This is a genomic window from Frigidibacter albus, assembly GCF_009908165.1.
Classification (GTDB): domain Bacteria; phylum Pseudomonadota; class Alphaproteobacteria; order Rhodobacterales; family Rhodobacteraceae; genus Frigidibacter; species Frigidibacter albus.
This window is the reverse complement of sequence record NZ_JAAAUC010000001.1, coordinates 282,307-339,977: the sequence shown is the minus strand read 5'-3', so window position 1 is coordinate 339,977 and position 57,671 is coordinate 282,307. Positions and strand designations below refer to the sequence as shown.

General features: G+C 67.6%; 40 protein-coding genes (2 of these 40 only partly in view). 4 read left to right on the top strand and 36 right to left on the bottom strand.

All coding sequences use genetic code 11. The annotated features are described in order from the left end of the window. From GVY41_RS01480 to GVY41_RS01470, 3 genes are all read right to left on the bottom strand, one after another. Positions 1-6,562, bottom strand: partial view of a glycoside hydrolase family 94 protein gene (locus GVY41_RS01480; protein ID WP_229725893.1) — the 5' portion only. 1,745 nt of this gene lie to the left of the window's left edge; the window shows 6,562 of its 8,307 coding nt (coding positions 1-6,562); its start codon is at positions 6,560-6,562; its stop codon lies beyond the left edge, outside the window. An 89-nt stretch (positions 6,563-6,651) separates the two neighbouring features. Next, entirely contained in the window at positions 6,652-6,849 is a 198-nt protein-coding gene (locus GVY41_RS01475; protein ID WP_161342666.1) for a hypothetical protein, read from the bottom strand. Between the two features lie 192 nt (positions 6,850-7,041). Next, the gene (locus GVY41_RS01470) at positions 7,042-7,278 is read right to left on the bottom strand and encodes a hypothetical protein (RefSeq protein ID WP_161342664.1); all 237 of its coding nucleotides are present in this window, start codon (positions 7,276-7,278) and stop codon (positions 7,042-7,044) included. Positions 7,279-7,478: 200 nt separating this feature from the next. Here GVY41_RS01470 and GVY41_RS01465 point away from each other — a divergent pair, with 200 nt between their 5' ends. Continuing rightward, positions 7,479-8,210, top strand: coding sequence for a Crp/Fnr family transcriptional regulator (locus GVY41_RS01465; RefSeq protein ID WP_161342662.1), 732 nt, complete (start codon positions 7,479-7,481; stop codon positions 8,208-8,210). Between the two features lie 10 nt (positions 8,211-8,220). Here GVY41_RS01465 and GVY41_RS01460 read toward each other — a convergent pair whose 3' ends face one another. From GVY41_RS01460 to GVY41_RS01430, 7 genes are all read right to left on the bottom strand, one after another. Continuing rightward, on the bottom strand, positions 8,221-9,378 hold the full coding sequence (locus GVY41_RS01460; RefSeq protein ID WP_161342660.1) for a M24 family metallopeptidase: 1,158 nt from the start codon (positions 9,376-9,378) through the stop codon (positions 8,221-8,223). Positions 9,379-9,405: 27 nt separating this feature from the next. Then, positions 9,406-10,260, bottom strand: a complete 855-nt coding sequence (locus GVY41_RS01455; protein ID WP_161342658.1) for an ATP-binding cassette domain-containing protein — start codon at positions 10,258-10,260, stop codon at positions 9,406-9,408. After that, the gene (locus GVY41_RS01450; protein WP_161342656.1) at positions 10,257-11,096 is read right to left on the bottom strand and encodes an ABC transporter ATP-binding protein; all 840 of its coding nucleotides are present in this window, start codon (positions 11,094-11,096) and stop codon (positions 10,257-10,259) included. Before GVY41_RS01450 ends, GVY41_RS01455 begins: the two co-directional genes overlap by 4 nt. 4 nt (positions 11,097-11,100) lie before the next feature. Then, the gene (locus tag GVY41_RS01445; RefSeq protein ID WP_373283232.1) at positions 11,101-11,982 is read right to left on the bottom strand and encodes an ABC transporter permease subunit; all 882 of its coding nucleotides are present in this window, start codon (positions 11,980-11,982) and stop codon (positions 11,101-11,103) included. Positions 11,983-12,014: 32 nt separating this feature from the next. Further along, entirely contained in the window at positions 12,015-13,022 is a 1,008-nt protein-coding gene (locus GVY41_RS01440; protein ID WP_161342652.1) for an ABC transporter permease subunit, read from the bottom strand. A 74-nt stretch (positions 13,023-13,096) separates the two neighbouring features. Then, positions 13,097-14,692: an ABC transporter substrate-binding protein gene (locus GVY41_RS01435; RefSeq protein ID WP_161342650.1), complete on the bottom strand. Its 1,596-nt coding sequence runs from the start codon at positions 14,690-14,692 to the stop codon at positions 13,097-13,099. Positions 14,693-14,732: 40 nt separating this feature from the next. Beyond that, positions 14,733-15,401, bottom strand: coding sequence for a helix-turn-helix domain-containing protein (locus GVY41_RS01430; protein WP_161342648.1), 669 nt, complete (start codon positions 15,399-15,401; stop codon positions 14,733-14,735). 275 nt (positions 15,402-15,676) lie between these two features. On the opposite strand from GVY41_RS01430, the gene GVY41_RS01425 reads away from it, so the two are divergent. From GVY41_RS01425 to GVY41_RS01415, 3 genes are read left to right on the top strand one after another with little or no spacing between them, the layout of a single operon-like run. After that, entirely contained in the window at positions 15,677-16,375 is a 699-nt protein-coding gene (locus tag GVY41_RS01425) for a hypothetical protein (protein ID WP_161342646.1), read from the top strand. Continuing rightward, on the top strand, positions 16,372-19,899 hold the full coding sequence (locus GVY41_RS01420) for a hypothetical protein (protein ID WP_161342644.1): 3,528 nt from the start codon (positions 16,372-16,374) through the stop codon (positions 19,897-19,899). Before GVY41_RS01425 ends, GVY41_RS01420 begins: the two co-directional genes overlap by 4 nt. Then, a complete protein-coding gene (locus GVY41_RS01415) occupies positions 19,896-21,353 on the top strand; it encodes a hypothetical protein (RefSeq protein WP_161342642.1) in 1,458 nt (485 codons plus the stop codon). Before GVY41_RS01420 ends, GVY41_RS01415 begins: the two co-directional genes overlap by 4 nt. A 66-nt stretch (positions 21,354-21,419) precedes the next feature. Here the strand turns inward: GVY41_RS01415 and GVY41_RS01410 are convergent, their stop codons facing one another. The 26 genes from GVY41_RS01410 to GVY41_RS01285 form a co-directional block, all read right to left on the bottom strand. Further along, positions 21,420-22,121: a class I SAM-dependent methyltransferase gene (locus GVY41_RS01410; protein ID WP_161342640.1), complete on the bottom strand. Its 702-nt coding sequence runs from the start codon at positions 22,119-22,121 to the stop codon at positions 21,420-21,422. Then, a complete protein-coding gene (locus GVY41_RS01405; protein ID WP_161342637.1) occupies positions 22,118-22,918 on the bottom strand; it encodes an HpcH/HpaI aldolase/citrate lyase family protein in 801 nt (266 codons plus the stop codon). The genes GVY41_RS01410 and GVY41_RS01405 overlap by 4 nt, the downstream gene beginning before the upstream one ends. Positions 22,919-22,952: 34 nt before the next feature. Further along, positions 22,953-24,176 carry an MFS transporter gene (locus GVY41_RS01400; RefSeq protein WP_161342636.1) on the bottom strand — a complete coding sequence of 408 codons (1,224 nt, stop codon included), beginning with the start codon at positions 24,174-24,176 and terminating at the stop codon, positions 22,953-22,955. 42 nt (positions 24,177-24,218) lie between these two features. Next, positions 24,219-25,004 carry a GntR family transcriptional regulator gene (locus GVY41_RS01395; RefSeq protein WP_161342634.1) on the bottom strand — a complete coding sequence of 262 codons (786 nt, stop codon included), beginning with the start codon at positions 25,002-25,004 and terminating at the stop codon, positions 24,219-24,221. Next, entirely contained in the window at positions 25,001-26,185 is a 1,185-nt protein-coding gene (locus GVY41_RS01390) for a CaiB/BaiF CoA transferase family protein (protein ID WP_161342632.1), read from the bottom strand. The genes GVY41_RS01395 and GVY41_RS01390 overlap by 4 nt, the downstream gene beginning before the upstream one ends. After that, the gene (locus GVY41_RS01385) at positions 26,182-27,342 is read right to left on the bottom strand and encodes an acyl-CoA dehydrogenase family protein (RefSeq protein WP_161342630.1); all 1,161 of its coding nucleotides are present in this window, start codon (positions 27,340-27,342) and stop codon (positions 26,182-26,184) included. Before GVY41_RS01385 ends, GVY41_RS01390 begins: the two co-directional genes overlap by 4 nt. Before the next feature lie 33 nt (positions 27,343-27,375). After that, positions 27,376-28,794 carry an MmgE/PrpD family protein gene (locus GVY41_RS01380; protein WP_161342628.1) on the bottom strand — a complete coding sequence of 473 codons (1,419 nt, stop codon included), beginning with the start codon at positions 28,792-28,794 and terminating at the stop codon, positions 27,376-27,378. Between the two features lie 13 nt (positions 28,795-28,807). Then, positions 28,808-30,079, bottom strand: a complete 1,272-nt coding sequence (locus GVY41_RS01375) for a TRAP transporter large permease (RefSeq protein WP_161342626.1) — start codon at positions 30,077-30,079, stop codon at positions 28,808-28,810. Beyond that, positions 30,076-30,684 (bottom strand): TRAP transporter small permease, encoded by a 609-nt coding sequence (locus tag GVY41_RS01370; RefSeq protein WP_202456063.1) that lies wholly within the window; start codon positions 30,682-30,684, stop codon positions 30,076-30,078. The genes GVY41_RS01375 and GVY41_RS01370 overlap by 4 nt, the downstream gene beginning before the upstream one ends. Positions 30,685-30,724: 40 nt before the next feature. Then, the gene (dctP, locus tag GVY41_RS01365) at positions 30,725-31,741 is read right to left on the bottom strand and encodes a TRAP transporter substrate-binding protein DctP (protein WP_161342624.1); all 1,017 of its coding nucleotides are present in this window, start codon (positions 31,739-31,741) and stop codon (positions 30,725-30,727) included. 135 nt (positions 31,742-31,876) lie between these two features. Further along, a complete protein-coding gene (locus GVY41_RS01360) occupies positions 31,877-32,383 on the bottom strand; it encodes a MaoC family dehydratase (RefSeq protein ID WP_202456062.1) in 507 nt (168 codons plus the stop codon). A 271-nt stretch (positions 32,384-32,654) separates the two neighbouring features. Beyond that, positions 32,655-33,389: a winged helix-turn-helix domain-containing protein gene (locus GVY41_RS01355; protein ID WP_161342620.1), complete on the bottom strand. Its 735-nt coding sequence runs from the start codon at positions 33,387-33,389 to the stop codon at positions 32,655-32,657. Positions 33,390-33,406: 17 nt separating this feature from the next. Next, positions 33,407-34,096 (bottom strand): phosphate regulon transcriptional regulator PhoB, encoded by a 690-nt coding sequence (phoB, locus tag GVY41_RS01350; protein ID WP_161342618.1) that lies wholly within the window; start codon positions 34,094-34,096, stop codon positions 33,407-33,409. A 4-nt stretch (positions 34,097-34,100) separates the two neighbouring features. Further along, a complete protein-coding gene (gene phoU, locus GVY41_RS01345; protein WP_161343102.1) occupies positions 34,101-34,823 on the bottom strand; it encodes a phosphate signaling complex protein PhoU in 723 nt (240 codons plus the stop codon). 10 nt (positions 34,824-34,833) lie between these two features. Continuing rightward, complete coding sequence (gene pstB, locus GVY41_RS01340) at positions 34,834-35,631, bottom strand: phosphate ABC transporter ATP-binding protein PstB (RefSeq protein ID WP_161342617.1); 798 nt, start codon at positions 35,629-35,631, stop codon at positions 34,834-34,836. 12 nt (positions 35,632-35,643) lie between these two features. After that, complete coding sequence (gene pstA, locus GVY41_RS01335; protein ID WP_161342615.1) at positions 35,644-37,008, bottom strand: phosphate ABC transporter permease PstA; 1,365 nt, start codon at positions 37,006-37,008, stop codon at positions 35,644-35,646. Next, positions 37,005-38,465, bottom strand: a complete 1,461-nt coding sequence (gene pstC, locus GVY41_RS01330; protein ID WP_161342612.1) for a phosphate ABC transporter permease subunit PstC — start codon at positions 38,463-38,465, stop codon at positions 37,005-37,007. Before pstC ends, pstA begins: the two co-directional genes overlap by 4 nt. Positions 38,466-38,528: 63 nt before the next feature. Further along, on the bottom strand, positions 38,529-39,560 hold the full coding sequence (locus tag GVY41_RS01325) for a PstS family phosphate ABC transporter substrate-binding protein (protein WP_161342610.1): 1,032 nt from the start codon (positions 39,558-39,560) through the stop codon (positions 38,529-38,531). A 335-nt stretch (positions 39,561-39,895) separates the two neighbouring features. Beyond that, positions 39,896-41,569, bottom strand: a complete 1,674-nt coding sequence (locus tag GVY41_RS01320; RefSeq protein ID WP_161342608.1) for an ABC transporter permease — start codon at positions 41,567-41,569, stop codon at positions 39,896-39,898. A 9-nt stretch (positions 41,570-41,578) separates the two neighbouring features. Next, positions 41,579-42,532, bottom strand: a complete 954-nt coding sequence (locus tag GVY41_RS01315) for an ABC transporter substrate-binding protein (protein ID WP_161342607.1) — start codon at positions 42,530-42,532, stop codon at positions 41,579-41,581. A gap of 4 nt (positions 42,533-42,536) precedes the next feature. After that, positions 42,537-43,583 carry an ABC transporter ATP-binding protein gene (locus GVY41_RS01310; protein WP_170301076.1) on the bottom strand — a complete coding sequence of 349 codons (1,047 nt, stop codon included), beginning with the start codon at positions 43,581-43,583 and terminating at the stop codon, positions 42,537-42,539. Between the two features lie 211 nt (positions 43,584-43,794). After that, positions 43,795-47,163 carry a WD40/YVTN/BNR-like repeat-containing protein gene (locus GVY41_RS01305; protein WP_161342605.1) on the bottom strand — a complete coding sequence of 1,123 codons (3,369 nt, stop codon included), beginning with the start codon at positions 47,161-47,163 and terminating at the stop codon, positions 43,795-43,797. Further along, positions 47,163-50,963, bottom strand: coding sequence for a hypothetical protein (locus GVY41_RS01300; RefSeq protein WP_161342603.1), 3,801 nt, complete (start codon positions 50,961-50,963; stop codon positions 47,163-47,165). Before GVY41_RS01300 ends, GVY41_RS01305 begins: the two co-directional genes overlap by 1 nt. A gap of 4 nt (positions 50,964-50,967) precedes the next feature. Next, entirely contained in the window at positions 50,968-51,996 is a 1,029-nt protein-coding gene (locus GVY41_RS01295; RefSeq protein WP_161342601.1) for a hypothetical protein, read from the bottom strand. Beyond that, positions 51,993-54,119 carry a hypothetical protein gene (locus tag GVY41_RS01290; RefSeq protein ID WP_161342599.1) on the bottom strand — a complete coding sequence of 709 codons (2,127 nt, stop codon included), beginning with the start codon at positions 54,117-54,119 and terminating at the stop codon, positions 51,993-51,995. The genes GVY41_RS01295 and GVY41_RS01290 overlap by 4 nt, the downstream gene beginning before the upstream one ends. Positions 54,120-54,122: 3 nt before the next feature. Continuing rightward, on the bottom strand, positions 54,123-57,671 hold the end of the coding sequence (locus GVY41_RS01285) for a DUF6603 domain-containing protein (protein WP_161342597.1). It continues 6,231 nt past the right edge of the window; the window shows 3,549 of its 9,780 coding nt (coding positions 6,232-9,780); its start codon lies off the right edge, out of view — the gene reads right to left on this strand; the stop codon is at positions 54,123-54,125.

The following is a 57,671-nucleotide window of genomic DNA, read 5'->3' as shown; positions in this document are numbered from 1 at the left end:
TGCCATTGTGGCCCAGAACCTCGGAACGGTCGGCGGTGCGGCTGTTGGTATCGGCCCCCAGATCGGCAAAGGCAACGCGGCCGGGAAACGCCGTGGCGAAGGGGTTGCGGGCAAGGATCGCACCCTGATCCTGCCAGGTGATGATATGGGGCGCGGTGGCACTGCGCGAGGTTCCCAGCACCCATTCGGCATAGGCGGTGACCGACAGGCGGCGCGGGGTGCTGCCGGTGTTGCGCAGGGTCAGCCGGGTGATCTTGACCGGGTCATCCATGGGCACGAACTGCACCATCTCGGCCGCGACGCCGTGGCCGGTATGCTCGAACCGGCTATAGCCGAAGCCATGCCGCGCGACATAGGTGCCGCGGCCGCGGATCGGCAGCGCGGTCGGCGTCCAGGTGGCGCCGCTGTCCAGATCATGCAGGTAGATCGCCTCGCCCGCCGGGTCGCAAACCGGGTCGTTCGACCAGGGCGTCAGCTGGTTCTCGCGGCTGTTCTCGGCCCAGACCGATCCGCTGCCCTCGGCCGAGACCTGAAAGCCGAAGCCCGGATTGGCGATGACGTTGATCCAGGGGGCGGGCGTGGTCTGGCCATCGCACAGGACGGTGACGTATTCGCGGCCGTTGTCGGCAAAGCCGCCGGTGCCATTGAAGAACTCCAGCTCCGGCAGGGGGCTCGCGTTCCCGGGGGCCGGGGCGACCGGCGGGGCCGCTACGGGCGCTGCAGGCACAATCGGCAAGGCCTCGATCTGGTCGCCGATGCTGCCGCGATTGGCCAGCAGCACGATCCGCGCCACCGACAGCAGCAGCGCGCGCTGGTCCACCGTCACCAGATCGGCGCGCAGGGTGTGGATCGCGCCGCTCGGCCCGCCCGGATGTGGCTCGCCGCGCAGGCGCGACTGGGCCGAGCGGACGGCGATGTCGATGACGATCTGCATGTCCTGCACGTAAGACGAGGCCCGGTCGTTCAGGATCACCAGATCCGCGTCCAGCTGCCGCATCCGCAGGTATTCATGGGCCGCCAGCACCTCATGCAGGGCGGCGGCGTCTTCGGGTTCGCTGATCCGGAACAGGATGATCGGCAGGTCGCCCGAAATACCCATCGCCCAGAGCGCGGATTGCGGCCCCGCCGCAGTCTCGATCTGGCGGGGGGCGGCGCGCAGGCGCGCATCGCCACGCAGGATCATGCCGCCAAGTCGCTGGAAATCGACGGCCGCCGCCGGGCTCAGGCCCTGATGGCGCAGCTGCACCTGACCTTGCGTCCAGGACAGGGTCACGGCCCTCTCGAAGGACGAGGGGTCACGGTGGCGGTCCACGAGGTCCAGCAGTGCCTCGGGCGTGGCGGCGATCATGGTCCAGAACGTCACCCGCACCACACCGCCCGAGGGCACGATCACCCGGCGGCGCAGGGCGAAGACCGGGTCGAGCACGGTGCCAGTGGTGCCGGAAAGCGGGCTATGGGACATCGCCGCCGCGCCGATGCTGCCGCCACGGCCGATGAAGCGGGCGCGGTCGGTCTCATATTGCAGGGGTGCTGACTCCCGGCCCTCGACCACGGCGATATGCGCGGCCCAGACCTCGGGGTCGGTGGGCGAGCGGCGGCGGCGGGTGGCAATGATCGCGCCAAGCTCGGGCATGTAATCGGTGACTACGAACAGCTTGGAGAATGCCGGATGCGCCAGATCGGCGGCGGGCGGGGCCAGCACCAGTTCGGCATAGGAGGTCAGGTCGATCTCACGCGCCTGGCTGCCGGTGTTGGTCAGGGTGACGCGGCGCGCCTCGGCATCATCCTCGGCCGACACGACGACCTCGGTGGTCATGTTCAATCGCTTGCCGTGATGGGAGAACGAGGCGAGATGCTCGGAGAACACTGCGCGGTGCTGCCCCGCCCCCGCGCCGGTGGGCTGAACGCCCGCCGACCACAGCGCCCCGGATTTCACGTCGCGCGCGAAGATGAACGAGCCAAGCCCCGCCCGCGTCGGATCTGGCCGCCAGCGGGTGACGGCCAGATCGCGCCAGCGGCTGTAGCCTGCGCCCGTCGGCGTCAGCATCACGCCATAGCTGCCGTTGGACAGCAGGTGGCCGGTCGGCGCCTCGGCTTCCGGCGTCTCGAAGTGGCGCAGGGCCGGGGCGCCCGAGGGTTCGGCCTCGGTCACCGGCACATCCTTGGCGCGCGGCGGGGCGGCGCTGGCATCGCGCGGCACCCGTTCCTGCAGCAGCAGGTCCACAGCCTGGATCATCGGTTCGGCATGGAAGCGGGCGCGCAGCCGCCCGCCTTGAACGACATTGGCGATGGCGGTGATGGTCATGCCCTGATGATGCGCCATGAAGCTTTGCACCAGCGCATGATCCGCCCCGGCTGGCAGGCGCGCGGGGGTGAAGTCCACCGCCTCGTAGAAGCCATACTGTCCCTCGGCCCCGATGGCGGCGAGGCGCCGGTAGTTCTGCAACGCCGCGCGCGGATCGACCATCGTGGCCAGCCCGGTGGCATAGGGCGCGACAACGCGGTTCGCTGCCAGCCCCCGCTTCAGGCCAAGGCCCGGCACGCCGAAATTGGCATACTGATAGGTCATCTCCAGATCGCGGGCGTTGTAGGAGGATTCCGAGATGCCCCAGGGCATCCCCTGCGCCGCGCCATACGCCATCTGCCGGCCGACGATCAGCCGGTTGGTCTGCTCCAGCACCGACCCCACCGGCGCGCGCATGATCAGCGAGGGCATCAGGTATTCGAACATGCTGCCCGACCATGAGATCAGCGCCGAGCCGGCGCCGATGGGCGTGGCGGCGCGGCCGAGCCGGAACCAGTGCCGGGTGGGCGCGTCGCCCTTGGCGATGGCAAACAGGCTCGCCAGCCGCGCTTCGGAGGCCAGGAGGTCATAGCAGTTCGGGTCGCGGGTATTGGTCGAGACCGAAAAGCCGATGGAGAGCAGTTTCTTCTCGGGGTCGAGCAGGAAGGCGAAGTTCATGTCCATCGCCAAGGCGCGGGCGAGCTCTTCCACCGCTGCCAGCCGCGCGGCAGTGCCGCCCGCCGCATCCTCGAGCGCGCCGGCGATGCAGTCGCGCGCGGCGCCACACCAGAAGGCAAGATCGGGATCGCCAAGGGCGTCGGCTGCGTCGGCGGCTTCCGTCGCAAGCGGCAGCAGGTCCGCGAACGGCTCCTGGCGGGCATTGGCGGCGGCCAGACGGTCCAGCAGGCTGGCGGCGGCCGGGGTCGGCGACAGGCGGGCCAGCGCCAGCGCATCGGCAAGCCCCTCGCGGCGGGCGGCGTCCGGGACCGGCCCCGCCTGCCATTCGTGGCAAGCTTGCGCCACGGCGATCAGGTGCCCGGCCAGATTGCCGCTATCCACCGAAGACACATAGGCCGGGTCCAGCACCCGCAGGTCCTGCGTGTCATGCCAGTTGAAAAGATGCCCGCGGAAGCGCGGCATCCGCGTCACGGTGTTCAACGTCTGCTCCAGCCGGGTGAGCGCGGCGGTCTGGCCGATCCAGCCCATGTCGCGGGCGACGGTGGCCGAGAGCAGGTAGAGGCCGATATTGGTGGGCGAGGTGCGGTGGAAGGTGACGGGGGTTGGAATCTCCTGATGGTTGTCGGGAGGCAGGAAATTGTCGGCCTCGGTCACGAAGGTCTCGAAGTAGCGCCAGGTGCGGCGGGCAATCAGGCGCAGGGCGCGGGCCTCGGCTTCGGGCAGCGGGCGGGCAGAGGCTTGCACCAGCGGGCGGCTGATGCGGTGAGCGATGGCGGGGGCTGCAAGCCACAGCAGGGCGAAGGGCATGGCCAGCGGCCAGACCGCCGGGTTGAGCGCCACGGCGAGCGTGCCGGTGCCAAGCCCAAGCGCGACGCCGCCCGCCATCCGCCGATATTGCGCCACCGGGCCGGGGCGGGCGCTGGCGCCGGTTGCCGCGGCGGTGACCCATTGCAGCAGGTGCTTGCGGCTGACCGCCAGACGGAAGGCGGTGCGCGCGGCCGCATCCGCCATCTGCCAAGCCGTCTCGGCCAGCAGCGCGATGTTCAGCGCGATCTGCGCCACCGATCGCTTTGTATCGGCCAGCAGCGCCGCGCCGTGGCTGCGCGAGGTGATCCCGGCGCGGCCCGGCAGCACGGCGAAGGGCAGACCCACCAGATGCGGCAGCGCCAGCATTCCCAGCACTGCCACGGTCCAGGCAGCCGCCACCGGCAGCGGCATCAGCCAGCCCGCGAACAGCGCCGCCAGCGTCAGCGGCGCCACCACGGCCCGGCGCAGGTTGTCGAGCATCTTCCAGCGCCCAAGCGCCGTCAGCCCAGAGCCGCGCCGCACCAGCCAGGGCAGCAGCTGCCAGTCGCCGCGCACCCAGCGATGCTGGCGGCGGGCGGCGACGTCATAGCGGGCGGGAAACTCGTCGACCACGTCGATATCGGAGGCCAGACCGGCGCGGGCAAAGACCCCCTCGAACAGGTCATGGCTGAGCATGGTGTTGTCCGGCACCCGCCCCGCAAGGCTGGCGGCGAAGGCATCGACATCATAGATGCCCTTGCCGGTGAACGACCCCTCGCCGAACAGGTCCTGATAGACGTTCGAGATGGCGGCGGCATAGGGTTCTATCCCGCCGGGGCTGGAGAAGACCTGCTGGAAGATCGAGCCCTCGGCCCCGGTCGGCAGCGCCGGGGTGACCCGCGGCTGCACGATGCCATAGCCGCGGGTGACGCGGCCCGACGCGGGGTCGAGTTCGGCCCGGTTCAGCGGATGCGCCATCTTGCCGATCAGCCGCGCCACGGTATCGCGCAGCAGGCGGGTGTCGGCATCGAGGGTGATCACGAAGCGCACGTCCTGCGGCACGCCGAATTGCGGCAGAAAACTGGTATCGGCGTCGCCGCGCAGCAGGCGGTTCAACTCCTCCAGCTTGCCGCGCTTGCGCTCCCACCCCATCCAGACGCCTTCGGCCTCGTTCCACAGGCGGCGGCGATGCAGGAACACGAAGCGGTCGCCGTCCTCCGAGGGGTAACTGGCATTCAGGCGGGCCATCGCCGCACTCGCCTCGGCGATCAGGGCGGCGTCCTGCGGCGTGGTTTCACTGGCGGCATCGGGGCCGTCCGACAGCAGCGCATAATGCAGCGCGCCGCCGGTGCTGGAGAGGTGATGCACCTCCAGCTGTTCGATCTGCGCCTGCAGGTCGGCCCGGTCGCTGAGCAGCACCGGCACCGCGACCAGCGTGCGCAGGTGGGCCGGGATGCCCGCGGACAGGTCCAGCCCGGGCAGCAGCTTGGGCCGCACGATGCGCGTGACGGCGAGGTTCACCAGCGCGGTGCCCGCCTCGGTCGCGGTCAGAAAGCCGGTCAGGGCCAATGCGATCAGCGCGAGCCCGCCCGCGCCCGCGGCCCACAGCGCCAGCGCGAGGACCGCGAGTGACACCAGCGCGATGGCCCCGAGATAGCCCGCAAGACCCAGCTTCCCGAGCGCGCGGCCAAGCCGCATCCCCGGGCCGGGCCGGAACCGGACGGTCTGCTCCAGCGCGGGCCTCCCGGCCCCGATCAGGCCATATCCGGGTTCGGCCCCGTGCTGCGCGGCAAACTCCAGCGCTGCATCGGCAACCGCGATTTCCGACAGGTCCGATCCGCGCGCCAGCACCTCGATTTCGGTGCGATAGGCGTTGCGGGTGGCGAAATCCATCTGGGCGAAGCCCGAGCCACCCCGCAGGCGGGTGTCGATCAGGCTGACATCCTCGACAAAATCCGCCCAGTCGAGTTCCGAGGCCAGCCGCATGCTGGTGACGATGTTGCGCATGGTGACATTCGATGCGCCCTGCCGCAGCTGCGCATTCTGCACCACCGTCTCGATGGACGATCCCTGCCGGTGCAGCCGCGCCGCAAGCCAGGCTTGCAGCGGCGTATCCTCGGGATCGAAGCCGCGCAGGCGCTTGGCGATCTGGGCGGCGATGATCTCGTGAAGCGGCGCGTGGGCGAGGCTGGCCGTGGCGGCGAACAGTGCCTCTTGCGGGGTTTGGTCGGGAGTCTTGCGGGCGGCCAGAACCTTGTCCACGATCTCGTCGGCCACCAGCCGCAATTCGTTGCCCTGGGTGATCTGCTCGGCAAGGCGGCGCATGTTCTCCAGCAGCACAATGCGCAGGGTGATCGCCACGGCCCAGAGCTCGCCGATGGAAAGCGGGCTGACCTGCTGGTAGGACTGCACGAACTTGGCCAGAACGGGGCCTGACAGCAAGCTGTCGGTATGCGCGACATAGGCCCAGGCGAGGCCGAAGACGCGCGGGTACCCCGCGAAGGGGCCCTCTGCCAGCTTGGGCAGCTGCCGGTAATAGCCGGCGGGCAGGTCATCCCCGATCTGGCGAAGCTGCTGCTCGACGAGGTGGAAGTTGTCCAGCAACCATTCGGCGGCGGGCGCAATCGGGCGCCCCGCCTGCAGGGTCTGCGCGCAGGAGCGGTAAGCCTGCAGCAGAAAGACGGCGTTGTCCTTGACCCGCGCGGTCAGCGGGCTGACCCGCGCGCCGGGGTGGCGCGCGATGGTCTGCGCGGCCGCCAGCGTCAGGGCGTGGTGCGCCAGCCGCTCGGTCCCGAACAGCTCGGACCGGATCACCGAGGTATCTTGCCAAAGGTCCGGCGAAGACCGCCCGCCAACCCTTCGGATCAGGCGCGCGGTCCAGTCCGAAGCCGCGCGCCTTGCGCTCATGCGACCTGACGCGGCGTGGGCGAGCGCTCTGCAGCGGTGCGGTCCTGCCCATCAACAGCGGTGCGGTCCTGCCCATCAACGGAGTTCATCGCGTCGGTGGAGGTCCGCTGCGGGGCGGTGCCGGCGACGGGGCGTTCCGGTCGCACGCGGCGCGTCATGGCCGCCCAGTTCGTTTCTATCTGATCCCAGTTCATGACGTGTCCTTTCAGGCAATGGCAATCACCCAAGCGACGAAAGGCCCCCGCAGTTCCGTGGCGAAGATGTCGCAGGCCGGGAAAAACGAGGGTTCGCGCAGCAGATTGGCCGCGCAGGGGCACGGGAGGACGGGCGCAGAGCAATATGGCCTCGTCCGGCGCAGCTATGCACCAAACTCCGCCGATGACAGGTCAGCGGCGCCGGACCGAGTTTCCTCCGGCCAGGATGCCGTTGATCAGGTCCGCGACGGCCTTGTGCAGCTCGGCCGCGGCATCCTCGCCCACATCGTTGGAATGCGCTGCGGCGGCATCGCGCAAGATGCCCACGATCTCGTGCTGTGGCAGGATGTTGCGGTCGTTCAGGGCCAGCAGCAGCGACTCGCAGATGGATAACGCGGCGGTTCCGGCAACGTCATGGGTCATGGGCATCAGTCTGGCCTTTTCTGGGGTGGGGAGGGGCGCAGGCGGATTGGCGACGGCCTTTGGACCCGGGACCACTGTCGCAGGTTCGTGCTATGGTATACTGAGGCAGATCAGTCTGATCGGCCGCGTTCCCGATTACGGGTCGCTCAGGCGGCCGCTATTGCGTGATTCTGCCGCCGAAGGCTTGCCTCGAAGGAGCGCCCGCATTGTCCATCCAGCAAAGCCCGTTCGCGCGCAAACTTGGGGCCTTCGTGGCCCTGTCCGGGGAAGAGCTGTCCGCCCTGGACCGGCTTCACGGCCGCCGCAAGACGTTTCCGGCCGGGCGCGACATCGTGCATGAAGGGCAGGTCAACCATTCTGCCTATATTCTCGCCTCGGGCTGGGTGTGTTCCTACAAGTTGCTGTCGGGCGGCACGCGGCAGATCGTCGATTTCCAGATCCCCGGTGATTTTCTGGGGTTGCGGTCTGTGCTGTTCCGCACGGCCGACCACAATATAGAGCCCGTCACCAAGGTCGAGGCGTCGGAGGTGCCGGCCGCAGACCTGCTGGCAACCTTCGGCAAGACCCCGCGTCTGGCGACCGCCGTGCTTTGGGCCGCGTCGCGCGACGAGGCGATGGTGGTGGAGCATCTGGTGGGCATCGGCCGGCGCGACGCCAAGGAGCGCACAGCGCATTTCCTGCTGGAACTGGGGGCAAGGCTGAAACTGGTGGGGCTTGCGACCGCCTCGGGCTATGCCTGCCCGCTGTCGCAATACATGCTGGCAGATGCGCTGGGGCTGAGCGCCGTCCACATCAACCGCGAGTTGCGCGAGCTGCGCGAGGACGGGCTGGTGACCTTCCAGCACGGCAAGGTCGAGATCCATGATCTTGATGGGCTGGTGGCGCTGGCGGATTTCGACAAGACCTACCTCGATCACGATGGCCCGCTGCTGAAGTGACCGGGCGCGGTCAGTCGAACGGGGCTTCGGGCGAACGGGCCGGCGGGCAGAACCAGCGCGGGCCGGTGTCGGTCATATAGGCGATATCCTCCAGCCGCACCCCGCATTCGCCATAGACGCAGAGCATCGGCTCGATGGAAAAGCACATGCCGAGCTGCAGCGGCATCTGGTTGCCGCCGACGATCCACGGCTCTTCATGCAGGTCGAGGCCAAGCCCGTGGCCGGTGCGGTGCGGCAGGCCGGGCACGGCATAGCCGGGGCCGAAGCCGTCGGCCACCAGCGAGGCGCGGGCTGCGGCATCGACCTCGGCGCAGGGAACGCCGGGGCGGGCCGCCGCAAAGGCCGCCTGCTGCGCGCGATATTCGCAGTCCCACAGGTGCCGCTTGCGGTCGTTGACCGGGCCAAAGACATAGCTGCGGGTGATGTCGGACTTGTAGCCATGCAGGCTGCCGCCCAGATCGACCAGCACCATGTCGCCCCGCGTCAGCTGCTGCACGTAGGGCACGCCATGCGGATAGGCCGTCGCCTCGCCGAATTGCACGGCGCTGAAAACGGGAGTCAGGCCGCTGGCCAGATGCGCGGCGTCGATGAAATCCGAGACCTCGCGCGTGCCGATGCCGGGGCGCAGGCCGGCGTGGACTGCCTTCTGCACGGCGTAGCTGGCATCCATCGCGGTCTGGATGATTGCCAGCTCGGCGGGCGACTTGATCCGCCGCTGCGCCGCAATCAGATCGCCGGCCGAAACCACCTGCAGCCCCGGCACCGCCATCAGCCGGCTGGCAAAACCGAAGGCCATGCCGGGATCGAGGCCGATCCGCCCGGAAAGCCCCCCCGTAACGAGCGCGATGGGGTCCTCATTCTCTTCCCAGACCGCGATCTCGGCGGGCAGGCGGATCAGCGTTGCCAGCTTGGGCCGCTCGAAATTCGGGGTGATATACAGCAGCGAGCCATCGGCGCGGAGCAGCGCACCGTGCAGCCGTTCGGACCCGTGCAGCTCCAGCCCGGTATAATAGGTCAGCGAGGTGGTGGCATCGAGCCAGACCGCCGCCAGACCCGCGCCGCGCATTGCGGCGGCCAGCCCGGCAATGCGGGCGGCCAGTTCGGCCACGGGGATCGCCGGCACCTCCACCCGGGCGAACCCGGCCAGTGCTCTATCGTAGTCGGTCATCGGCGGCTCCCTCGACATGGCAACGGCTCAGACCGGATGCGACAGACGCGCGGCCTTGCGGCGCGCGACCCGCGCACGGATCGCCTCGACATCCGTTACCGGCGTCGCCGCGAACAGCGACTGCGTGTAGGGGTGCTGCGGGTTGGCGAACAGCGCCTCGCGGCTGCCCTGCTCGACCGCCACGCCCTTCGAGATCACCATCACATCGTCGGCGATATAGCGCACCACCGACAGGTCGTGGCTGACGAAGACATAGGTCAGCTCGAACTCCTCCTGCAGATCGCTCAGCAGGTTCAGCACCTGCGCCTGCACTGACAGGTCCAGCGCCGAGACGGGTTCATCCAGCACCAGCAGCGCCGGGTTCAGCATCAGCGCCCGGGCGATGGCGATGCGCTGGCGTTGCCCGCCCGAGAACATGTGCGGATAGCGGTTGAAGTGCTCGGGCTGCAGGTCGACCTTCTTCAGCATCGCCTCGGCCCGGTCGCGCCGCTCGGTCGCCGGGTAGTCGGTGTTGATGATCAGGGGTTCCATCAGCACATCGCCGACCTTCTGGCGCGGGTTCAGGCTGCCATAGGGGTTCTGGAACACCATCTGCACCTTGGAGCGCAGCGCGGGCGTGGGGCGGCGGCGGCGGATGTCGGCCAGTTCGCCGTCGATGCGCAGCTCGCCCTCGCTCGGTGCGTCGATCAGCGCGATGATCCGGGCGAGCGTGGACTTGCCCGACCCGCTTTCGCCGACGATGGCCAGCGTCTTGCCCTTCTCGACCGCGAAGTCGATGCCGTTCAGCGCCCGCACCACCTTGCTGCCGGTAAACAGGCTGCCGGGCACGTTGTAGTCCTGCACGATGGCGCGGCCTTCGACGACGGGAGTGGAAACGGTCATTGCGCGCCCTCCTGCAGGAAGAACTCCGACACGGTGGGCAGCCGGTCTCCGGTCGCATGTTCCGGCAGCGCCGACAGCAGCGCGCGGGTATAGGGGCTTTGCGGGTTTTCGAACAGGCTCAGCACATCGGCCTCTTCCATCTTCTTGCCCTTGTATTGCACCACCACCCGGTCGGCGGTTTCGGCCACCACGCCCATGTCATGGGTGATCAGGATCAGGGCCATGCCGTAATCTTCCTGCAGCTTCATCAACAGGTCGAGGATCTGCTTCTGGATGGTCACGTCCAGCGCCGTGGTCGGTTCATCGGCGATCAGCAGACGCGGGTTGCTGGCGATGGCCATGGCGATCATCACCCGCTGGCATTGCCCGCCCGACATCTGGTGCGGATAGGCGTTGATCTTCACCTCGGGCTCGGGGATGCCGACGGACCGGAACAGGTCCAGCGCCTTGGCGCGCGCGTCGCGGTTCGACAGGCCGAGGTTCAGGCGCAGCACCTCCTCGATCTGGAAGCCCACGGTGAAGGCGGGGTTGAGCGAGGCGACGGGTTCCTGGAAGATCATGGTGATCTCGCGCCCGATCAGGCGGCGGCGCTCGGGGCCCGACATGTTGGAAATGTCGCGCCCGTCATAGGTCATCTCGTCAGCGGTGATGGTGGCGGTGTCGGGCAACAGCCCCATCACCGCCAGCATCGAGACGGACTTGCCAGAGCCGCTTTCGCCGACGATGGCCAGCACCTCGCCCCGGTCGACATGCACGTCGATCCCGTCCACAGCGGTGAAGCTGCCGGCGGCGGTGGCGAATTTGACGCTGAGGTTGCGGATGTTCAGAAGGGCCATGATCTCAGCTCCGCTTCAGCTTGGGGTCGAGGGCGTCGCGCAGCCCGTCGCCCATCATGTTGATCGCCAGCACCGAGGTCAGGATCGCAAGGCCCGGGAAGGTCACGACCCACCAGGCGCGCAGGATGAATTCGCGTGCCTCGGCCAGCATGGTGCCCCATTCCGGCGAGGGCGGCTGCGCGCCCATGCCAAGGAAGCCAAGCGCGGCAGAGTCGAGCACGGCGGAGGAGAAGGACAGTGTCGCCTGCACGATCAGCGGGGCCAGGCAGTTGGGCAGGATGGTCTTGAACATCAGCCGGAAATTGCCAGCCCCGGCAACACGCGCCGCGGTGACATATTCGCGCTTCAGTTCCGACATCACGGCGGCGCGGGTCAGGCGCGCGAAATGCGGCTGATAGACGATGGCGATGGCGATCATCGCATTGGTCAGCCCCGGCCCCAGCACCGCGACCAGCACCAGTGCCAGCAACAGCGAGGGAAAGGCCAGGATCACGTCCATCACCCGCATGATGACGCTGTCGACCCAGCCGCCGAAGAACCCGGCCACAAGGCCGATGGCGATGCCGCCGACAAGGGCGATCGACACAACGACGATGCCGATGAACAGCGAATACTGCGAGCCGAAGATCAGCCGCGAGAGCATGTCGCGGCCCACGGCATCGGTGCCCAGCAGATAGGCAGTGCTGCCGCCCTCTTGCCAGAACGGCGGGACCAGCAGCGCGCCGCGGTTCTGCGCGGTGGGCGAGTACGGGGCCAGCACCGGCGCGAAGATCGCGGTCAGCACCAGCAGGACGAAGACGACAAGCCCGATGACGGCGCCGCGGTTCTGGCGGAAGTAGAACCAGAACTCGGACAGCATCCGCCGGCGGATTGCGGCATCCGACATCCTGACCGGGGCGGGGGAAATAGGGGTATCGGTCATTTGTTGCGGATCCTCGGGTTGATGAGGCCATAGGTCAGATCGACCAGAAGGTTCACGATCATCACCAGTGCGGCCACCAGCAGCAGGCCCGACTGGACCACGGGATAATCCCGGCGTGCGATGGAATCGATCATCCATTTGCCGATGCCGGGCCAGGAGAAGATGGTCTCTGTCAGGATCGCGCCGGCCATCAGCACGCCGACCTGCAACCCGATGGTGGTGATCACCGGGATCATGGCATTGCGCAGCGCATGGACGCCGATCACCCGGCGGGAGGGCATCCCCTTGGCGCGGGCGGTGCGGACGTAATCCTCGCCCATCACCTCGAGCATGGCCGAGCGGGTCTGCCGCGCGATCACCGCCAGCGGGATCGTGGCCAGCACGACAGAAGGCAGGATCAGGTGCCGCACCGCCGAGGTGAAGGCGCCGCTTTGCCCCGACAGCAGGCTGTCGATCAGCATGAAACCGGTCACGTCGGGGAAGTAATACATCAGGCTGATCCGGCCCGAGACCGGGGTCCAGCCGAGGATGCCCGAGAAGAAGATGATCAGCAGCAGCCCCCACCAGAAGATCGGCATGGAAAAGCCGACCAGCGCCGTGGTCATCGACACCTGATCGAACCAGCTGCCGCGCTTGATGGCGGCGAGCACGCCGACGGGCACACCGATCAGCGTGGCCAGCAGGATCGCGCAGAGGCCCAGTTCGACCGTTGCCGGGAACAGGGCAAGAAACTCGTCCATCACCGGCTTTTTCGTCACCAGCGAATGGCCCAGGTCACCTTGCAGCAGGCGCCAGAGGAAATCGAAGTATTGCAGCACCACCGACTTGTCATAGCCCAGCTGGGCCGAAAGCTCGGCATGGCGTTCAGGCGTGACACCGCGCTCGCCCGCCATCAGCAGCACCGGATCACCGGGCAGGATGCGCACGAAGCTGAAGGCGATGATGGTGATGCCGAGGAAGGTCGGCACCAGATACAGCAGCTTGGAGAGAATAAGTCGGACCATGCGCCCTTGCCCCTTGTAGCAAACGCGCGGGAGACCTGAATCCCCCGCGCGTCAGTTCAGTTGGTTGCGGCCTCTTACTCGGCGATGTCCACGGTTTCAAACGTGAAGTCACCCAGCGGGCTCATCTTGAAGCCCGACACCTTGTTCGACATCGGCACATACTGGGTCGAGTGCGCGATGGTGAACCAGGGCGCCTGCTCCTTGAAGATCACCTGCGCCTGCTCGTACAGCGCGGTGCGCTCTGCCGGGTCGGCGGTGACCTTGGCGTCCTTCAGCAGCGCCGAGAACTCCTCGTTGCACCAGAAGGCGCGGTTCGCACCGCCCTCGCCGGCGCTATCGCAGGACAGCAGCACCGACAGGAAGTTGTCCGGATCGCCGTTGTCGCCGGTCCAGCCCAGCATAACGGCACCGTCACGGCCCGCTTCCATCGACTTGGCCAGATACTCGCCCCATTCGTAGGAGATGATTTCCACCTCGACGCCGACCTGCGCCAGGTCTTCTTGCATCAGCTCCGCCGTGCGGCGGGCGTTCGGCATGTAGGGGCGCTGCACCGGCATCGCCCAGATCTTCATCGACAGATCGGTGACGCCAGCTTCTTCCAGCATCGCCTTTGCCGCTTCGGGATCATAGGCATCGTCTTCCACGGCGTCGTTATAGGACCACATGGTCGGCGGGATCGGGTTCTTGGCCGGCAGCGCCGCGCCCTGGAACACGGCATCCACGATGGCGTTCTTGTCGATCGCCATGTTCAGCGCCTTGCGGACGACCGGATTGTCGAAGGGCGCCTGGGTGGTGTTGTAGGCGAGGTAGCCGACGTTCAGGCCCGCCTGCTCTTCCAGCGTCAGGTTCGGGTCGGTGCGGATCGCCTCGATATCGGCCGGGGCCGGATAAGGCATCAGGTGGCATTCGCCGGCCTTCAGCTTTTGCAGGCGCACGGCGGCATCGGGGGTGATGGCAAAGATCAGATCATCGATGATCGCCGGGGTGCCCCAGTATTCGGTGTTCTTGGTGTAGCGGATCACCGCGTCCTTCTGGTAGGCCACGAACTTGAAAGGCCCGGTGCCGATCGGCAGGTTGTTCAGGTCTTCGCGGGTGCCCGCAGCGTCCAGCGCATCGGCATATTCCTTCGACACGATCGAGGCGAAGGGCATGGCGATGTTGGCCAGGAACGGCGCTTCGGGCTGGTTCAGCGTGAACTTGACGGTGTAGTCGTCGATCTTCTCGACCGACTTGATCAGGTCGGGCATCGCCATCGAGGTGTAGTATTCGTAGGTGATGCCGGGGATATACTGGTGCCACGGGTTTTCCGCGTTGCCCTGACGGTCATACGAGAAGATCACGTCATCGGCGTTGAAATCACGCGTCGGGGTGAAGGTCTCGTTCGAATGCCACTTCACGCCCTGGCGCAGCTTGAAGGTGTATTCGGTGCCGTCTTCCGACACTTCCCAGCTTTCCGCGAGGCCCGGCTCGACTTCGGTCGTGCCCTTCTTGAACTCGGTCAGGCGGTTGAAGATCGGGTGGGCCGAGGCGTCGAAGGTGCCGCCCGCGGTATAGGGCGCCGGATCGAAGCCCTCGGGCGAGGCTTCCGAGCAATAGACGAAGGTCTTTGCCTGGGCCGTGACGGCCGTCATGGCAAGCGCCGCCGAGGCCAGTACGAATAACGTTTTCATGGGCATTCTCCCTTTGGTGGTCTTGAAACGGGCTGCCGGTTTATCCGGCAGGTATGCTGGCGACGCCCAGGGGCGCAACCGTGGACTTCGCGTCAGCTTCGCCCTGCGCGTCCGGGAAGGCCTGCAGGGGGTGAGCAGAATGGGTCACGGGGTGCAGCATCTTGCCCATCCACAGCAACCGCGCCGGCGTGTCGCCGGGGTTGGAGTAGGAATGGGGCTGAAGGCCGAGGTAATGCATGCTGTCGCCGGTGTGCAGCAAGAAGCTCTGGCCGTCGACGATCTGCAGGATCTCGCCTTCCAGCACGAAGATGATCTCTTCGCCGGAATGCTGCACGGTCTCGGTGCTGTACTGCGGCGGCACGTTCAGAACGAACGAGGTCAGTTCATGCCCCGGAAAGTCGGCGCCCAGCTTTTCATAGATCACCGAGTTCCCGGCAACCGAGAAGCGGGGCCGCTGGCTGGCGCGGGTCACGGCGTCGGACTGGCGCGGCGTCGCGATGAAATGGTCGATGCTGACGTTCAGCGCCGCGGCGATCTCGGCCAGCGTGCCAAGGGTCGGGACCGCATTGTCCCGCTCGACCTGGCTGAGATAGCCGACCGACACGCCGCACGCATTGCTGAGGGCCTGAAGCGTCATCGACATCATCTGGCGGCGCTTGCGGATGCGCGGGCCGAGGGTGAAGCTGACGCCGCCGGTCTTCTTGCTCATTGCGATCCTGGACTGAGGTGACGTTCGGGGGGGTGACGTTCGGGGATGACATTCGGGCGAGAGTTCATCCGAAAGGCCGAGGCTTTGCAACACAGATTATTCCCGTGGAAAAATCTTTTTTCTGCACGGCGGCTGCGCCCGGCCTCGCCGGGCGCTGACGCCAGGCGCGTGGCCGCCGCGGTCACACAGATCGCTGCAGCTTTGTCACCTTGATCCAGGTCATCGCGGAAGTTGCGCGTCTGCGCCCTGATTGCGGTGATCTTAAGGAGGTCACCATGGCTTTCCTTTCTCCAATGGGCAGGATCGAGTTTGCGCGGCGCATTGCGGTGCTGGCGTGTTTGTCGGCGGCGATTGCATGTGCAGGCGACCCCGCCCCCCGGCTGATCGCCGCGGCGCTTGCGGGTGCCGCCTACCTCTGGCCGGGGCCCTCGCGGCCTCCAGGGACGCTGCGGATGTCACGGGTCCAGGCCGTTATCCTTCCTGACCTGCTGGGGTTCGCGCTGATCGGCTTTTTCTTCGGGCTGCCTTTCCTGATCGGCGGCGGCGATCTTCACCCCTCGGCCTGGCTGCTATGGCCGATGGCGGGGCTTTTGGCAGTCCTGCCCATGCTGGCGGCAGTGTCCTCGGCCTTCGGCCTTCGGCTGGAGGAACAGGGGCCCCAGATCGACACCTGGCGCCATTGCGCCCGGCTTGGGTGGGGCGACATCGCCAGCGCCAAGCCGCACCGCCGGGGGTTGCCGGTCTGGCTGCGTCGGCTTGCGCCGCTGCTGGCGGCGGGTAACCCTACCGCCTCCGGCGCCATCCTGCTGGCCCGCGACAGCACCGGCACGGAACTGACCACGCAGGACGGGCGCCGGTTTGTCATCCCGCGCGAAGGGTTCGAACAGGGCCACGCCGCGCTCTTGCGGGTTCTTGCGGCGCAGGGGCTTTCCCCCGCCCGCAACGGCACGATTCATGAAGGAGCCTCCAAGTGACCCTCCACATTCCGCCCTCCCTGCTTCGCCGGATCGCCGTCATCCTCCTGGCCCTTGGCCTTGCCGGACCGGCACCGGCGCAGGGCCTAGAGACCCATGATCTTGGCGAGGTGACCTTTGCCGCGCCCGCCGACTGGCAGGTGACCTCGGAGATCCGCGAGCGCAGGGTGATCCTGGCCTCGCCAGACGCAAGGCTGACGCTGGCGGCGTTCTGGTGGATCGCGGATGAGCCGCTCTTGGGCTGGCCGGAAGAAGTGCAAAGCGGCCCCGTAGTCGTTGCGGGGCAACCGGCCACGTTCGTCCACAGCCTGCAGGGCGCTACCCGCAGCATGATGGTCGTGCTGGACGAACCACGGCCCGAAGACGGCTACCGGCTGCTGTTCGATCTGTCGGGCGAGGGCATTGCGGCCGGCGACCTGCAGGCGGCGCTGTGGGCGATCCTGGGCAGCATCAGCTTTGACGGCTCCGGCGCTCCGGAGACCCCGTTGATCCTGCCGCAGGTTCCGGGCACAGCGCCAACGGCAGCGCCCGCCCCGCCCGACGCCGAAGAGGCGATCTTCGATGCGGCGAGCGGCATCGGCCTGCTGCGCCCCGCCGGATGGGCGCTCTACACAGCCGACCAGCCTGGCGCGCGGCTGCTGACATTGGTCTCACCGGACGCGCGCGCCCTGATGATCGTTGCGCTAAGCCCCGATGACGCGGCTGCGCAGAGGACCGAGGATCATTTCTTCTCGCAATGGGTGGTGCCGCGCTCGATCGAGGCCGACGACCGCGCCAGCCTTGCGGGCCATGACGGGTCGGTCCTGACGATCATCGCCCGTATCTACGCCCCCGCCGGCACCGACCCGGCCTTTGACCGGGCAGTGGCGCGCGTGTTCCGTGGCCGTGACGCTGCCGGAGGCCGGATGCTGGTCGCCACCCTGCGCCCCGAGGATGATCCGGGCGCCGATGCCCGGCTGGCGCAGATGATGGCGAGCGTGACACGGGGGGCGGCTCCGGTCGCGCCGCTCGGCACGGCCGCCCTGTCGCCGGACACCGATGCCCTGGCGGTCTGGACGCCGATGCTGGAGGCGCTGTTCGGCGGCGACTGCGTGCCGGCCGATGCTACCTGGTTCGCCAGCGGGCCGGGGGCGGTGTTCGCGCGGCACGGCTATGCGACGGCCGAATGGGCGCTGTCCTGCAAGGCTGGGGCCCTGCCGGTCTTTGGCATGGACTTCGCCTATGACATGCGGGGGCCGACGGGGGACTACTTCACGCCGCTGTTTCTGGACCTTCTGGATGTGGTGCCGGGCGGCATCTTCGTGGCCATCGAAACCACGGACCTGACCGTCGCCGTCGTCGAAGGCGGGGGCGACAGCCTTGATATCCGGCAGGACGATCTGCCCGACCCGCGCGCCTATGCCGCCTCGCTTGGCGCAACGGCTCCGGCAGAGACGGCACCGCAACCCGTGCCAGAGCCTGAAGCCGCCGCGCTGCCCGATCTTGCGCGAACTGTCCCGCAGGGCGAATTGCTGGCCGCCCTGCCGCATCCGAACTGGCTGCCGCTGGAGGCCGATGGCGGCAGTTTCGAGGGCTTCGCACGCAGCGAGGCCGGCAGCCTGACAATCGAGGTGCCGGCAGGCAGCCGCTGGGGCACCACCGGCATCCGCACCGCCGGCGCCGTGGTCACCGGCCCGCGCATCGGCTCGATGCAGCGCATCACCGTGGGTCTGGATCCTGCCCGCACCGCGCAGGCCTGGCTGGCACTGGTGCCACCGGACCGCGCCGGAGAGGTGGACCGTGACGTGAACCATTACCGCCTTGGCGTCGATCTGGCCGATCCGGCCGCGCCCGCTGTCCGGCTTTGGCTGGGCAAGGCCAAGGTGCTGGACATGGCCCTGCCCTCGGTGGAGGCGGCCCGCGAAGTGACGATGGAGATGTATCCCCAGGGCTACGTCCGCCTGTTCGACGCGACCGGCGCCGTGCTGGGGGATGCCGTCTTCGCCGGTCACCTGCAGGCCGGCTATGTCCTCTACGCGCTGGCGGAATCGCCAGACCGGGCCTCGGCCACCCGCGCCGCGTTCACCCGCATCGCCGTGTCCACCCATCCGTGGGAGCCCGGCCCCGCCCATGACCGTTTCGCCTATGGGCCCGAGATGGCTCCGCTGTTCGACGGCAAGGGCCTCGGTCCGCACTTCCGGCGGCTGCTGCCGCGTGGCACCAACTTCTCTGCTGAAGAGATCCGCATCGCCGAGGGCGCGCTGGCCATCGACCTGCCCGAAGGACAGGGCGCGGCACAGCTTGGCATCTACTCTCCCGAACCGGTGGTCTGGCCCGATCGTCTGACCCCCGATGGCGCGGCCACCGTCACGGTGGAGCTGGACCCCGCCCGCACCAGCGGCATGGTGCTGGCCTTGTCGGTCCCGCGCGCCAGCGAGGGCATCATGCCCACCAACCCGACCTGGTTCATGCATTGGCGCCGCGCGGCGGACGGCACCGGGCGGATCTCGACCTGGCACGACAGCGGCCGCGATCTGGTCGAGATGGAGGCCCCGGGCATCCTGCCGGACCAGATCACCCTGGGGATCCGCGAGGGCCGCGTGGACGTCCGGGGGCAGGGCCTGCCCGAGATCGGGATCCCGTGGCCCGGCGCGGCGGGGGGGCAGGGCCTGCGGCTCTTTGCCTTCACGCAGCCAGACCAGCCCGGCATGGCGGTGCAGATGGCGATCCGCAGCATCAGGGTTGGCCGCGAGCCCGGCGGCATGGTTTCGCCGGACCCGGCACCGGGCGTGGCCCCCCTGCCCGCCCGGGCGCTGTTCGACGGCACGGCAAGCGATGCGTGGAAGCCGGTCGGCCTCCGCGGCGGTGATCCGGCAAGCGTGCGCTTCGCCGATGGATGGATGCTGGCCACGACCGACGGCACTGCGCGCGACGCGGCGGCGGGGCTGGTCTCGGCCGCGCCGGTCGCGGTGCTGGACCACAGGTTGCAGCGCACCCCGTTCCGCATTGCCCTGACGCTGGACCCCGCCCGGACCGAGGGGCTGCAGCTTTACCTGTCGCCCCAGCCCAATGACGACATGATATCGGCCAACGAGGCCGCCGTGGTGTTCCAGCGCGCGGCTGACGGTGTTCATGCCGGCGACTGGCAGATGACCCTTGCCGCCGGCTACTGGCCGACCTGGAGCCGCTGGATCGACGACCGCTGGCTGACCGAGAACTGGACCGGCGAGATTGTCCTGCGCCTTGGGGTCCGCTGGGTCAGCGTGGTCCTGCCCGCCGCCGAGGGCCCGCCGCTGGAACTGCGCGGCACCGGGTTCACCAGCGACCTTGGCAAATCCTTCCACCTGTCGGTGCTTTCGGTGACCGATGCCATCGGCCGCCCCGGCAACCTGACGCTTGGCCCGATCACGGCCGGCTGGGAAACCCCGCCCGGAATGGACGCGGCAGCCCGTTTCGGCCTGGTCGATGACGCCGAGTTCGACGTGGAGGCCTTCCTTGGCGCGGCCCTCGAGAAGGCCGCAACAGACCTGGAGACAGATCAATGATCCTCAAGCACACCCATGTCTTGCCGGGCCTCCTCTGCACCGTGCTGCTGTGGGCCAACCCTGGCGCTGCGCAACAGGACCCGGCGCGCAGTGACGCCGACACGGCGCTTCTGTCGCAGATCATCGGGCTGGATTACGGCAAGCAGCGCGCCGTCTACGACCGCCTCGGCTTCGATCCGGGGGATGACTTCTGGAACTGCATCTGCCGGACGGCCGCCTACGGCTCGTCCTCGACCTCGCAATTCTATCACCCCGGCACCATCGGCGAATATGACAAGCGCTATTCGTGCAACCAGCCCGGCGATCCCTGCGTCGTGTCGGGCTATGGCTGCATGCGCTATCCCCTGCCCTCGGATGCGTCGATCTGGGAGACATGCAGCGCCAGATCGGTCGCTGCGGGGGCCGAAGATCCGCTGGCCGTGCTGGTCGCCTCGGCCAGAACCGCCGCTGCGGCAGGCAAGGGGGCCGGCGCCGCCACGGCGGCCGCTGCGGCAGCGGCCGCCAAGGAGACCTGCGCCCGGCTCCGCGCCGAGGCCCTGTCGCAGCCCGATGCCGGCCCCGACCGGCTGCTGCGCGACGTGCCCGCCGACAAGGTGCTCTACACCCTCTCGCCGGACGCGATCGAGCTGCTGCGCGAGCAGGTGGACGACGCAACGATCAGCGGGGCCCTGCGGGCGGCAGGTGAGGCCGGCGTCTGGACGGCGGATTTCCTGGCGCGGCGGCCCGAACTGCTGAAACCCGATCAGGTCGATCTGCGCGTCGATGTCTCGCCCGATGGCCTTGGCGGCGGCTTCGAGGTCGGCTTCGGGCTCGACAAGGAGGGGCGGGTCGAACCGCAAGAGATCGTGCTGAAGATGGAGGGGGTGAAGGACGGCCCGAATGTCGAGTTCGGCATCGGCATCGGCCTGCAGGATGGCGACTGGACCAAGCCGGAATGGAACGGCAGGGTGAAGGTCGGCTTCTCGCTGGACGGGGTCGAGCTTGGGCCGCTGGCGCTGGAGGGCAAATACGGCATATCGATCGACCAGAACCTCTCGACCGAGGATTTCTATGACGGCGAGTGGCAGACCCAGAGCGAATACCGGCTGGTGCGCTGGATCGAGGATGGCGTGGCGCGGCTGGACTTCTACGTCGGCGGCGCGGCGGGGGTTGGCGGAAAGTCCGCCAATGTCGGGCTGGAAAGCTCGTGGAACCTGCGCGACCGCTATACTGCCGGGGTCTTCGACGAAATGACCACGGCGCTGGACAACCTGCTGGAGAACCAGAAGATCTGGGAGGACCGCCGCCGCGCGCTGATCGAGGAAGAGGCCCGCGCCTGGGGCATCGACACGACCTGCATGGGGCCGGGCTCGATGATCTCGGCCGTCAACGCCGCCTATCAGGAAAAGCTGCGCGGCGATCCGGGCCTGCCGCGCCCCTTTGCCAAGCTGCGCAAGCCTGTCCCTGCGCCGTAACCGTCCGCGCCGCGCGGTTCCGCAGGGCCTCGCGTGCGCGCCTTGCTGCGACAGGCCGACCGGGACTCACGGTTTTTGGAACACCGCGACCTGCACCTCGCGGAGCGCCGCAAACACGCCGGTCTTGGTGGACTGCGCGCGATAGGCGGCGCGCGCCGCAGCGTGCATGTCGGCGGTGATCGGAGCGGTCAGCGTCGGCAGATGCATCATGCGCCGCTTGAACTCTTCGAAGCTGCCGAACCGGATCGGCGACAGAAAGGCCAGCCGCCGCTGCCGCTCCAGGCCGGTGAAGCGCGTCAGCGCCGCTTGCGCCAGGCTTCGCACCTCGGCCTCGTCGTGGAAGATGCGCATGATCGCATCGAACGGCCCGCGGGCGACGGGCTCCGAGACATAGAGCAGCCCACCCATCCGCAGCACCCGCGCCGCCTCTAGCAGCGCCCTGTCCATCCTGTCCGGGGCGACGTGATGCAGTGACTTCATCATCGCCACCACGTCAAAAGCCCCATCCGCCACCGGGAGGGCCTCGGCCTTGCCCGCCAGCAGCTCGACACCCTCGGATGCCGGACCAAGCGTCTCCGGCAGATCGATCCCCACCACCCGTGCCGCCCCGGCCTCGGACACAAGCCGCCTGGCAAATCCGCCGTCGCCGCAGCCGACATCGAGGATCCGCGCGCCTTCCAGTGGCAGTAGCCGGCGCATCAGGCCCAGCTCGTCGTCGACAACCTCAAGCGGCGCAGCAGCCCCGGCCCCCCGATCCCCCGCCGTCATGGCGCCAGCGTCTCCAGAACCCGGCGCGCGCGTTCCACGATCGGCCGGTCGATAAGCTTGCCGTCCAGCCGGATCGCCCCGGCCTCGGCACCGTCGGCCGCCGCGACAATGGCCCGCGCCCGAGCGATCTCGGCCTCATCCGGCGCGAAGGCGCGGTGGACGGTGGCGACCTGCCTTGGGTGGATGCACAGCTTGCCGCCGAACCCCAGCCGCCGGGCGCGCCGGGTCTCGGCCGTCAGCCGCTCTGCATCGTCCAGCGCCACGGTCACGCCATCGACCGGCGACGCAATCCCGGCAGCCGCCGAGGCAAGGACAAGTTGCGAGCGGGCGAAGAGCAGCTCGTCGCCCTCACCCTCGATGCCGGCGTCGAGCTGGAAATCCACTGATCCGAAAGCCAGTTGCAGGACGTTCTTCACCCGTGCCAAGGCGCGCGCCTCGAAAATGCCCTGCGCGGTTTCGATCAGCGGCGTCACCGGCAGGCCCGGCCGCAGCCCCGCGACGAAGGCCGCAAGCGCCGCGGGATCCTCTGCCTTGGGCAGCATCGCCAGCGTCACGCCGGGCAGCGCCAGAAGCTTGATGTCCTCGGCATGCCATTCGGTGCCGATGCCGTTCACGCGCACCGCCGCGCGGCCGCCGGCGGACAGCCAGTCGTGGATCGCGCGCCGGGCGACCTCCTTCTGCTCGGGCTTCACGGCATCCTCGAGGTCAAGCACGGTCACGTCGGCGCCGGCCGCCACGGCCTTGTCGAACCGCTCGGGCCGGTCGCCCGGAACGAAAAGATAGCTGCGATGGGTCATGGACTGCCCCCTCCCAAGGGCGCGGATTGAAGGGTCAGGATGGTGCCGAGGCCTGCCTGCCGCCGCGGCGCGGACCCGTCAGCATCAGGAACACGCCGACCGCGGACAGAAGGGCGCCGAAGGCCAGAAACCCCAGCGGATAGCTGTGGCTTTGCGCCACAAGGCTGGCAAAAAGCGGCGGGCCGACGACGACGCCGCCATAGGTCAGGAACAGGCTGGCCCCCGTCGCCGCGCCGACCTCGCCGGGCGCCGCAAGCCGCGCCACCTCGGCCAGGAACACGCCGTTCCAGCCGATGGCGCTGGCCCCGAAGATGGCGGCGATCAGGGCGAACCCCAGGATCGGGACGCCCGGCCCGACCATCGCCAACGAGATGCCGGCGGCGCCCATCACCACCCCCAGAAGGCCCAGAAGCAGCCGCGGCACGATCACCTTGTCGGCCATCCAGCCCCAGCCAAGGCGCCCGACCACCCCCGCGACCTGCGCCACCGCGAGGATCGAGCCGGCGGTGACGAGGCTAAGCCCGCGCGCCTCGGTGAGGTAGAGCACCAGGAAACTGGTCAGGCACAGTTGCATCGCGCCGAAGAAGAACGAGCAGAGGCCAAGATCGCGCAGCGCCGGCGTCGCCAGCACCTTCATCAGCGGCTTCAGGGCACGCGAGGGCGCAAGCGGGCGCGAGGGGTCGCGGTCGCTGTCGAACATCGGGCGGATCGTCTGCGTCACGGCGGCCATGGCAAGGAGGGCCCCGCCCAGGCAGATGGCCGCGCCCTGCCAGCCAAGCCCGTGGATCAGCAGGGGGACCATCAATCCCGCCAGCATCCCGCCAAGCGGCACCCCCGTCTGCTTGAGCGAGAAGGTCAGGCTCATGCGATGCGGCGGGGTGGTGCGGATCAGGATATGCGAGCTTGCGGGCGTCACCGGGCCATAGCCAAGGCCGATCAGCACCGCTGACAGTACAAGGCCGGCAGGTGTGGCAAGGGCGGCGGCGAACAGCCCCGAACCGCAAAGCACCAGCGAAACCTGGCTCATCCGGATCGGCCCGAAGCGCGAGACGAGATCGCCGGCCACAAGCGTCGAGACGCAGGCGGCGGCGTAGACCACGCCGACAAAGATCCCGACCCAGCCGGCCGGCAGGCCGGTCGACAGCGCCGCAGCGGGCGCCATCACCGGCGCTGCCAGCGCCGCCAGCGACACCAGCGCCTGGACGGCAATGGTAACAACCAGCGGCAGGACGCCGCGGGCCGGATCGGTTGGGCTCATTGCAGGACACTCATATCTTGGGCGAAGGGGGTGGTCGGCGCATCAGCCCTGCCGCTCGGTGCGAGAGGTTGCAGGCGCCTCCAGCCGCAGGGTCATGGACTGGCTGAAGCGGTCGCCGGGGTGCAGGTTGATCGCGGCCTCGAACAGCTCGTTCCCGGCGGTACGATACTTGCGGGTGACGCGCAGCCCGGCCTCGCCCGGCTTGGTGCCGAAGGCCTCGGCGGCCTCGGCATCCAGAAGCACGGCGCTGACCTGCTGGCGCACCTCGACGGCACGGCAGCCATGTGCCTGCTCGATCATCACATAAAGCGGCAGGGAAGGCGCATCGACCCCGTCGAGCACGCCGCGATACGGCCAGGCGATGTAGACCTCGGCCAGCGCAATCGGCAGCGCCTCGCCCAGGAAATGGCGGCGGCCGCGGACGCGCAGCCAGGCCTGGCCGGGGCGACACTCCAGAAACTCGGCCAGTTCGTCATCGGCGATGACCTCGGTCTTTTCGGTCAGCGTCAGGTTCACCTCGCGCACATACTGGAACAGATCGCCGATGCCCTCGCTGGAGTGGACATAGCGCGCCGCCGGGGCCTGCGCCCGCACGCGGGTGCCGACGCCCGGCTGGCGGGTGACGAGGCCCAGATCGTGCAGGCGCCGGATCGCTTCGCGCACCGTGTGACGGCTGACGCCATAAAGCTCGACCAGCTCGAACTCGGTCGGAAGCAGCCCGCCCACCGGGTAGCGGCCCGAGCTGATGTCATCGACCAGGGCCTGCGCCAGCGCCTGATAGCGCAGACCCGACGCAAGCGGCGACTGTGGGAGGGGGTTCTGACTCATGGCACCTTGGACATACGGGTTGGCATCGGGGGCCGGGCCGACAGCGGGCCCAGGATTTCGTCATTATGGGCGCCAAGGCGCGGGCCGGGGCGCAGGGGCAGCGTTTCGCCGGGAACGCGGACCGGGCAGGCCAGGGTCCGGATCTGGCCGCGCACCGGATGCGGGGTTTCCACGATCATCCCCTGATCGCGAACATAACTGCTGTCCAGCGCCTGCGCCACGTCATAGACCGGCGCCGCCGGAACCTTGCCCGCAAAGCTCTCCATCCACTCCGCCGTCGTCCGGGCAGACAGGGCTTCGTCCATTTCCACCGTCAGCGCGTCGCGGTTTTCCAGCCGCACCTTGAAGCTGCTGAACCGCGGATCGGTGGCCCAGTCCGGCCGGTCGATGATCGCGGTGAAGATCGGCCAGAACTTCTCCTTGTTGCACATCACGAAGATCCAGCCGTCCTGGGTGCGGTACATCTGGCTGGGGGTCAGCGAGGGATGCGCGCCGCGCGGCGCCCGGTCGGTGGTGATCCCGTCATTCATGTACCAGGTGCCGAGGTAGTTGACGTTGTGCAGCGCCACGTCGAACAGGCTGGTGTCGATGTCGCGCCCTTGGCCCGTCGCCCGGGCCGAGACAAGGGCCGCCAGCAGCGCCATCGCCGCCGTGGTCCCGGTCATCATGTCGATGATCGAGATCCCGAAGCGCGCTGGCGGCCCGCCCGGCTCGCCGGTCAGCGCACAATAGCCCGCCTCGGCCTGCATCAGATAGTCATAGCCCGGCCAGGCCTTGCGCGGCCCGGTGCGGCCATAGGCCGACAGATGGCAGCAGACGATCGCGGGGTTGATGGCTTTCAGCGCCTGGTAGGTCAGGCCCAACTTTTCGGGCAGGTCGCCGCGCAGGTTGTCGAACACGGCATCGGCGGTTTCCACCAGCGCCTCGAACAGGTGGCGCCCCTCGGCCGATTTCAGGTCGAGCGTGACGCTTTTCTTGTTGCGGTTGAAGGACTGGAAGAAGTGGCTGTCGCCGGGTTCAAAGAAGTAGGGGCCGACCATGCGGCCAACCTCGCCGCCCTCGGCCGGGTTCTCGACCTTGATGACCTCGGCCCCCAGATCGGCAAGGTGCTGGGTCCCGAAGGGCCCGGCGCCGTATTGCTCGACCGCAATGATGCGGACGCCTTCAAGCGGCAGGCTCATGCCGGATTCCTTTCGACAAGCTGGCGGGCGATGATCAGCCGCTGCATCTCGTTCGTGCCCTCGCCGATGGTCAGCAGCGGGGCGTCGCGGTAGTAGCGTTCGACGTTGTATTCCTTGGAATAGCCATAGCCGCCGTGGATGCGCAGCGCGTCGGTGGCATTGCGCAGTGCGGCTTCCGAGGCGAAGTATTTCGCCATCCCCGCCTCCATGTCGCAGCGCTCGCCGCGGTCGAAGGCGCGGGCGGCGCTTTCCACCAGCAGGCGCGCGGCTTCGACCCTCGTGCCCATCTCGCCCAGCATCAGCTGAATCGCCTGATGCTCGCAGATCGGCTTGCCAAAGGTCTTGCGGATCTGGGCGTATTTCACCGAGTCGTCCAGCGCCGCGCGGGCCACGCCGACGCCGCGGGCCGCGACGTTGATCCGTCCCAGCTCCAGCCCCGAGAGGATCTGCTTCAGCCCCTGCCCTTCCTTGCCGCCGATCAGCCGGTCGACGGGCACGCGGTAATCGGTGAAGGACAGCTCGCAGGTGTCGATGCCGCGATAGCCCAGCTTTTCCAGCTTGCGCTCTACCTTGAAGCCCGGGCCCTTCTCGGCGATCAGCAGGCTCATGCCGCGGTGGCGCGGTTCGGCGGTGGGGTCGGTCTTGACCAGCAGCGCGATGCAGTTGCCATACATCGAGTTGGTGATCCAGGTCTTGGTGCCGTTGACGACATAGTCCTCGCCGTCCCGCTTCGCGACCGTGCGGATCGCCTGCAGGTCGGTGCCGGCGTCAGGCTCGGTCAGGCCGATGCCGCCGCGCAGCTCGCCGGTGGCAAAGCGCGGCAGGAATTCGGCCTTCTGGCCCTGCGTCCCGGCGCGCTGGACGGCGGAAGCCATGATCAGGTGCGAGTTGATGATCCCGGACAGCGACATCCAGGTGCGCGAGATCCGTTCGATGATCCGCGCATAGGTGGTCGTGGACAGGCCGAGACCGCCATATTCCTCTGCGATGATGCAGCCGAACAGGCCCATTTCCTTCATCTTCTCGACGATCTCGGCCGGGTAGATGTCGTCATTCTCCAGCTTGCGCACATGCGGCTCGACCTCGACCTCGAGGAAGCGGCCGATCATGTCGAGCATCATCTCTTCTTGCTCAAGATTGTCCTGTTCGTCTCTCATCTTTGGCTCCTGTTCTGGTGGGCCGGGGGCTGATCAGCCGCGCCCGGCAAGAATGGCGGAAAGGCTGCGGGCCGACATGCCGTCATCGAGGCCAAGCACCGCGGCCTCGATCCGGTCCACCGCCGAGGCGGACAGCGCCATCGCGGCGTTCTCGCGGAATTTGGCGATGATCTCGGCGCTGGACAGCGGCCGATCCGAGGCGCCGCGGTTCATGTGCTCGCGGTGGCGAAGCTCGCGCCCGTCCTTGAGCTTCACGATGACCTCGCCCGAGTAGTATTTCGGGAAGGCCGAGTTCGGATCGACCTCGTAATCGACCTTGCGCGCGATGCTGAGGGTCTCGGGGTCGTTCAGGATCTCGGGTTCCAGCTCGGACAGGCCGAAGCGGCCATGCACCAGCCCCGACGCGACTGCGAAGGGGATGGAGAACTGCGCGTCATAGCTGTTCTGCGGGCGCTGCTTGTTGCGCACCGGCTCGCACACCGTCTTGACCACTTCGCCCGGGATCAGCGCCCGGACATGTTCGATCATCTCGGGGCGAAGCCCATGTTCATTGCGCAGCGCGATGGCAGAGTCGGCGCAGGCATGGGTGAAGTGGCAGGCCGGCAGCGGCTTGACGGCGACCTGCGTCACTTCCCAGATCTCGCCCAGCCCCTCGGTGGCAATCGACAGATCGCACGCCTCCAGCAACGGCCCGAGGTGGCTCGCGTAAAGCCCGAAGCGCCCCTCATAGGTCTCCCTGGGGCCTTGGAAGCCATTGCGCGCCAGCGTCGCCGCGGTGATCCCGCACACGCCCGCCCAGCCGGGATGGATCCGCTTGGTCCAGGCGCCGTCCTGCAGGAATTCAAGGCTGCCAGAGCCCATCGAGAGCGCGATGCCCTGCGCATGGGACAGCTGCTTTGCGGTCAGCCCGCGCAGCTTGCCGGCGATCAGCGCGCAGGCAAAGGCGCCGACCAGCCCGGTGGGGTGAAAGCCGGTCTGGTGGAAGCCGCCCTTGGCGACCGACCCAAGCCGCGTCGCAACCTCCATCCCCGCAATGTAGGAGGTCAGCAGATCGCGCCCCGAGAGGTTTTCGGCCGCAGCCATGCCCATCGCGGTCGGGAAACAGCTGGCGGTGGCGTGGATCACGCCGCGGGTGTGGGTGTCATCGTAGTCCAGCCCGTGAACCAGAAAGCCGTTCATCATCACCGCATCGCGCAGCGGCAGCCGCGCGCCATAGCCGATGACCTCGCCCGGCCCCTCACCAAATTCGCGCAGGGCCGAAAGCGTGCGGTGCGCGAAATCGTATTGCGTCGAGGCAAGTGCAATGCCGACCGCGTCGAGGATCAGGTGCCGGGCCCGTTCGCGCGCGGCGCCCGGAATGGTCGCACCTTGCAGGCCTTCGACGAAGCCTGACAGTTTCTGCGCGATGGTCTCTGCGCCGGCAGCAACGTCGATCGTGGATTGTTCGTTCATTCCTGAAGTCCTCCTAATGGACCAGTGTCAGCGAAATCGCCGGCACGAAGGTGATCAGCGCCAGCCCCACCATGCGGACGCCGTAGAAGGGCACGACCCCGCGGGCAACCTCATGCACCGGGATCTTGGAAATCCCGCTCATCACGAAGAGGTTCAGCCCGATGGGTGGGGTCAGCGTGGCAATCTCGACATTGGCGACCATGATCACCGCGAAGTGGATCGGGTCGATGCCAAGCGCGGTTGCCGCGGGGAACAGCAGCGGCGCTGTCAGCACGATCAGCGCGATCCCGTCGAGGAACATGCCCAGGATGATCAGCGCGATGTTCACGACCAGCAGGAACACCCAGGGGCTCATGTTGGCAGCTTCCAGCGCACCGATCAGCTGGGCCGAGACCCCCATCCGCGCCAGCACGAAGCCGACGAGGCTGCCGCCCATCACCACCGCGAAGATCATGGTGGTCTGCAGCAGCGACACGCGCGCCGTATCCCACATGTCGCGGAGCGAGACAGAGCGGTAGACCAGCAGGCACAGGACGGCGGCATAGGCCGCGGCAAAGGCCGAAACCTCGGTCGGCGTCAGGAAGCCCGAATAGATGGACCCCAGCACCAGCACCGGCATCATCAACGCCGGCAGGGCGCGCGGCAGCTTCTGCCCGAAGCCCTTCCAGTCGGGGCGTTCGGCGCGGCGGCCATAGCCGTTCTTGCGCACCATCACATAGGTGCCGATCATCAGCAGGCAGGCTTCCATGATGCCGGGCAGGATGCCGGCCATGAACAGCTTGTCCACCGGCAGCCCGACGATGGAGCCGATCAGGATGAAGCTCAGCGACGGGGGGATCATCAGTCCCAGCGTGCCGCCGACAGCGACCAGCGCCGCGGCAAAGCGCGGCGGATAGTTGTCGCGCCGCAGGCCTTCGACGGTCGAGGCGCCGATGGCGGCCGCGGACCCGACGCTGGAACCCGAGATTGCGGCGAAGAACACCGCGGTCAGCAGCACGGTCTGCGCCAGCCCGCCGCGCACGGCGCGGACAAGGCTGCCTGTCAACTCGATCATCAGTTCCGCGATGCGGCCCCGCATCATCAGGTTGCCGGCCAGCACGAACATCGGCACCGCCATCAGCGCGTAGCTGTTGACGGACTTGAAGGCGGTCTGCGCGATGACGGTGTTCGGCACGCCGCCGAACCACAGGAGCAGCACGGCCGCGACCAGGCCGAGGGCGACGGCGACATGGCTGCCGATCGCCAGGAAGAGAAGCGCGAATGGGAGCGCGAGGGCGACGGTCATGTGCGGTCCTCCGAGGCATGGGGTTCAGGGGGGGCATCGGGCGCGGCGTCGGGCGTGGCGCCCGCACCGGGCTGTGCGCCAAAGGGCTCGGCGCCCTTCCAGGCGCGGATCAGGCAGCCGAGGTAGTAGCCGCCCATCAGCAGCGCCCCGATCGGCATGGCCATGAACAGGACCCACATCGGCAGGTCGAGGTTAGATTCCGTCATCATCCCCATCGTGTAGTAGCGATAGACCTGCGGCAGTGACGCGGCGAAGAGCACCGCCGAGAAGCCGACGCCGGCGACGCTGGCCAGCAGGTTGCAGACCCGGCGCAGGCCCGCGGGCAGCATGTCCACCAGCATTTCGGTGCGGATGTGATACCCGCCCCGGCCGGCGGCGCCGATGGTCAGGAAGAACGCCCAGATCATCAGGTAGCGCACGCCCTCCTCGGCCCAGAAGAAGCTGCGGTCCATGAAGCCCCGGTTGAACGCCTCGAACAGCATGATCGCGGTGGCCAGCAGCGCCAGGATGGTCGCCAGTGACAGCAGCCAGCGTTGCTCGAACCCGGTCCAGTGCGAGGTGCGCGGGCCCCGGTCCGGCGCAATGCGGGAACGGGGCGGCGACACGTCGGATCCTGCCTTGGATCCGACGCGCTCTGCCTTGGGATCAGCCGCCGACGCCACAGGTCGTCTCCAGTTCGGCCATCTGGGCCATGACCTCGGGATGGGCCTCGGTGAAGGAGGTGGCGCTTTCGTCTGCGAGTTGCCGCCAGCGCGCCGACTCGGCCTCGTCGGCAACGTGGAAGACAGCACCCTGCCCGATCATGTGCTGGATCGCCGCGTCATCGGACGCCTTGGCATCGATCCACTGCCGCTTGGAGATCTCGTCGAGCGAGGAGGTGATGGCCTCTTGATGTTCGGCAGGAAGCCCGTCGAACCAGGCCTTGTCCGCGACGACCGCATAGGTCGAAAGGCTGAAGCCGGGGACATACCAGCCGTATTTGCCGGTCATCCCGATCATTTCGGCCCAACCGGCGGGCGACGAGAACACACCGTCGATCGCGCCTTGCGACATCGCCGTGCTCATCTCCGACGCGGCCATCGAGACCGAGCTGACCCCCAGCCGGTCCATCGTGTCGAGGAAGACCCTGCCGCCCGTCACCCGGACCTTCTTGCCCTTGAGGTCCTCCATGCTGGCGACCTCGTCATCCTTGAAGATGAAGAACAGGTCGGCCGTGCGCAGCAGGCCAAGGATCTCGAGCCCGCGCGGCTCGACATAGGAAGACATCACCCCTGTCAGCCCCTTGGCGAAACACTCATTCGCCATCATCTCGTCGCTAAGCGCGAAAGGAAGGTTGATCACGCCGGTCGCAGGCTCGATCGACTCCACCCGCACCGAGACCGGCCAGACCATCTGCACCGCGCCGGTGCCGAGGGCCGCCAGCGCGTCCTGCTCGTTGTAAAGCTGGCCGGCGGGGAACACCTTGACGCTGATCTCGCCATTGGTCCGCTCATCGACCATCTGCGCAAATTCGTTCTGGTAGTCGGTTTTCCAGTGCGTCGCCGCGACTTCGCTTGGCAGCACAAGGTCCTCGGCCACTGCAGGCGCCGCGAGGGTAGCAACGAGCGCCGCGCCAATGGCTGTTCCTGCGCGCAACGACGTACCGAAAGATGTGTTCTTCATGTGCGGATCTCCTCCCTGAGATGCGTGTGTCCGGTTTGTTCATCTTGCGCGGGGCGGACGCCCCCTGCGCGCGGTTTAGACTTTTGGCCTTGCGCAGATCTCCCCCCGCGCCTTGTCCTTGTCGCTTGGCCGGGGCTAGTAGCCCGCGGCCTCGTCGATGTTTCCGTCCCGCTTCTGGATCAGCGCGGAGCGGTCGAAGCTCATGAAAACCGTGCCATCCGCCTTCTTGCCCAAGGTCCGCACCTTGACGATGCCGGCGCCGGGGCGCGACTTGGACTCGCGTTTGTCCAGCACCTCGGACTCGGCATAGATCGTGTCGCCGGGATGGATCGGGCCGCTGAGCTTGATGCTCTCCCAACCCAGATTGGCGATGGCCTTGCCGCTGACGTCCTGCACGGTCATCCCCAGCACGATCGCCACCGTCAGCCCGCTGTTGACCAGCGGTTTGCCGAACTCGGATTTCGACGCGTACTCGGCGTCGCAATGCATCGGGTGCTGGTTCATGGTCATCAGCGAGAAGTTGATGTTGTCAGCCTCGGTGATGGTCCGGCCGGGCCGGTGCTCATAGACATCCCCGACGACGAAATCCTCGTAGTACCGCCCGATTTCGCCGCGATACCGCTGCTCGCCGATCTTCCGCACGATCTGTCTCCTCCCTGTCCTCATCCCATGCCAGCCGGCCAAGGTTAATTTGTTCGGCTGTCCGGACAAACTAGACCGCGGGAACGATTCGCGTCAACCGGCAAGTTCCCTCGGGCCATGCTGAGGGGTTTGCGGCGGTATCCGCGAAGGTTACCGTCAAGGCATCGAGGGCAGGTTTTCGGAGGATTGGGCGCAGCTGGTCGATATGGACTTCGCATCGCCATCGCGGTCACGCGAAGGCGAAGGCGATGCGCGCGGCATGCGCGCCATGTCAGGTCGACGGTTGCGCTTCCGGGGTCGCGCAGAGCCGATAGCCGACGCCGCGAACGGTTTCGATCAGATGCTCGGCCTGAAGCGGGCGAAGCAGCAGGCGCAGGCCTTTCACGACCTGATCGATCTGCCGCGATGCATCGGAGGCGTGGCCCCAGACGCGCCGCGAGATATGCGCCCGTGTCAGCATGTGGGACGGCTCGTCAACAAGGCCGGCCAGAAACCGGTATTCGGTTGGCGACAGGTGGATCAGTGTGCGGGCCCATTCGACGCGGCGCTCAAGCTCGTTGATGGTCAGGTCGGCGAACGCCAGCCGGCCGGTCAAAGCCTCTGGCCGCACCCTGCGCAGGAGCGCCCTTATCGCTGCAAGACCGATATCCGTGCGACACTGACTCGAGATGACCTCATCGATATGACCATCGAAGATCAGCGCCGATGACAGCCAGGCCTGCTCGTCCCCCAGGACCACGACCGGCAGATACCGCGTGCGAGAGACCTCGCGGAGCCGCGCGATGATCCCTGGCAAATCGTCATTCCGCGTCTCGCTGGCGATCAGCAGCAAGTCAGGACGCTGCTGGATGACGATGGCCCGGGCCTCTGCCTCGGTGCGCGCGACAGACACATCAAAGTTGGCCGCAAAGATGTCTTGCTGCCCGATAACCGGCAGTTCGCCGTCCGTCGCAAATATGGTCACGCAAGGCAGCTCGGTGTCAGCAGAACCGGTGATGGGCAGCATGACGCGGTTCATGGCGGTCAGCCCAGCGCGTAGCCCGCGCCGCGAACCGTGCGCACCGGATCTTCGCCGCCCTGCTGGCACAGGGCCTTGCGCAGACGGCCGATATGCACATCCACCGTCCGGGTATCGACATAGATGTCGCGGCCCCAGACCCGGTCGAGCAGTTGCTCGCGGCTCCAGACCCGCCCCGGCTTTTCCATGAAGGTCGCCAGCAGCCGGAATTCGGTCGGGCCCAGCTTCAGCAGCGCCTCGCCGCGGAACACCTTGTGGCTTTCCGCATCAAGCCGGATATCCTCGAACATCAGCGTCTCGCCGACGGTGGCAGGCCGGGTGCGGCGCAATTGCGTGCGCACCCGGGCCATGAGTTCGACCACCGAATAGGGCTTGATGACATAGTCATCGGCGCCGGTTTCCAACCCGCGGACCCGGTCCACTTCTTCCGACCGGGCCGAGAGCATGATGATCGGCACACCCCGCGTCTCGCTGCGGCTTTTCAGCCGCCGGCAGACCTCGATCCCCGAGACGTTGGGCAGCATCCAGTCCAGCACGATCAGATCGGGCCGGTCCTCGGAGACAAGCAGCAACGCCTCTTCGCCGTTTTCGGCCTGAGCCACGCGAAATCCTTCGGCCTCCAGGTTATAGGCCAGCACTTCGCGCTGCGCGGGTTCGTCCTCGACGATCAGGACCGAGGGGGTGTCGGCTGGCATCTGCTCAGTCCTCGCCGTCGCCCAGATCGGCCGGCATCACGCTTTCGCCCTTGATGCGCGGCTCGTCCGGCACGGTGCCGGTGATCAGATAGATCACCTGTTCCGCGATGGTGGTCGCATGGTCGCCCATACGCTCGATGTTCTTGGCGATGAAATGCAGATGCATGCAGGGCGTGATGTTGCGCGGATCTTCCATCATGTAGGTCAGGAATTCGCGGAACAGCGCGTTGTACATCTGGTCGACGTCCCGATCGCGCGAGCGCACGTCATGGGCCAGCTCCAGATCGCGCTGGATGTAACTGTCCAGCGAGTCCTTCAGCATCACCTCGACGGCCTTGGCCATCCGCCGCAGCGCACCGCCAGCACCGTTGATCGCCGGCATCTGCGCCAGGACATGGCTGCGCTTGGCCATGTTCTTGCAGTAATCGCCGACCCGTTCGAGGCTCGCGGCGATCTTCATCACTGTCAGCACGGTGCGCAGGTCCGACGCGGTGGGAGAGCGCAGTGCCAGCAGGCGCGCGGCCTCGGCATTTACCAGCTCTTCCATCTCGTCAACCAGCGCGTCGGTGTTGCGGACCTTCTCGGCCAGCTCCTCGTCGCGGGTTTCCAGCGCCTGGGCGGCATCAAGGATCTGGGCCTCGACCAGCCCGCCCATCTTCATGATCATCGCCTGGATGGCTTCCAGATCCCGGTCGAAGACCGAGGCGATATGGGGGTCTTTGTTCATGCTCATGATGTCACCCGATCCGGCCAGTTATGTAGCTTTCCGTCCGCGGATCCTGCGGATTGGTGAAGATCTGGCCCGTCTCACCATACTCGACCAGATGGCCAAGATGGAAGAACGCCGTCTTCTGGCTGACGCGGGCGGCCTGCTGCATCGAGTGCGTGACGATGACCACAGAGTACTGGCTGCGCAGCTCGTCGATCAGCTCCTCGACCTGCGCCGTGGCGATGGGGTCCAGCGCCGAGCAGGGCTCGTCCATCAGCAGCACTTCGGGGTTGGTCGCAACCGCACGTGCAATGCACAGACGCTGCTGCTGGCCGCCCGACAGGCCGGTGCCCGAAGCATCAAGCCGGTCCTTGACCTCGTTCCAGATCGCGGCACGGCGCAGCGATTTTTCGACGATCTCGTCCAGTTCCGCCTTGTTGCGGGTCAGGCCGTGGATCTTGGGGCCGTAGGCCACGTTGTCGTAAATCGACTTCGGGAACGGGTTCGGCTTCTGGAACACCATGCCGACCTTGGCGCGCAACTGCACCGGGTCGACCTTGGGGTCATAGATGTTCTCGCCTTCCAGGAGGATCTCGCCTTCCACCCGGGCGCTGGCAACCGTGTCGTTCATCCGGTTCAGGCAGCGCAGGAAGGTTGACTTGCCGCAGCCCGACGGGCCGATGAAGGCGGTGACGGTCTTGTCGAGGATATCGACATCCACGTCCTTGAGCGCATGGTTGGTGCCGTAATACACCTGAACCCCACGGGCCGTGATCTTGTTCTCGGTGATATCCACGTCTCTCTCCACGATTCGCATGTCGTTCATGGCGGGGCCCCCTTACCAGCGGCGTTCAAAGCGGCGGCGCAGCACGATGGCAAGCGCGTTCATGAAAAATAGGAAGATCAGCAACACGATGATCGCCCCGGACGAGCGTTCGATGAACGCCGGGTCCGAGCGCGAGGCCCAGGAATAGACCTGCACCGGAAGGGCGCTGGCCGGGTCAAGGAAGCCGCCGTCAAGCGGGCTGGCCGGGTAGTTGGTCACGAAGGCGACCATGCCGATCAGCAGCAGCGGCCCGGTTTCCCCGGCAGCCGAAGCAAGGCCAAGGATGGTGCCGGTCAGGATGCCCGGCGCCGCCAGCGGCAGCACATGGTGGACAACCGTCTGCATCTTCGACGCGCCGACCCCAAGGGCCGCATCGCGGATCGAGGGCGGCACGGCGCGGATCGCGGCGCGGGTCGCGATGATGATCGTCGGCAGGGTCATCAGCGTCAGCACCAGCGCACCGACCAGCGGGGCAGAAGACGGCAGCCCCGCAAAGTTGATGAAGATGGCAAGGCCCAGGATCCCGTAGACGATGGACGGCACGGCCGCGAGGTTCGAGATGTTCACCTCGATCAGGTCGGTCAGCCGGTTCTTCGGCGCGAATTCCTCAAGATAGATCGAGGCGGCCACACCGATGGGCAGCGTGAAGATGAAGGTCAGCAGCATCATGTAAAGCGTGCCAAGCAGCGCGACGCCAAGGCCGGCAGCCTCGGGGCGCAAGTCCGACGCGTCCGGGGCGGTGATGAAGCTCCAGTTGAACTGGGAGCTGAGGATTCCCGCCTCTTCCATCAGGTCGGCCATGTCGAGCTGGGTCACCGTCACGTTGGAATCGCGCTCGGCGATCTCGCGGGTGACGCGGCCCTTGAAGTAGCCATCCACCCGGCCGCCCGTGAAGACGTCGACCGTCACGGTCTGCCCCACCAGCGAGGTGTCTGCCAGGACGCGGTCCCGCAGGCGGGCCGGTGCGTCCTTGGAGATCATGTCGGTGATTTCCTTGTCGGTCATGCCTTCGACCACAAGGCCCTCATCGGCCAGATGCTTGACCAGCGACTCGCCCAGGATGCGGGCATAGCCGATGGTGGTGACCTTCGTCATCTCGGCCACGTCGCGCGTGCCGGTCTTGTCGACCACGGCGGCATCGATGGTCACCGGGAAGGTCATCGTCGCCTGGTAGAAGGCCGAATGGCCGTCGCGGATAATGGTGAACAGCATGATCGCCAGCGTCAGCAGCGCCACCACGATGGCGGCGATGCCATAGGCGTGGAACCGGGTTTCGGCAGCGTTGCGGCGCTTCATCAGCGGCGTCGCGGTCAGCAGCGAGCCATGCGCTTGCGGACGCTTCGGGGCTTCCGCAGAGGTCGGGCTGATATCGGTCATTCGTACTGCTCCCGGTATTTGCGCACGATCCAGAGCGCGAAGATATTGAGGCACAGCGTGATCACGAAGAGTGTCATGCCGAGTGCAAAGGCGACCAGGGTCTCGGGCGAGTCGAAGGCAAGGTCGCCGGTCAACTGGCTGACGATCTTCACGGTGATCGTGGTCATCGCCTCGAAGGGGTTCAGGCCCAGCTTGGCCGCGGCACCGGCGCCCATCGTCACGATCATCGTCTCGCCGATGGCGCGGCTGGCGGCCAGCAGGATGGCACCGACGATGCCGGGCAGCGCGGCAGGCAGAACCACCTTGCGGATGGTTTCCGACTTGGTCGCGCCGAGGCCATAGGACCCGTCGCGCATCGATTGCGGCACCGCGTTGATGATGTCATCGGTCAGCGACGAGATGAACGGGATGTTCAGCACGCCGATCACCAGACCCGCGGTCATCACCGAAGAACCAGAGTTGCCAAGGCCAAGCGGCATGGCGATGTAATCGCGCAGGAACGGGCCGACAGTCACAAGGGCGAACAGGCCGAACACCACGGTCGGGATGCCTGCGATCAGCTCGATCACGGGCTTCACCACAGAGCGGACCTTGGGCGGGGCATATTCGGCCGTGTAGATCGCGGCGAAGATGCCGATCGGCACCGCCACCACCATCGCCACGAAGCTGATATACAGCGTGCCCCACAGCAGCGGGATCAGGCCAAGATCGGAACCGCCGCGGAACTGCGGGTTCCAGGTCAGGTTGAAGAAGAACTCGCTGATCGGGTAAATCCCGAAGAAGCGGATGGTCTCGGACAGCAGCGACATCACGATGCCGACGGTCGTCAGGATGGCGACCCCGGCCGAGGCGATCAGCAGCCAGCGCACGAAGGTCTCGGACACGTTGCGCGCGCGGAACTCCCCATGGATGCGCCGCAGGGCCAGGACGAAGCCCGCCACCGCAAGCACCAGCACCAGCACCGACATGATCATCGCGCCGTTGGCCTGCATGATGCGGAAGCTCTTGGCCATCTCGAAGATCAGCGGATCGACTTCAGAGCCAAGCGCGATCCCGACTTCGGCAAGGCGCCCGCGAATGTCGGAGCCATCGGCGCTCAGATCGCGCAGCTCGTCATTCGTCATGCCGGTTCTGGCCTGCAGCGCGTCAAGGCCGCTGGCGATCCGGGCGACGTCTTCCATCGCCAGCTTCGACGCCGTGGCATCTTCGGCGATCTGCGGGCCAAGCTGGCCAACGATGCGCCCATCGATCACCATCGGCTGCACGATCAGCCACAGGGCCATCAGCGCAAAGGCGGGCACCGCGGTGAAGAGGAAAACTGTCTGGCCGTAATAGCCCGGCAGCGAATGCAATCTACGGGAGTCGCCCTGAACGCTTTTCAGCGCGCGACTCCGACCGACGAAAAAGCCGACAACGGCCAGGGCAAGGACGATCAGGGACAGTATGCCGACGCTCATGGGAAATCCGGTTCTCACAAGAGGAAAGAGGGCGCCTCATGGCGCCCTCCGTTGGTCTGCAGATTACTGCACAGCTTCCATCGGGGTCTCGGCTTCGACCATCGCCTGGGTCGCAGCCAGCTCCGGGTCCGAAACCAGGCCGTAGGCGGCCAGCGGGCCGTCCGGGCCAGCCATATCGTCCGACACGAAGAACGAGACGTACTCTTTCAGGCCGGGGATCACGCCGAGGTGGGCTTTCTTCACGTAGAAGAACAGCGGGCGCGAGACCGGGTAGTCACCGGCAGCGATCGACTCGGTGGTCGGGACAACACCGCCCATGGTGGCGACTTGCAGCTTGTCGGTGTTGTTCTGGTAGAACGACAGACCGAAGACGCCGATGCCGTTCTTGTTGGCGTCAACGCGGGCCAGGGTCTCGGTGTAGTCGCCGTCGATGTCGATCGAACGACCGTCGGTGCGCAGCTCCATGCAGGACGCTTCGGCATCTTCGGCGCCGGCAGCTTCATGGGCAGCCATCGTGCCGTTTTCTTCGCAACCGAGGATGATCACCTTCTCGTCGAACACTTCACGGGTGCCGTGCTTGGTGCCCGGAACGAAGACCATGATTTCCTGAGCCGGCAGCTCGGGGTTCACGTCGGCCCAGGTGGTGGCGGTGTTGTCGACCAGCGCGCCGTCCACGACGACCTTGGCAGCCAGGGCGGCATGGATGTCAGCCTGGGTGAAGGCGAATTCCGGGCCGTTGATGTCCGAGGCGAAGACGATGCCGTCATAGCCGAAGCGGACTTCCATGACCTCGGTCACGCCGTTCGAGACGCACAGGTCGTAGTCGCCCTTGGTCATCCGCGAGGACGAGTTGGCGATGTCGACGGTGTTGGCGCCAACGCCTTCACACAGTTTCTTGCGGCCGGCGCCCGAACCGCCACCTTCCACGACCGGGGTCGGGAATTCGAAGTTCTCGCCGAAGGCTTCGGCGACGATGGTGGAATAGGGCAGCACGGTCGAGGAACCGGAAACTTGGACCTGGTCACGGGCGGAAGCGGCAGTCGCCGAGAGCGCGGCAATCGCCAGCACCGACGCGGTCATTTTCATGTAGGACATTGAGAGCTCCTAAGGTTACGATTCAGGCCACAAGGTCGCGGCCCAACCACGGGCCTACGGTTAGGGAGTGTCCGTGACGAATGGATGCATGTTTTGTAACAGTTTTATGACAACCCCTGAATTCCGCGGCCCAGACCGACTCTTTCGGCGTGGTTCATGAATTCGGGCCTCGCCGCGGAGGCCAGAGACGCCGACGTTCCAGCGGCCCCCTCGCCTTCACGTGGCATGCACAGGACCTGCGACGGCGACAGAGGGGGGATGAGACAATCCCTCCCGGACCCGTCGCCCCTCGTGGAGGCCGCAGATCAGATGCGGCCCAGCCGGGGCGGGCCGGGTCACAAGAGGTTGCCGCGCCGCCCCATCAGGCTCAGGGCGATCAGCGGCAGCGCGGTGGTGATCAGGATCGTGACAAAGGCCATCGCCATGCCAAGGCCGACCGAGCCCTGCTCGAACTGCCGCCAGATATAGGTGGAGATGGTGGAAACCCCGACCGGCGCCACCACCACTGACGCGACAAGCTCGCGCGTTGCCACGGCAAAGACCAGCAGCATCGCGGCCAGCAGGCTGGGGGCGATCAGCGGCAGCAGGATGCGGCGGAAGGCCACCATCGGCGAGGCGCCGAAGACCCGCGCCGCAGCTTCCAGATTATCGCCGATCTGGTGGAAGGCGGCCGTGGCATAGCGCACAGGCTGCGGCAGCAGGATGCAGCAATAGGCCAGTAGCAGGATCAGCGAGGTGTTGTAGGGCGTGACCGGCAGCCAGGGCTGGTTCCAGGCGAGGATCAGGCCCACCGCCACCACGATGCCGGGAAGTGCATTGGGCAGGATCGTCAGCACGTCCAGCACCCCACGCCCGCGCACCTTGGATTTGACCACCGCATAGGCCGACAGCGCACCCAGAAGCCCGGTAACCAGCGCGGCAGCAACGCCAAGCGACAGGCTGGTGCCAAGCGCCTTCAAGGCGCCGGTGCTGTCCCCGAGAATCGCGGAGAAATTGCTGAAGCCCAGGTTCGACCAGACCAGCCCGCCAGAGATCGTGCGCGACAGCGCGCTGGCGAGGATCGCCAGCAGCGGCAGCCCGGTGGCGACAAAGGCAACGAGTGCAAAGCCGGCGACGACCGGCAGCTTCCAGACGCCAAGGTCGCGCTTGGCGCTGTCCTGCGGCTTGCCCGTCGTCGCTTCGTAGGACCGGCGGGTCAGGATCCAGCGCTGCAGCACGAAGGCGCCGAAGGACAGCACCACCAGCACCAGCGACAGGATGGCCGCGCCCGGCAGGTCGATGGGCCAGTCCGATACGCGCAGGTCGATGGCCGTCACCAGCACCTCGAACCCCGCGCGGCCGCCCAGGGCGGCGGGGGTGCCGTATTCCTCGATCGCCATCGCGAAGACCAGCAGCAGGCTTGCCGCAAGGCCGGGGGTAGAGAGTGGCAGGGTGATGCGCCAGAAGGCCCGCGCCGGGCTGGCGCCGAAGACCCGCCCCACATCCGCATAGCGCGAGCCCACGGTTTCCAGCGTGCGCGACACGGCGAAGTAGACGACCGGGAAGCTGTTCAGCGTCATCACGAAAACGATGCCGGGGACCGAGAACAGGAAGGTCGCCAGATTGAACCCGACCAGCTGTTCCAGATAGCCGCGCGGTTGCAGGGTCATGATCCAGCCCAGAACGGCGATATAGGGCGGGATCATGAAGGGGATCAGGAACAGCACGTCCCAGATCACCGCGCCGGGCACCTTGAACAGCGCCCGCGCCACCGCCAGCGGTACAGCGATCAGTGCCGACAGCGCCACCACCAGCACTCCCAGCAACAGGGTATTGCCGGTCATGCCGATCAGCTTCGGGTCGCCAAGCGCCCCGGCAAGCGCCGAGAAGGGCGCGGCCAGCGAGCCGCGCCCGAGTTCAGGAAAGATCGCCTGGAGGATGATGAACAAGAATGGCACGGCCACGACCAGAACCAGCCCCGCCGCCGCGATGATGACGGAGGGACTGACCCCTTCGCGTGCCCGTGCCATGACCTGTCCTTACTTCGCGAAGGTCGTGGCGAAGGCGTCCAGCGTCTCGGCGCGCTTGGCATAGACCGCCTCGGCGTCGACCGGCAGGATGTTCAGATCGGCGATCAGCGGACGGTCCGCCGCGATATCGCTGCGCGCTGGCATCAGGAAGGTCTTGGCGACCATGGCCTGACCGGCATCCGACAGGATGTAGTCGACGAATTGCTTCGCCTCGTCCTGGTTTTGCGACCAGTTCAGGATCATCACCGGGCGCGGCGCGATGACGGTGCCGCTTTCGGGGAAGATCACTTCGATGGTTTCACCCTTGGCGGCGCCCGCCATCGAGATGTAGTCCACCGCGCCGAAGACGGCGGCCTTGGCGCCCTGCAGCACCGGGTTCAGCGCCTCGGCATTGGCACCGGCAACGATCGCGCCATTGGCGGCGAGATCGTCGAACAGACCCATGCCCTCGGTGCCCGACAGCGCCGCGACCAGTTCGAAGGCCGAGCCCGACTGCGCCGGGTCGGGCAGGTTGACGAGATCCTTGTATTCCGGCTTGGCCAGATCGGCCCAGTCGGTCGGCTTCGGCGTGCCCGAATTCGGGTTCCAGGCGATGGCCAGCGCCGAGACGCCCTGCGCCACGGCGGTTTCGGTCTTCAGGAAGTCCGGCACCATTTCGGCGTTCGGGCTGGTATAGGGCACCAGCCAGCCGCGCTCGGCAAAATCGGTCGCGGTATCCCACGAGGCCGAGATCAGCACGTCAACCACCGGGTTGGCGGCTTCGGCCTCGATCCGGGCCATGACCTTGCCGGTCGTGGCCTGGAAGACCTCGACAGCGACGCCGGTTTCGGCGGTGAAGCCGGCGGCCAGGTCTTCGATCAGCTTGGCCGGGCCGGCGGTGTAGACGGTGACATCGGCAAGGGCGGCACCGGCGCCGAACAGGGCGGTGGCCGCGACGCCGGCGCGGAGCGTGAATTTCAGCATGGGTCTATTCCTTTGCGAAGGTGGGTTCTGGCCGCGCCGGGAACCAGCGCAGACGTTCGGAGATGATGTTGAGCCCGACGCGCTCCCCGACGCGCATGCGGGTATCGCTTGAAATCTGCACGGTCTGCGCGGGGGCGGCCCCCGGCGCTTCCAGCCGGACCGTCACCGCATAGCCGGTGTCGCGGTATTGCACGGCCATGACCTCGCCGGTCAGGGTGGCGGATCCGGCCTCGGCCAGCAGCAGGGCGCGGGGCGTGATCAGCACCTCGGCCCGGGCGAAGTCCGGCCCGCCAAGCGCGCCAAACGGGCGCCCGCCAAGCGACCAGCCCTGCCCGTCCCGCACCAGCGGCAGCACGGCCCCCAGCCGCAGGAATTCAGCCACCTTGGGGCTGGCCGGATGTTCCACCAGATCCTCCGGCGCGGACAGCTGGGCGATCTGTCCCGCCTCCATCACCGCGACCTGATCGGCCAGCGTCAGCGCTTCGGATTGGTCATGCGTCACGTAGATCGCCGTCAGCCCAAGGCCACGGATCAGCGCCCCAAGCTCTGCCACCATCGTCTCGCGCAGTTCGCGGTCGAGGTTCGACAGTGGCTCGTCGAACAGCACGATCCGCGGCTCGCCGACGATGGCGCGGGCGATGGCCACGCGCTGCTGCTGGCCGCCCGACAGGGCCGAGGGGCTGCGATCGGCCATCGCGGCCAGCCCCACCCGGTCCAGCGCGGCAGCCACGCGGGTCTCGCGCTCGGCCCGGCCCACGCCCGCCATTTCCAGCGGGAAGGCGACGTTGCCAGCGACGGTCAGGTGCGGCCAGAGCGCATAGTCCTGAAACACCATCCCCAACCCGCGCTTTTCAGGGGGCAAGAACAGGCCCGGGCCGGCAACCATCTGGCCATCGATCCGGATCTCTCCCGAGGTCGGGGCCAGCAGCCCGGCCACCAACCGCAGAAGCGTGGTCTTGCCGCAGCCCGAAGGGCCAAGCAGCGCAAGCGTCTGGCCACCGGGCAGGGCGACGTCGATCCCGCGCAGGATCTGCGTCTGCCCGTAAGCCAAGGAAAGTCCATGCGCCGCAATGGCATGATCGGCCCCAAGGGCCGTCGTCTGTTCCGGATGCAATGTCTGTGGCCCGTTCTGTGTCGCCCCGCCTTAGTCGCGCTGAATGACGGTTTGATGACAGCCCACAGCCATGCAGCCGCGCCGTGCCCGGACATCTGGACCCGAGGTGCCGAACTCCCTGCGAAGGATCGAACTCGTCCGCAACAGGCTAAAGGCGCCGGATCTTTCTGACAGCCACCTGCGCCGACCGGCGCACGATGGTTTCAAGGTCCCCCGGGGCGAGGGAGGGCACCGAAAGGCCATTGCCGGGCGAGGTTACCACCACGATCACCGCCACGTAGTCGTCGGGGCCCGGACCCTGAATCGGGAAACCGAGGTCGAGGGGCACCATGACGGCCCTCGGGTTCGCCGCATCCACGGGCGCGGCCGGGTGGAAGGTGCCGACATGCGACAGCCCCGCCGGGAAACCCGCTGCTGCCGCATTGCCCGCCACCGAAGCAAGGACCGCCTGACGCCACTGCGCGGTGATCGCGATCCCGCTGATGGCGCCGGACGGCGCGCCTCGCTGGAGAAAGACGTCGATGTTCATGCTCGCCCCCGGGACAGGGGTGGTGTGCCGGTGGTGGACCATGATCCAGGCAGAGTGCACGGCGCGGGCCAGGGGGGACGGTTGCACGGCGGCCGTCAGGTCTGCCTCATGCGGCATCCCCGGGTCCCAGGGCCTTGGCCCCGCCGGCAGCACCACGATATCGGGGCTGGAGTGATAGTCGAGCGGGTCGTTGCTGACCGGGTCCCTGGGCGCCGCCGGAAGCTCGGACCGGCCGGTATCCCATGAGACGGAGCGGATGAAGGTCCGCCCCACCGAGAACGCCACCGCCGAGACATCCCGCTCCCACATCCCGCGCGACACCAGCGCTGCACGCAGATAGGTTCCGTCGGCGGAATTGAAGACATGCAGATCCTCGACCAGCGCCTGCGGCAGGCCTTCCATGGCCGGCTTCCAGGTCCATGTCGGATGCGGGCCGCTTTCGTCGATCCGGCCCTCCCACACGCCGATGCGATTGCCGACATAGACGATACCGCTGGCGACAGGATCAACGACAACCGAATGCGCCGCGGCCGGCGATCCGCCGGTGCCGGCAGCGGGATCCAGCGGGGTGTTGCGCAGCCCGGTGGGATACCATCGGCCGTTGCCATTGTACCACCAGCAGGTGTCGTAATGGGCGTCGCCCTCGAGGCTGCCATCCTCCTTCACCTTTGCCGCGCCGGTGGTGGTCACGTAGAAGGTTTCCTGCCCGGCGACCCCGGTGCGATGGACGGCGATGTCGGTCCAGACCCCGTCCGGCTTGCGCGGCAGGTAGGTCAGGAAGGGATTGGGAATATCCGCCGCGCGCTTTTTGGCTTTGCGCCGGTTGGCGCCGGACGGGTCGCTGACGATCGAATCCGCCAGCGGAGTCCAGGCCGAGGTCGCGGCGACAAAGCGGAAGATGCGCACCGTCCGCTGGCACAGCACAAGGATCGCCTGTCCGTCGAAATTGTTGGCAAGATCGCCCTCGCGCAGGATGTCGATCGCGATGACATGGTCTGGAGATCCGCCTTCCTTCAAGGCGTCCTGTCCGGAATTGTAGGCCGCATTCACCGCGCTCCACGGATCGGTGCGGCTGGGGATCGTCACCCAAGTCATGGGGTTTGCCGGGATGTCCCAGTTGGCCGAGTACCAGATACGGTCGGTCCCGGTGAAAATGCGCGCCTGATCGACATTGCTGGTGCGCGCGGCTGCGGCTTGGGAATAGAAAGACGCCGCAAGGTTCTCGGTATCCTCGCTGGCGTTGGTTACGCCCACGCGGCGCAGCACGGGGCCAAGCGGGGTGGCGGCGGGCTGGAACTTCCAGTTCGCCCGCACATATTGCAGCACCAGCTGGTGCGGTTTCGTCGGATGGTAGAGGCAGCCGCCACCGTCGCCCTTCGCACGCAGGCTCCAGACCGTATCGCCGACGCGCTGGATGGCGCCATTGTCCTGGGTGCCGCAGATCATCGGGCCATCCAGCGTCGGATGGGAGGCGACAAAGCCCGGCTCCGATGTGGCAAGCCCGGCATTGAGCGCCCGCACGAGGCCCGCCGCGTTGCGCCGGAACACCCCGCCATCACAAGCCACCCAGATGTCGCCGCCGTTCAGCGTGACCCCGTGGACATCGGGGTGGATGCCCGAGCCGATATAGCTCGCGTCCGCTGCCCCGCCGGTCTGGTTGGCCGGCACGAAGTCAGTCGTCAGGTCATTCGCGCCCGCAGTGCCGGTGACCGTCAGCCGGAACAGCGAGGCGTTCCAGCCACCGCCCGAGGATTTCAGCGATCCGCCGACAATCACGATGTCCTTGCCTGCGCTCTGCGTCACCGCGATGGCCTGATCGTAATCCGCCTGATCCTTGTCGATGACCAGATTGGCCCCCACCCGTTTTGCATCCGCGGTGAAAAGCCCGACGGGAAAATTGGCCACCTCGCGCGCGGCTGCCGTGGAATGGGACAGATCCACCAGCCAAAGATGCGCATAGCCTCTTGTTCCGGCGACTGCCGGGGGACTCTTGCCAAGCACATACATCCGGTCGGTCGCGTGGCGCGCGGGGCCAAGGCTGAGGCGGTTGCCCGCCTCCAGATTTGGTAGGGTGATCTGCGCGAAGGGCCCGGCGATGCCATTGGTCGACCGCCAGAGCCCATCCTCTGCCCTGCCACCCGCAACGATGACCCAAAGCCCCTTGTCGTTCCACACCACGTCCGGGCAATAGGGGCCATCGTCGGCGTCAAAGGCCGAGGGGGTGAGGTTCACGCGCGTCCAGTCCGCGCCCTCTACAAACCCGCCACTGCGCGCCCACAGGCCGTTCGAGGTTGCGGCCACCAGCGTATTCGCGCCCGCTGCGCCGAAGGACAGCGCCGCCGCCGGGTCATGCGTCAGGCGGAAGATCCCGGCCCCGGTCAGGTTGCGGGCCTCGCGCTGCCAGGGGTTCGTCCCGGGTGCGGCCACGGCAGCGGTGATCGTCCCCTCGAGCCGCAGGACGCCGATCCCGGCTGACTTGCCCCCCGGCGTCGCAAGCAGCACCGGGCGCGCTTCGCCGGTGCCGACATAGACCACATCCTTGTCCGGATCATCATTGCCGCCGGTGACCCCGAACTGCACGTCCATCTCGCCGATGGTCAGCGACAGGTTGGACCTCTCTGTCGTCGCCAACAGGCCCCATGCCCCGACCGGCACCCAGCTGGCACCCGCGTCGGCGCTGTACCAGACGCCGCCATTGGCAGAGGCGACATAGACGCGCTGGCCGTTGGGACTGACCTTGATCGCCCGCGCCCGGCCCGAGACGACCGGGTTGCCCGTCGCCTGCCCATTGGTCAGGATCGAGGGGCCCAGCGGCATCCAGATCCGGTCGGGATCAAAGTTGGTCTGGATGACATCGTTCAGCGCCGCCAGGTCGCCAAGAAGCGCCGGCGGCGTTCCAACCTCCCGCCGGGCGGCGGTTCGCTCCGCCCGCTGCGCCAGCAGGTCCGGGGACTTGGTGAACTCCCTTGGCCAGTCATAGCGCGCCATCAGCCGCCCCCTTCTTCCGTGTCCGCCGGCGCGATGCGGATGTAGCCCTCTTGCAGGGTCACGCGCCCATCGGGCAGCAGCGCCGCCTGCGTGGCCGACAGGATCGGATCGTCGCGCCAGGTCAGCGGGCCGTCGCGCCGCGTCCAGGTCTGGTTGGCACCGAAAGCCGCGATCTTGGGCAGGCGCACCTTGTCGGGGTCGATGATCACCGGCCCGATCCGCGCCGAGGGCGCGATGCGGCCAAGACCGGGCGCCACCCAGTCGCGCACCAGCTCCAGCGACTTGCGCGGCAGAATGCCGGTGGTGGCATGGACTCGGGCCGAAGGGTGCATCAGCAGCGTCAGCCGCACCCTTTGGCCCGAGTGCAGGGGCAGCGCTTCGCTCGCAATGATGTAGGGGCAGTCGATCGGGCTGAGCGCGGGCAACAGGTCGGTCCCGATCTGTGCGGCGATGGTGCCCAGAAGCGCCCGGAAGCCTTGGCCCGAGCCGTTGAGGCGCGCGGCCCGGCCCACCTCTTTCTCGACCAGGTGAAAATGCTGGAAATCCTCGCCGATGAAATAGCCGTAAAGCCCGTCATACCCCTTGGCGAGCTCCCCCAGCCGCACCTCGAAGGCCTGGGTCTTGACCGCCTCGAACACGGCCTCGCGGATCAGCATGTCACGGATGGCATTCGCGTTCGCGCCGAAAGCCCCGGTCAGCGACAGCTCTTGCGGGATGTCGAGCCACAGCAGGGTCGACACCACCGCCACGGGGCGGCCAACCAGTCCCGCGATGGTCGCACCCGCGAAGGCAAGCGAGGCATCGACGCTCCACATCGTCGTGTCCACGGCGCGCAGGAAGGCGCTGAGCGGGCTTTCCTTGTCCGCGGTTTCGGCATTGGCCCGCTGCGCGATGTCGGCGTCGATCATCCCCTGCGCGATGCGCCCGCAGAGGCGCGCCGAGGGCGGCAGCCCCTGTTCCGGCAGGGTCACGGCGGGGCCCTCGCGGCCGACGCCCCCCTCCCAGATCAGCCCGCCGGTCACGGGGTCGTGGAGGACCTCGCCAAGCGGCGTGCCGGTCTGATCGAAGACCTCGATCGACTCGTCCATGAAGTCGGGCAGGATGAAGCCTGCGATGGGATTGACCGTATTCGCCGGCTCCGCCTGATCAAGCCGCCCTTCGGCAGGGGCCGGCCCGGCATCGGCGGGATCGACGAACCGCCACATGATCCGCGCGGGCAGCGACAGGCGCGGCGGCAGGCTCATCGCCCTGGCGCCGGTCCGCGTGGTGGTTTCCAGCGCCACCGGCAGGGTGATGCCGCCTGCCGCAAGGTCGCGGAATCGCCCGAAGCTGTCGATGATCCGCGCCCGCGCCAGCTGCAGCTTGCCGCTGGCCACCAGCCGCGGCAGCCCCAGCGCCTTCAGCGCATCGGCCACCTCCGGCGCCACCGGCATGTCGCGCCCGTCGGGGCCGTTCTGCACCGCCAGCCAGGCGTCACTCACCGCGTCCAGCGTGACCGAGCCCAGATCCGCCTCGCGCAGGAAGGCCGCAAGGTCGGACAGCGCCGCCTCATGGCTCTCGGCGATCTCGCCCGCCCCGGCGGCATCCCGCTGGTTCTCGGCGATCAGGTAGCTTTCGATCACCGCCTGATAGGACTTCGCCAGACCCGAGGTGATGGCGGCGCGGCCGCGCAGCGTGAGGGTCTTTCCGTCGGTTTCGGACGCGCCAGTGAACTCCACCCGGTCCAGCAGCCAGCCCTGAAGGGCAAGCCCCGGCTCCAGCACCGCCTCCCATTCCAGCCAGACCGGACACCAGGGCTGCGCCCAGCTGGTGATGCCCACCGGGCTTGGGTCGCGCCCTTCGAACAGCGAGAAGCGGCGCAGCTCTTCGCTGATACCCATCTTGGTCATGGCCGAGGTTGTGCCGCTGCCGCGCGCCACCGGCGCGACCCCGTCATAGACGCCGTCCGCAGAATAGCGCAGCGCCATCTCGCCGCGCAGGCGGCTTTGCATCGGGGCAGCGTATTTCGCGGGCACCACCTGCTGGATGGCCGCGAAAGCCCAGGTCATCATGTAGGGGTCGTAGAGATAGGAGTGCTGCAGAAGGGTGTTGGTCAGCGCCGGCAAGGCGCTGGCCTGCAGCAGCGGCAGGTAGTCCGCCGCCTTGTAGCGCTCGCCAAATCCCGTCACCAGCTCCATGGTCCAGCGGCAGACCAGCGCGCCGTCATCGAAGCGACCATCGCTGAAGCGGTTGGTGCGGCCGAAGTTGCGCAGCCCCACCACCGGGGCAACAGCGCGGTGATAGCGCGGCCCCGGGCGCGCGACGCGGCGGGTGACGGGCGCGTCATTGCTGATGGGCCCGCCGAACATCTTGCGCGACAGATCGCTGGCGGTCTGCCGCATCTCGTATTCCGAGGCTGTGGACCTGCCGGTGCGGGTGCCCTTCCAGATCACCTCGGCCTTGATCGGCGCGCCAGACTCCTTGGCCGCGCGTTTGGTTCGCAGGGGCCGCCCGGCCTTCAGCGCCGATTGCGACCGCTCGACGATGACATCCTCATAGGTCTCGGGTCCGCGGAACGCCTCGAACCCGTCGGCATGTTCCGCCTCGTCAAGCTTCACCACGCCGTCGCGGTCGCCGAGCGTCAGGATCGAGGAATTGGCGACCGAGGTCAGCAGGCTTTCAAAATACTCGCGCTTGCTGCGCGCAGTGATGCCAAGGCCCTTGGCCGCCTGCGCCGCGATCAGCCGCTCCAGCGTCGGGGCCATCGAGAGGTCGATGGCCGCGGCCTTGGGCGCAAGATCCTTGCCGATGCCACCCGTCAGCGGCACGCCATAGACGCAGCCATGCATCAGCGTGTCATAGCGGGTCAGGAAGCCGGGCATTCCCACCATGTCGAACCGCACCTCGTTGAAGGCGCGCGCAAGCGGCGCCTGCGAGGCGGACAGCTTCAGGGCACTGCGCACATCGACCTGCCTGGAAAAGCCTGCCGCCTCGCGCGTGGCGGCCAGCTTCACCGCTTGCGGCTGGAAGGCCGGCTTCGGCCCCATAGGCGCGGTCGAGGCGGTCCAGCCGAACTCCGACAGGCGGCGAGAAACGGCGAAAGGCCAGTAGCTCGACGCGAGCGGATCATTGGTGCGCAGCGACCACCAGCCGATGACGACATAGCTGGCCAGCTTTGTGGTGACGCGCCCGGCATCGACACCCGCCAGCGGGTCGTGGAAGGCGAAGCGGTTGCGCGTCGCATCATAGACCGCCGTCCAGTTCGGAGAGCCGCCGATGATCCCGTCCAACTCAGTGGGCTCCAGCTCGTCCCCATCGCCCTCTGCCGGACCGTCCGGATACTCGTCCAGCCGCCAGACCTTGCCCCGTTCGGACTCGATCACCCAGGCGGCAAGGTCCAGCCGCCGGGCCTTCTGAGGCCCGGTCATCCGCACCACCAGCCAGCGGTTCGGCAGTGCCCGCATCGGCATCGGCGCACCCGGATCGTCGCGCAGCTCGCCGCGCAGCAGCCCGTCGGGCAGCGCCCAGTGCAGGTGGATGCCCGCGGGCCGGACGACAGGGGCCGAGAAGGGATCAACCGGCTTGTCCTCGCCCGCCGGGCCGCCAAGCTCCAGCGGCAGCTTCACATAGCGTTCGGAATGCGAGACGGGCACGTAGAGCGCCTGCACATCCACCGGCACCACCAATGCCGGGTCGGGCAGCGCGAAATGCGGGGTGAACACCTCGAACGCGCCGAAGGCCTTTTGCGTCAGCTCTGCCGCCATCGACCAGTTCGACTTCGACAGGACCGCGTCCATCACCTTGGGGTCGATCACGGCCATCCTTTCAACCCTCCGCGATCTTGATGTCCAGCAGACGCGTGTAGCCCTGCGAGACGGTCAACGCCGTGGGCCGGAAGGCATCGTTCTGGATGCCAGGGCTGGTTTCGGACTGTGCGAACACCTGCCGGTAGGGGAAGCGGATCATCTGCAGCGCGAACTCGGCGCCATCGACCGGGTCGGCCGGGCCATTGCTCATCCCCGTGCCCGTGGCGGCGGCGAAATTGCGTGCTGTGTTGGTCATGTCTATGACCCCGGCCGCGCCGCGCCGGAACGCCACCGGGATCTCGGCCGCCTGCAAGGACGTGTCCACCGCGTTGCCGGCGGCGTTGACATAGCCCGCCGTCTGCACGTTGCGCGCCGGCACGAAGGACTTCCACTGCCCGCCCGCCGAAGGCTCCATCCGCACGCCATATTGCACGCCCTGCCGCGGCTCCTCGATATGCAGCACGCTCGGCACCCCGTCGAACAGCGCCAGCAGGACCGAGGGGGCAAGCCGTTCCAGCCGCAGCAGCTTGATCCGGCTGGCATCGGATTCCGCCACGATCTCTTCATCGTTGTCCGCAGGCTCGCTGCGGTAGGCGCGCACATGCAGGCCCGGCCAGCCGGCAACGGCGGCAGAGCGCATCACGAAGCCGGTGACCAGCCCGGCGGTGCCGCCCAGCAGCGGCTCCCCTCCCGGCGCGCGATAGCGCCGCTCGGCATCGTCGATCTCTGCCTCGATCTTGGGATACAGCCGCTCCATCTGCGCCCGCTCGATGGTGTTGCCCGTGCCGACGCTCAGCGCGCCCTGCACCAGTGCATCGGTCCAGGCTCGGTCGAGAAAGAAGAAGCGGATCGACTCGTTGGGCAGCAGGTCCGCGTCGGGGACGAGGTTGTTGAAGGGAACGCCCTCCAGCATCCGCAGCCGGGCCAGGAAGCGCAGGATGTTCTCGGGTGCGATGGTCGGGGTTTCGGTATTGCCGCCCGCGACGAAGGCGCGGTCCGCCAGGGCGGCGCTGAGGATTGCGTAGGTCGATATGCTCGATATGTTCATCTGTCTCTCCCGAAACGGTCGGCCTCGAACTCGCCCAGACTCTCCATCTCCTTCAGGCGCTCGACGGTCTGAAGGTCGAATTTCTCGGCGCCGACGGCGACGGAGGCCAGCACGCCCAGCCCGGTTTCCAGCGTGGCCTCGATGCTGGCGGTCACCTTCGTGTCCAGCTCAAGGCGGGTATCGGCAACAAGGCCGGGCTGCGTGGATTGCAGCATGGTCATCACGCGCGGGTCCTCTGGCGCCTTGGCGATCAGCGCCATGATGTCGGCGCCGAGGCCAAGCCCCTCGGCCGTGAAACGGGTGACATCGCCCCGAAGCTCGGGGATCTCCAGCGCCGCGTCCACCGGCGGGCGCGGGTTGCCGACGGTGCGAAGCCTATGGCTTTCGATCACGCCCAGAAGGCTGCCCTCCAGCGCGCGCCCCAGATTGCCCAAGGCCAGCGCGGTGTCGAACTTCTCCAGGATCGCGGCATCCACGAACCGGTCGAGCAGGCGGAGCCTGTCGGCAATGGCAAGCTTCTGCCCCTGCCGGGCGCGGGCTGCGCCGAACGCCTCGTCGCGCCAGCGCATCAGCGCGGCCACGAAGGAGGGTTGCGACATGGCCATCAGACGCCCCGTCTCGAAGGCGACGGCAAGCGACACATCCTCGCGCCCATCAGGCGTCATCATCCGCAGGTGGTCGCTGACATGGGCCAGCACCGGAAACGGTGCGTCCGACGCAAGCGGGTCGCGCAAAAGCTGGTGGGGCGATAACGGGCCGCGATACCACGAATTCTCGCGCGCACCGGTGCGGGTCAGGTGCGGCAGGCCGACATGCCCGGTCTCGGCAATCTCCAGCGGCAGTTTCGTGACCGGGGCCGCGCCCGGATCGGCGCCGCTTGCCTGCGGCACGCAATCCGCGAGCGGGCGCTTGTAGCCGCCTTCCGCCTTGGTGCCGAGGAGGCCGACATCGAGGTTGCGCATCAACTGCTCGAAACTGCCATCCCCGGCGCAGGTGAAGCGCCACGAGGTCAGCACCGGGAAGCGGAAGAACCGCTCGAACGTGACCAGCTCCAACGGGAACTCGAAGGCGCGGAAGGTGCCCGCCACGCGCATGGACTGGCTGACCGCCGCCCCGCTGGCGAGGGTCGAGAAGTTACCGTCGAGGAAATCCTCCGCGCTGATCGTGCCCAGCCGGTTCGCGCCGCCATCGGCGCCGATCGCCGCCCGGTCCATCAGCGCCCCTTCGTGGAACACCACCTCGCCGCGCCGCACCGCATCCAGCATGGCATCGCGGTTGCTTGCATCGAGCGTCCGCGGCTCGCCATGCGTTATCAGCGGCACGGCGGCGCCCGAGATGGCCGCGCCTGCAATGCTGGCGACGGTGTCATTCAGGAAGACATCGGAGACATGGAAGAACGTCCGGGGCGGAGACTTGACCGGCAGCGCATCAAGCTGGCCCTCGAGGTTCACGAGGCAGGCGGTATAGGCCTTGGGCTTGCAGTTGACGCTGTCGAACTGCGGCATCCGGTTCGCCACCACCACCGCAAGGAAGCCGTCATCATCGCCCATCGCGGCTTCGGTATCGTCGAGGTTCACCTCGCGCACATGGGTCAGCATCGCGAGGTCTTCGATGGTCGGGAAGATCGCGTCCACCGTCGATTGCGGCACCGAAAGATAGCTGGCGCGCGGGGTATCGACCCGGCCGGTCAGCAGCACGCCGTTGGTGATGCACTCTTCCCACGGCTTGTCATGGACCACCTGCCCCTCGCCCTCGGCAATGACGATCAGGGCCAGCCAGGGCGTGCGCTCTTCCACAGTCTGGGTCTTGATGACGGTGCCGGTCGGGGCAGCCTTGCGGTCCCAAGGGAGGGTGCGCTTTTTCAGCACGATCTGCGGCAGGCGCGCCTCATACGCGCCTTCCGAATTGGCGGGCGGGAAGGTCATCAGCGCCTGATCGGGGGGCAGCTTGAAGCGCGGCGCGGTCACGTTGATATGGGTGGCGAGCGGCGCCGTCGGCAGGTCACCCTCCTCCACCCCGTCGCCGGTGGTGTCGAGCCCGACCCGGGCGGTCATCGTGTAGTCCCCGGCCTCCAGCGCCGGGACGATGCTGTCGTAGAGAAAGAACTTGCCTCGCGCGACCATGATCTACTCCACCGGGTTCAGGTCGGCTGGGGCCTGCCAGCTGGCAGTCACCGTGCCGGACCGTGGGTCTGCCACCGCCTCGAGATCGAGGCGCACCGCCTCGGCCACCATGCGCGAGGCGAGCCGGTCGGCCGGCAGCCGCGCCGCCACTACACCGTCAAGCGTGCCCGGCGTCTGGCCGCCGACGCTGACCGAAAAGCCGGCCCCGGCCTTCAGCGCATAGACGATCAGCGTCTTGCCATCGAAGGGCAGCAGCGTCGGCCGGGCGCCTGCCTCCTCCGCCCCGTCAAAGGCGATGGCGAGGTTCTCGAGGTCGGTGTCGGTCAGCGTCCCCTCCAGCACCAGCGCCAGCGAGGTTGCGGGGGCGTCGAAGCGGGTGACGACCAGCGCGGACTGGTCGGTCAGCGTGCCGGCCTGTATCCATCCCGACGCTGCCGCCCGCCCGCCCCGGCTGCGCGAGGCGCCCTCCGCGGTGACAAAGCCGCCAAGGCAGCGGGAGACAGAGCGGTCGAGATAGGCAAGGCGCGAGCCTTCGACCCAGCCCGCAAGCTCCGCCCCGGGCTCTGCCCCCGCGATCAGGGCAAAGGCGCTGAGCGCGCTCGGCAGCTCTGTCATGTCCTTCGCCGGGAACTGGTTCAGCGCGATGCGCCCATCAAGGCCGATGGCGATCAGCCGCGCGGTGCCGGTGATCTGCAGAACGCCCGAGGATTCGAACCGGGGCGAGGCGGCGGGCAGGTCGAAGACCGCGATCTCGCCTGCCGACAGGGCGCGGGCAGGCGCGGCGCCGCGGACCCGCCGGCGGCCCCGCGGGGCGGTGACCATCGCCGCGATGCCCGCCAGCACCGCCCGGTCCGCCGCCGCAGCCTTGCCCGCCCCGGCCGAGACCGCCGTCCGCGCCGCCACGGTTTCGGGCAGCACGGCGCGGGCGATCAGGGTGGTCTTGGCCAGCGGCTCCGCGATCTCGGCGCGCAGAAGCGCGGTGGCGAACCGCGTCTCGCGCCCCGCCAGCGCGTCCGCCATCGTCGGCGGAACCATGCGCTTGACCTTTTCTGACAGCGCGCCCTTCACCGTGGTCTGCGCGGCGACGGTCAGGCCCGGGGTCGCGCGCATCGCTTGCATCATCACGCCGCGCACCTTGAGCGTGCCGAACACCGCGCCGGGCACGGGCCGGGGCCGGACGACCACCGGCTTCTTGCCGCCCGCGGCCGCGGTGCCGACGATCCTCTCGGACAGCAGCCCCACGCGCATCGGGACCGCGCGTTCGCGGGCCCAGGACCGCACCGCGGTATCGCTGCGCCCCGCGGCCCGCCAGTCGGCGGTGAATTGCGGCATCCTGGCCGCGTCCAGCCCCGACAGCACCGCACGCAGGGCGACTGCCTCGCTGACCAGCCGCGCCCGCAGCGCCCCGGCATTGCGCAGCGGCAGCGGTTTGCGCGGCCCGGCTTCCACCTGATTGAACGCCACCCCGCCTGTCGCCGGGGCCGGGATCTTGCCGATCAGCTGCGGCTTGAAGACGAAATCGACGCCTTCGGTGGCGGTGATGATGTCGCCCTTCGGCACCGTCCGCACATCGGGGTTCTGCGCCGGGCCCCAGACCCCGACGGGGAAAGCCCCTGTGCGCCGCGGCTTCATGACGATCTTCAGGGTATCCCCGAGCCGCTCTGCCCCCACACCGTCCTTCTTCAGCGACAGGTGCAGCGTGGAATTGTGGATCACCCGGTTCACCGGCGCGAGGCCAAGCTGCTTGCCGGCGGGCGTGGGGGTGATCGTGCCCGCCCGGTCGATCCGGGTGACGGGGATGGTGGTGGTGAAGGACAGCTCGAACTCCGAGCTGACATCAAAGGGATGCGCGGCGGAGCCATCGGCCGTCCCCGGTTCGGTGCCCGTGGCGCTGGCGGGTGGCAGCGCGCCCTTGCCAGCCATCCCGCTGAGCGCCTGCGCGCGGTTGCCGGGCGCAAGCTCCAGATACTTGGCGGCGAAATCGGTCCAGGAGATATAGACCGCCGGCACATTGGCAGAGTTGCCAAAGCGGACGGTGATGTCGATGGGGCCCACCTCGATCCGGGCCTTGCCGTGGAACTGGGGCCCCGCCACCTCGATGAAGGCCCCCAGCGTGTAGGACAGCCGGACCGTTCCAAGGAAGGTCTTGATGCGGATGCCGGCCGACACGCGGGCATGGGCATCCGCCATGTAGCGGAACGGATCGAAATAGACGATGGCGTTGCCGCCGAAGCTGAGATTGGCGAAGGCGGGGCCGAACTTGGCGCTGGCCTCGAACAACCCGCCCGCCATGATCGCCTCGGAGCTCAGGGCGAAATAGGTTTCGGCCTTGATGACGATGTTGCTTGCCACGCTCCAGTTGAACCCGAGGCGCGGCACCACCGGGTAGCCGTCGCGCCTGAAGCTGGGATGGAAGCCGCCCAAGCTCAGCACGAACTGGCCCGCGAGCGGCCCCTTGAACCAGCTGACAAAGGCAAAGCCCCCCGTCAGCCGCGCGCTTTTGTGCAGCAGCCAGGAATTGTCGGTCAGCTGCGCCTGGATCCAGATCACGCCTTCTTCCGTCGAGAAGCGCGCCATCAGGCCAAGCTCGATAGACACCAGCGCCACCTCTGGTCGCGGCAGGGCCATGCGGGCGAGGCCAAAGATCGACAGCTCGAACCCCTGCCCGAACTCGATGCAAACCACCGCGACCCCGTCGACCAGCGCGAACGAATTGAAGCTGATCCCGGCGGCGAACCAGAAGCGGTCCTTCAGCGCCGGGAAGGTGTTCCGCACCTCCTCCATATAGGCCATCAGGTCGCCCGGCGGATCGAAGGACGGGTCCAGCGCCGCGATCATCACGAACTCGTCGAACTTCGACATGTCGGTGGGCGGCACCACGTCGCGGTTGATGCCAAAGCCGCCGCCGATGCCGGTCAGGAAAAACGCCGGCGGCCCACCGATGGGGCCGGTCACCGCGCCGAAGGCGAAGAAGGCGGTGAAGGGTCCCTGCGGCCCGGTCTGGATCGAGGCATAGCCGCCATAGAGCGACAGGCCATAGGTCGCGACGCGGGCCACCAGCATCCCGACATATTCGACATCCGGGTTCTCGCCGAACTTGCGCAGCCCCCCCGCCAGCGTGACGCCCGACAGATCGGCCGACACGGCAAGCCCGGCCAGATCGACGCTCCACGACGCCGGATCGAAGATGCCGCCCTGATCGAGATTGTAGCGCAGCTCCAGATCGTCGACCGCCGCCGAAAGCCCGGCAATCGACACGCCCCCGTCGAACAGCAGCGAGATCGACTGAAGCGTGTCGTTCGACACCTGCGTCCCCAGCCCCACCTGCGCGATATACAGCGGGCCGAACTGCTTGCGGATCGGCAACCACCAGGGCCCCCCCCCCTCGCCCGCCGAGAAGCCAAAGGCGATGCCGCCGCCCTGCGCCGCGGGCCGGGTCTGGACCGAGAAGGCGGGGCTGAAGGCGGGCGCGAGGGCCGCATCGCCGCTGTTCGTTTCGGCCAGCATTCCCTGCGCGATGGGGTTGCCACCGCTGGCCCCGCCGACAGCCGC

Bases quoted from the DNA above. Each gene is read 5' to 3' on its own strand.
- GVY41_RS01475 (WP_161342666.1), bottom strand. From the start codon at position 6,849: ATGAACTGGGATCAGATAGAAACGAACTGGGCGGCCATGACGCGCCGC.
- GVY41_RS01470 (WP_161342664.1), bottom strand. From the start codon at position 7,278: ATGCCCATGACCCATGACGTTGCCGGAACCGCCGCGTTATCCATCTGC.
- GVY41_RS01460 (WP_161342660.1), bottom strand. From the start codon at position 9,378: ATGACCGACTACGATAGAGCACTGGCCGGGTTCGCCCGGGTGGAGGTG.
- GVY41_RS01455 (WP_161342658.1), bottom strand. From the start codon at position 10,260: ATGACCGTTTCCACTCCCGTCGTCGAAGGCCGCGCCATCGTGCAGGAC.
- GVY41_RS01450 (WP_161342656.1), bottom strand. From the start codon at position 11,096: ATGGCCCTTCTGAACATCCGCAACCTCAGCGTCAAATTCGCCACCGCC.
- GVY41_RS01445 (WP_373283232.1), bottom strand. From the start codon at position 11,982: ATGTCGGATGCCGCAATCCGCCGGCGGATGCTGTCCGAGTTCTGGTTC.
- GVY41_RS01440 (WP_161342652.1), bottom strand. From the start codon at position 13,022: ATGGTCCGACTTATTCTCTCCAAGCTGCTGTATCTGGTGCCGACCTTC.
- GVY41_RS01435 (WP_161342650.1), bottom strand. From the start codon at position 14,692: ATGAAAACGTTATTCGTACTGGCCTCGGCGGCGCTTGCCATGACGGCC.
- GVY41_RS01430 (WP_161342648.1), bottom strand. From the start codon at position 15,401: ATGAGCAAGAAGACCGGCGGCGTCAGCTTCACCCTCGGCCCGCGCATC.
- GVY41_RS01425 (WP_161342646.1), top strand. From the start codon at position 15,677: ATGGCTTTCCTTTCTCCAATGGGCAGGATCGAGTTTGCGCGGCGCATT.
- GVY41_RS01415 (WP_161342642.1), top strand. From the start codon at position 19,896: ATGATCCTCAAGCACACCCATGTCTTGCCGGGCCTCCTCTGCACCGTG.
- GVY41_RS01410 (WP_161342640.1), bottom strand. From the start codon at position 22,121: ATGACGGCGGGGGATCGGGGGGCCGGGGCTGCTGCGCCGCTTGAGGTT.
- GVY41_RS01405 (WP_161342637.1), bottom strand. From the start codon at position 22,918: ATGACCCATCGCAGCTATCTTTTCGTTCCGGGCGACCGGCCCGAGCGG.
- GVY41_RS01400 (WP_161342636.1), bottom strand. From the start codon at position 24,176: ATGAGCCCAACCGATCCGGCCCGCGGCGTCCTGCCGCTGGTTGTTACC.
- GVY41_RS01395 (WP_161342634.1), bottom strand. From the start codon at position 25,004: ATGAGTCAGAACCCCCTCCCACAGTCGCCGCTTGCGTCGGGTCTGCGC.
- GVY41_RS01390 (WP_161342632.1), bottom strand. From the start codon at position 26,185: ATGAGCCTGCCGCTTGAAGGCGTCCGCATCATTGCGGTCGAGCAATAC.
- GVY41_RS01385 (WP_161342630.1), bottom strand. From the start codon at position 27,342: ATGAGAGACGAACAGGACAATCTTGAGCAAGAAGAGATGATGCTCGAC.
- GVY41_RS01380 (WP_161342628.1), bottom strand. From the start codon at position 28,794: ATGAACGAACAATCCACGATCGACGTTGCTGCCGGCGCAGAGACCATC.
- GVY41_RS01375 (WP_161342626.1), bottom strand. From the start codon at position 30,079: ATGACCGTCGCCCTCGCGCTCCCATTCGCGCTTCTCTTCCTGGCGATC.
- dctP (WP_161342624.1), bottom strand. From the start codon at position 31,741: ATGAAGAACACATCTTTCGGTACGTCGTTGCGCGCAGGAACAGCCATT.
- GVY41_RS01355 (WP_161342620.1), bottom strand. From the start codon at position 33,389: ATGCTGCCCATCACCGGTTCTGCTGACACCGAGCTGCCTTGCGTGACC.
- phoB (WP_161342618.1), bottom strand. From the start codon at position 34,096: ATGCCAGCCGACACCCCCTCGGTCCTGATCGTCGAGGACGAACCCGCG.
- phoU (WP_161343102.1), bottom strand. From the start codon at position 34,823: ATGAACAAAGACCCCCATATCGCCTCGGTCTTCGACCGGGATCTGGAA.
- pstB (WP_161342617.1), bottom strand. From the start codon at position 35,631: ATGAACGACATGCGAATCGTGGAGAGAGACGTGGATATCACCGAGAAC.
- pstA (WP_161342615.1), bottom strand. From the start codon at position 37,008: ATGACCGATATCAGCCCGACCTCTGCGGAAGCCCCGAAGCGTCCGCAA.
- pstC (WP_161342612.1), bottom strand. From the start codon at position 38,465: ATGAGCGTCGGCATACTGTCCCTGATCGTCCTTGCCCTGGCCGTTGTC.
- GVY41_RS01325 (WP_161342610.1), bottom strand. From the start codon at position 39,560: ATGTCCTACATGAAAATGACCGCGTCGGTGCTGGCGATTGCCGCGCTC.
- GVY41_RS01320 (WP_161342608.1), bottom strand. From the start codon at position 41,569: ATGGCACGGGCACGCGAAGGGGTCAGTCCCTCCGTCATCATCGCGGCG.
- GVY41_RS01315 (WP_161342607.1), bottom strand. From the start codon at position 42,532: ATGCTGAAATTCACGCTCCGCGCCGGCGTCGCGGCCACCGCCCTGTTC.
- GVY41_RS01305 (WP_161342605.1), bottom strand. From the start codon at position 47,163: ATGGCGCGCTATGACTGGCCAAGGGAGTTCACCAAGTCCCCGGACCTG.
- GVY41_RS01300 (WP_161342603.1), bottom strand. From the start codon at position 50,963: ATGGCCGTGATCGACCCCAAGGTGATGGACGCGGTCCTGTCGAAGTCG.
- GVY41_RS01295 (WP_161342601.1), bottom strand. From the start codon at position 51,996: ATGAACATATCGAGCATATCGACCTACGCAATCCTCAGCGCCGCCCTG.
- GVY41_RS01290 (WP_161342599.1), bottom strand. From the start codon at position 54,119: ATGGTCGCGCGAGGCAAGTTCTTTCTCTACGACAGCATCGTCCCGGCG.